The following is a 57,671-nucleotide window of genomic DNA, read 5'->3' as shown; positions in this document are numbered from 1 at the left end:
ATCGTTAAATGCGGCAATCTGCGCTTTTAACACATTATTGGCGATGGTGTCTTTGGTCACCACGTGAATGGTGGCGATCAAGCCTGCAGTGAGAATGGCAAAAATGCCCAAACCAATACTGTTACGACGTATAGAGGCAATTAAGTCCACTTAGTTATCCTCTTTAATGGTTAGGCCCTTTTTGGCTTTCTTATGGCCATAGGTGCGAGGTTGCGTGTAGTAGTCAATCAAAGGGGCAGCGAAGTTCATCAGCAATACACCAAAGGCTACACCATCTGGATAACCGCCCCATGTACGGATAATATAGATTAAAATGCCGATTCCGGTCCCATAGACCAATTTTCCTCGGTTACTGGTGCAGGACGTCACGGGATCGGTGGCGATGAAGAAAGCACCAAACATGGTGGCCCCCGTGGTTAGGTGAAACCAAGGCGTCGCCGCATGATTGGGGTCAATCAAGTAAAAAATCCCTGCGATGATAGCTAAAGAGGAAAGCACCGCCACTGGTGTATGCCAAGTAATGATGCGTAATGCCAAAAGTATTACACCGCCCAATAGATAGGCGCCGTTAATGAATAACCAGCTGTGCAGGTTGGCACTTTTCAATGAGGTGATGCTGTTAAACGCAGCGGCGCTAGAGAGGCTATCTTTATGTTTGAACCCATCCAATGGTGTTGCCATAGTGTAAGAATCAATGCTGGGTAAATGGTGGAAGATAGCTTGCAGGCTCTGTGACAGGGACATCATCGAACCGGATGATACCATATCGGAAGCACCCACCCATTGGGTCATAGGAACAGGAAACGATACCAGGACAATGGCATAACCTACCATCGCAGGATTAAATGGGTTATTCCCTAAACCGCCATAGAGCTGTTTCGCAAAAATCACCGCAAAGGCCACGGCTGTAACCGTCACCCACCAAGGCACACTAGGGGGTAAGGCAATGCCAAGCAGGACAGCAGTCAGTAGGGCACTATAGTCTTTTAAATAGAATGCAACAGAGCGACGACGCATCGATAAAACCGCCGCCTCAGAAAGCAGTGCGGTGATGGCAGCGATAGTAAGGTTGATTAGGGTGCCCCAGCCAAATAGCCAGGATTGCACGGCGATACCGGGTATCGTTGCCAAAATAACCATGAGCATCACCCAAGAAGTGCGACGCCCAGCCCGTTGTGTGTGTGGAGAGGTAATCCTCAATAGTGCCATTTAACCATTCTCTTACATAGTGTCTTGCGATTGCGAGAGTTGTGCCAACAGTGCATCGGCTTCTTGCTGCCTTTTTTCGGCTGCGGCAATCTCTTGTTGGATACTCTCCGCTTGATCTGGCTCGGCGGCGAGGCGTTTTTTCAGTTTGTTAATAGCCGCTTTGGCCATAGCAGAGGCAATTTTTTGCTTTTTAATTTGCTCTTTTTTGGCGGCACTCTCATCCGTTGACGCGCTTGATTTTGTCGCCTCTGTTGCTGGGGACTGAGTCTGTGGATTTGATAAAGCCTTTTCTAAACTGTCCGCTCTTTGCTGTGCTTCCAATAATTGCTGACGTAAGGTGTCTGCCTCCGGTGCTTTCAGCTCTTCTGCTTTTTTGAGAGCTTTTTCGACTTTTTTTACGGCCGCCTTGGCAATGGCTAAGTCGATTTTTGCTTTTTTGAGGTCATCATTGACTGTGGGTTTAGATGACGCTTTTTGTGGTGTGTCTGTCTTCTGGGCAGCTGTCGACGGAGTCTGTCTATCAAGCTGTGATTGTGCTTGCACGAGGCCTTTTTCGAGTTCGCTAACGTTTGCTTTTAGTTCGTTATCGTCGGGAGATTCCGCTAGCTGCTTTTGCGCCTTTTTCAGTTTAGCACCGATCAACGCGACGTCGATCTTCGCTTTTTTCAGTTCCTCATTAACAGGAGCTGGTGCGGCCTTAGTAGACTTTTCCGCAGGTGTCGTTGCCATTTTCTCAAGCTGTTGTTCAAGCAAGCTAAGGGTCTTTTCTTGTTCAGTGACTTGTAACTGTAAATGATTAATTTCTTCTACATGTTCATTTTCTTGAGCTTCAACTAATTGTTTCTGAAGCTTTTTCAGTTTGTTCTTCGCAAGCGCGATATCCACCTTAAGTTTCTTGCTTTCATCTGGGATGGCCGTTTTTGTCTCTGCTGCTGGTGGCGTTGCTTTCTTGGTTTCTGTCGCCTTACCTTCTGTCTTCTGGGCGGAGGCTTTTTGGCGTGCTAGACGTTTCGCTTCTTTTTCTGCCGCTTCGGCTTCTTGACGTGCTTTTCTCGCTTCAAAACGTTGTTTAGCGAGATCCGATTTCACGGCGGCTTCCCGTGCTTCGCGAATGCTGCTTTTGGTATGTCGGTAATACTGTACAAGTGGAATGCTACTTGGGCAGACGTAAGAACAAGCGCCACATTCGATGCAATCAAACAAATTATAATGTTCGGCCTTTTCAAACTCTTGGCTCTTGCTGAACCATAAAAGCTGCTGAGGTAACAGGCTGGCAGGACAGGCTTGTTCACACATGCCGCAGCGAATACAGGCTTGCTCTGGTGCGGGGGCGGGCAGCTCTTTTTTGCTTGCCGCTAAAATACAGTTGCTGGTTTTGACGATGGGGGCATCGATAGAGTTTAGTGTGAAGCCCATCATCGGGCCGCCCATGACCAAGCGACTGATTTTTTTGTGGGTTGCCTGAGCATAATCCAGTAGATGCTTAACTGGTGTGCCAAGCAATACCTCGACATTTTGTGGAGCCTTGAGTGCATCCCCAGTCAAGGTAGTAAAGCGAGTGATTAAGGGTTGGCCTAAATAAATAGCGTCATGTACCGCTACGCAGGTACCGACGTTTTGGCATAAAATACCAATATCAGCTGGGTGTTGACCACTGGGCACTTCCTTGCCTGTGAGCAACTGGATCAATTGCTTTTCGCCACCGGATGGGTATTTGGTCGGCACAACGGCAACTTGGATCGTGCTATTGTGTTGCGCTAGAGCATTGTTAAGTGCGGCAATCGCTTGTGGTTTATTGTCTTCGATGCCGATGATGACTTGGTCTGCTTCAACGAGATGTTGTAGTACTTCGATACCAAGCACTAACTGTTCGGCTTTTTCACGAATTAGCATGTCGTCAGCGGTGATGTAGGGCTCACACTCTGCTGCATTGATAATAAAGTGGGTTAGCGGGTGCTTGTGTGCCCCCTGTAGTTTCACTTGTGTTGGAAAACCAGCGCCTCCCATACCAACGATGCCCATTTCAGCAAGGTAGGACAAGACATCTGTCTTGCTTATCCTACGCCAGTCGTTAAGAGGTTTGCGCTCTGTCCAGCTATCGTCCCCGTCAGGCTCAATCACGATGCAAAGGTCGCTTAATCCCGAAGGGTGCGCAATGACGCGCTCTTCAATGGCGGTAATGGTACCTGAGGTGGGAGCGTGTAAAAAACTGCTTAAAAAACCGTTGTTAATGGCAATGGCTTGGCCTTTTAGAACCTGCTCGCCTTGGCTGACTAGCGGACGAGAACTTTGGCCAATGTGTTGACTCAGAGGGAGTATCAACTCCTTCGGCAAGCTTGGGTGGCCAAGAGGTAATGTCAGTGATTGAGCTTTGTTTTCTGGCGGATGAATACCACCATGAAAAGAGAAGATGTTGGTCGTTTGCATTAGTGTGCCACCTCCGCTTTGCGATCCGTGGCAATGATGTTCATTGAGGTTGCTGCGATACCTTGAGGTTTGTCCCAAGACCAGGTTTTTGATGTCACGCCGACTTCTACCATATCAATACAATCTACAGGGCAAGGATCAACACATAAGTCGCACCCTGTACATTCATCAGAAATGACGGTGTGCATTTGTTTTGCAGCACCAAGAATGGCATCTACTGGGCAGGCTTGAATACACTTAGTGCAGCCAATACATTCGTCTTCACGAATAACCGCTACGCGCTTGGCGGTTTCTGTGCCGTGGTCACCATCGAGGGGAATTGCTTCTACGTCGAGTAAATCGGCGAGGGCTTGAATCGTCGCCTGTCCACCGGGCGGGCAGTGGTTTATTGCTTCTCCGTTGGCGATGGCTTCCGCGTATGGGCGGCAACCAGGATGACCACATTGGCCACATTGTGTTTGTGGCAAGATGGCATCAATTTGATCGACAATAGGGTCGCCTTCTACATGAAAGCGAACGCTAGCATAGCCAAGAATGGCGCCAAATACTAAGGAAAGGGCCAGTAGAATTCCCACGGCAAGCAGAATGGTCAACATAATGGCTCCTAGATTTGCACCAGACCGGTGAATCCCATAAAAGCAAGGGCCATCAGTCCTGCTGTGATCATACCGATGGCTGAGCCTTTAAAGACGCTGGGAACATCGGCGACATTAATCCGCTCACGCATGGCTGAAAACAGAATAAGGACGAAAGAAAAGCCAACCGCCGCCCCGAAACCATATAAGATGGATTCGACAAAGTTGTTTTGCTTGCTGGTATTTTGCAGAGCGACACCTAATACCGCGCAGTTTGTTGTAATCAGCGGTAAGAAGATCCCTAATACGCGATATAGTAATGGACTGGTTTTGTGTACGACCATCTCGGTAAACTGGACAACAACAGCAATCACTAAAATAAAGGCAATGGTTTTAAGGTACTCTAGCCCAAACGGCTGAAGTATGTATTCGAACGTGAGATAGCTGCAAAGACTGGAAAGAGTCAAGACAAACGTAGTGGCCATCGCCATACCAATGGATGTTTCCAGTTTGCCAGAAACCCCCATAAATGGGCAAAGTCCCAAAAATTGAACCAATACAAAGTTGTTAACTAGTATGGTACTGACCAGTATCAACAGATAATCAGTCATCTCATGTCCAAATAAATATGCTGTGAGTATGTTAAATATCGAGGAGTACGCATACGCTGCGTAAGAGCGTAACTATACCAAGCTGCTTATAACTAACAAGTTAAAATTCGCCGAAAAATAGATTAATTTAGAATATATTTAATAGGTAAAACTTATATAATATTATTTTATTGTTAATCTTTTTTATGTTCTTAGTATCACGAAATACGCCGATTAAATGAGACATTTAATCGGCGTAGGTTTGTCTCTACTATTTATTTATACTAAAGAGTGGGTTACATCACTCGTTGGCCGGGTTTCGCGCCAGCATGTGGTTCCAATAAATAAATTTCATCTTTACCTGGTCCAGCGGCAAGCACCATGCCTTCTGATAGGCCAAACTTCATTTGACGTGGTGCAAGGTTGGCTACCATGACGGTTAATTTGCCTTCTAGATCTTCTGGCTTATACGCAGATTTAATCCCAGAGAAGACGGTACGTGTTTCACCGCCGAGGTCGAGTGTCAGCTTTAGCAATTTGTTGGCTTTTTCCACATGCTCTGCTTTGGCAATCAGAGCGATACGCAGATCGACTTTTGCAAAATCATCAAAAGAAATTTCTGCTGCAATCGGGTCTTTGCTGAGTTCCGTTTCTGTCGTCGCTTGTGACGTTTCGGCCGCTTCTGCAGCAGCGACGGCGGCTTCTTTTCCTTCTTCTATCATGGCATCGATTTGTTTTTGATCAATGCGAGCCATTAATGGTTTAAAGGCGTTCACTGTTTTGCCAAACAATAACTCACTGCGATTGTCCCAAGTGAGTACTTTGCCAAGGAAGGCTTCTGCATCGGCAACCATTTGCGGCATCACTGGTTTCAAATAGGTAGCTAAAATACTAAAGAGATTCAGGGCCACGGTACAAACGTCTTGTACTTTAGGTAGGGTGGCCTCGTCTTTTGCCAAAACCCACGGTGCTTGATCTGCAATGTATTCATTGGCTTGATCGGCTAGATGCATAATCTCACGAATCGCTTTGCCATATTCGCGGCTTTCGAAATGTTGTGCGATGACATCGCCTGCATCAATGAAGGATTGAATCATAGCGTTTTCGCTAACATCGCTTGCTAGCTGACCATCAAACTTTTTATTGATGAAGCTGGCGGTACGGCTGGCGATATTAACCACTTTACCCACTACATCGGAATTCACTCGCTGTACAAAGTCTGACAAGCTTAAATCAATGTCATCGACACTGGCATTTAACTTAGCAGCAAAGTAGTAGCGTAAGTATTGCGGGTCCAAGTGGTTCAAATAAGTGCGCGCCATGATAAAGGTGCCACGCGATTTTGACATTTTTGTACCGTCTACAGTGACGTAGCCATGGGCGTTAACCCCTGTTGGTGTGCGATAACCCGCGCAGTCCAGCATGGCGGGCCAAAATAATGCATGGAAGTTGATGATGTCTTTACCTATAAAATGGTAAAGCTCAGCATCGGAATCTTTAGCCCAGTAATCGTCAAAGGTTAACCCTTCAGTGCGATCACACAAGTTTTTGAAACTAGCCATATAGCCGATAGGGGCATCTAGCCAGACGTAAAAGTACTTGCCAGGCGCGTCAGGGATTTCAAAGCCAAAATAAGGTGCGTCGCGGCTGATGTCCCATTCTTTTAGACCCGCGTCTAGCCACTCAGAGAGCTTGTTTGCTACCTGGTCTTGTAAGGTGCCACTGCGTGTCCATTTTGCTAAAAAGTCTTGAAATTCTGGTAGTTTAAAGAAGTAATGTTCCGATTCTTTTTCTACTGGCGTGGCACCCGAGTAAACCGAGCGAGGATTAATCATCTCCATCGGCGTATAAGTGGCAGAACAGACTTCACAGTTATCGCCATATTGGTCCTCAGCTTTACATTTAGGACAGGTGCCTTTAATGAATCGATCTGCTAAGAACATCTCTTTTTCTGGATCATAGGCTTGTGTGATTGAACGGACAGCTATTTTATTGTTATCACGCAAGCGCTTATAAATATAATTAGAGAATTCGCGGTTTTCATCTGAGTGTGTTGAATAATAGTTATCGTAGCCGATTAAGAAGTCTTTAAAGTCGGCCATATGTTCCTGACGAACACGATCGATTAGTTGCTCAGAAGTAATGCCTTGCTGATCGGCTTTTATCATAATGGCGGTGCCGTGTGCATCGTCAGCGCACACAGCTGTACAAAGATGGCCGCGAAGTTTCTGAAAACGCACCCAAATATCGGTTTGGATGTGTTCCAGCATATGCCCTAAATGGATGGGGCCATTTGCATAGGGAAGGGCGCTGGTAACTAAAATTTTGCGTTGCGTTTGTGCCATTATTGATCAGCCTGCTGGATTAAAAAGGGTCAAGTATTTTATCAATAGTAGCGGGCGCTGAATAGGAAGTGAGGTGCCTTTCCAGATAGACAAGCTGCATAGGTTTTTCTGAAAAAGCGAGCGTCGTACTATTGGTAATCATAAGTCGGCTAATTATAAGTGCCCATCCTTTGTGTGCAAGGGGTAGGCTTGCTTTTCTGCAAATTGCCCCCAAATTGGCTTCTATTCTGGTTATTAATTCACATGACAAGGGCCGTTTCGCACAAACGTGTCGATGAATGGTCTGTTGGAGATACTCCTTTGACAACTCAAACACATACTGATGATCATCAACCTAAGCAGCGACTGTTAGACAGCCAAATACAGTCTCGTTTAGAAAGCCTGATTGATGAAAATAATGGTCATGCTTATGGTGCCATTTGGACAATCAAGACGGACGCAGAGCGTATCATGCTAACCTTGCATCTAGGGTATCCTGCTGAGCAAGAGAAAGCCTCTCTTGAAACTCGGATCAAGCGTGAATTAAATGATAGTCGTGATGTGGTACTAGAGATTGATTTTCAAGTAGAGCGCCATGCAACCCAAGGTAATCTCTCCGGGTTGCAGGGTGTGAAGAACATTATTGCGGTTGCCTCAGGTAAAGGTGGGGTTGGTAAATCCACAACGACGGTGAATTTGGCGTTGGCGATGGCCCGAGAGGGGGCGCGTGTTGGGATTCTTGATGCCGATATCTATGGGCCCAGCCAAGGTATGATGATGGGCTTTGCGGATGGTACTCGTCCTCAGGTGCGAGATGAAAAGATGTTTATTCCGCCTATTGCCCATGGTGTTCAAGTGATGTCCATGGCATTTTTGACGACTAAAGATACGCCAGTTGCCTGGCGAGGGCCAATGGTGACAGGGGCGTTGATGCAAATACTGACACAAACGGATTGGAGTAATCTCGATTACTTGTTTGTGGATATGCCCCCTGGTACTGGTGACATCCAGTTAACCTTGTCACAAAAAATTCCGGTGGCAGGTTCTGTTATCGTGACGACTCCACAAGACATTGCTTTATTAGATGCACGTCGCGGTATTGAGATGTTTAATAAAGTGAATATTCCTGTATTAGGGCTAGTAGAAAATATGTCAGTGCATATTTGCTCGAATTGCGGTCATCATGAAGCCATCTTTGGTAATGAAGGTGGCATCGCCTTGGCGAAAGAATATAATGTGGGCGTTTTGGGTAAATTACCCTTGAGTCTTGCCATCCGAGAGCAGAGTGATGCTGGTTCCCCTGTAGTGGTCAGTGCGCCAGAAGGTGATATCGCCGCTATTTATCAGTCGATTGCTCGCAAGCTTGGTGCTACTCTAGCGTCCCCACAGAATGAACAGTTTACCATGCCAATCATTGGCATGAGTGATGATTGAGGAAAAGTAATGCGTTTGTGTGATCGAGATATAATTATCGCTCTAGATGAAGGTTCTATAGTGATTGATCCGCGCCCTGATAACAGTGTGATCAGTGGTGTGTCTGTTGACTTACGATTAGGTAACTCGTTTCGAGTATTTCAAGGTCACCCTGCGCCATATTTGGATTTGAGTAGCTCAAAAGCAGATCTTAATAAAGTGATTGAGTCTGTAATGAGCGATGAAATTCTCGTTGACGATGGTCACCCGTTTTTTATTCATCCTGGTGAATTAGTGCTGGGGGTGACGAAAGAATCGGTCACCTTGCCTGACAATTTAGTTGGTTGGCTGGATGGTCGCTCTTCTTTGGCTCGTCTTGGTTTAATGGTGCATGTGACTGCGCACCGTATTGATCCGGGTTGGAGCGGCGGTATTGTCTTAGAATTTCTTAATGGCGGTAAGTTACCGATTGCTTTGAGCCCAGGTATGACCATTGGTGCCATTAATTTTGAAACCATGTCGGGGGCGGCAGATCGACCCTATAACAAACGAGATAATGCAAAATATAAAGACCAAAACTCTGCCATTGGCAGTCGAATTTCAGGTGATAAAAACTGATTATTAGCTGACTCGTTTTTGTTACTTTTCCACTAAGAGGCTCCGGCCTCTTTTTTCTTTTGTCTAGACAGCAATCCTTGTTTAAGAAATGTTGTCTATATTGTTAGAGCATGTTGATCTTTGCGGTATGAAAAATAAGTAGCAAGAGGAGCAGTTATAATAGTTTTGCCAACAACCAAAATCACCACTCCAAATGCCAACAGATGATAGCAGGGTACTGCTATCAAGAATTATGTCCCTAACGGGACGTGTTTATAACAAACCTGAACATAGAATGACCCTGGAAGGTATTTTATATCGCATGAGAACAGGTAGCGATTTTTCAGCTTCTTAACCGCTTAAATAATCCTGAATGGCTGTTTATTGACGCAAGTATTGTTAAAACTGATCAAGATGGAGCAGGTGTTAAAGCTCTGTTTGGGCAAGCGATAGGAAAAAGTCGAGGCGGTAACTTGACCAAAATACATTTAGCGGTAGATAGTGGCGGCCTTCCTGTCTGTTTTGAGTTATCTGGTGCCAAGTAAACGATGTATGTCGGGGTGAATCCTTGATATTAGCGTCACTGGAAGCAAAGGTCATGGTGGCTGACAAAGGGTACGATAGCCAAACATTAAGAGCGAGTATTCAACACAGAGGTGTTCAACATGTCATACCAAGAAAACGTAATAGCAAGCAAGGAAATGAGTATGTGGACTGGCGTTTATATCGTTATTGTCACTTGGTTGAAAATGCGTTTCTAAAAATCAAAAAGTACCGTGCCATTGCGACACGGTACGATAAATTAGCTGGAATTACCAAAATGTCGTTGCACTCGCCTGTACGCTAATGTGGCTACCCATGTGGGCTGATTGAAATATGTACACAAAAGATCAACACGGTCTAGTCATTAGCTCTTTTCAGAAGGGGGGACTGAAAAGGCTATAAAAACACGTAATACTTACTAGTTCGGCTTAACTATATCCTTTTAGTTAAGCGAATAGCCTAAATTAAAACGTGTAGTTTAATCCGCCGTAATAAGAGTTTGAACCATTTGTGTTATGTGTGACCTGAGCAATAGTTGTAACGTTGCTGAATACATGGTAAGCCACACCTAGTTTAAAGGCTTTAGCATAGGCGATGTCATCATTTTGAGTTGGTTTTCCACCATCAGGATCTGGTGTTGTTGCTACATCACTGTCTTGTGTGCCGTATGCATAACCTGTGGTGAAGGTGTATTTATCCATATTATAAGATGCGGCCACTTCGTAGCCATTGCGAGAAGCTGTGTTTTTTCCATCGTCTTCTTTGTTGTGTGTGTACACACCAGCAAAGTAAAGGTTGCCCACTGTATAGTCTGCGGCTAAACCATAATTTGATTTGGTTGCATTATCGGTAAAGGTTTGATAGGCGTAACCAGCGCGTAGGTTTAGAGCATCCGTCAGGGCGTAAGCGGCAGCAGCACTATAGGCGTTGTTTTGTGTTTTGAAATTCGCTGAAGTTAAGCCAGCATCAAAAACATCCAAAATATCGCCATTGTCTGACTTGCCACCTTCTGTTGTCTTAAACTGGTAAGAAACTTCAACAGACAGTTTGCCGATAGTATTAGAGTATAGAGCTTCGTTAGGAGCCCAGTCGTAGCCATAAGTGCCAGCTGAAGCCTCAAGACCATCATAGTTAAAAATATCAGTCGCGCTGGTGACTAAGGTGTAGAATGGGGTGTCATTTTGGCCAAAAGTAAATTTACCAATACCCTCAAACCCAAGTCCAACGAACTGGTAGCGAGCTTTAAGGTTGTCTCCGCCATTTCTTAGGTTCGAACTTCTTTTGTCTGAAGCGGATTGCATGTCCCAGCCAGTACGAAAGAATGCACTAGTGCCATTTTCATCTTTAATTTGTCCTTTAACGCCTAAGCGGGGACTAAAACTGGACGAGCTACCTTTTACAGAGTTATTTGTAGCAGTGAACTTTGCACGACCATAGATATCCAAGCTGGAATTATCCGTTTTTATGATACTAGCGGCGTTTGCTGCTGTTGCTGCTAGCAGTAAGGGAGTAGCTAGGGTGAATATCGCTTTTTTCATGAAATGCATTCCTTCATTGTTTATTGTATCAAGTGTGCTTTCTATTAAATTGATAAGTGCACATACTAGGTAAAGTTAAACTTATTTTGGTGTTTCTATTTTTTCTGCTGTTCCTCTCCTCTTGTTCCTTGCCTTCACTCTTGTTTCTCTGCTTTCGTTGAGTAGGGACTTTTCAACTGCTTTGTGTCCTTAGGTATTTTTTATATGTTGCTTGCATATAAAGCGAACCAATATTTACCCTGACAAAGAGCGACTCCTCCCTGAAATCGGACAAATTTGTCTTTTTATGCATCATATTGGTGCGAAAAATACCTTCATGACGTCGAAAAGTGATCAAAAAAGCACGTAGAACAATCGTTAGGCTGACTTTACGGCCTGTATTGATGGTTACTCTTTCGCTCTCTAACAAAGCATAAGAGTCTTCAATACACTAAATTACATAACATCATCATTGTTCACCCTACATGATTTTTATAGCACAATATATGCCAAGATGTAAAAAAAGGATAAATTACACAACTTAATGTCTCAAATAAGTATTTTAATGACTATTATTTACTCAATTTTAAGTGTTTTTATTTTTGATGAAATTTTCATAAATTCACTATGGGTGTCATATAAGCACCACATTGAGGCATAAGCGTTACTTTCTGTTACAGGATAAGGCGTTCAGACAATGAATATGTGGGTGTTTTTTGAACAGTTGGTTATACTTTTCTTCTGGACTGGACTGGACTGGACTGGACTGGACTGATTTGGTTTGATCTATTTTGTTGTTCTCCTTATATGTGTGTTGTTCGTTTGATGGGTGAATAGAGAATATTTGTTTTGAGTGAGAGGCGATTCGATTAAATGAAAGAGGGTGAGTTGATTGGTCTTTCTGATGTGTTGGGGTTAATGCTCGATGCGGTTTGTGTTGTCGATCGTTTTGGGCGATTTGTTTTTGTCAGCGCAGCGTTTGAGAATATGTTTGGTTATTCACCTAGTGAGGTAATTGGTCAGTCTATGGAAAGTATGGTGTTTCCAGAAGACAGGCACAAAACCTCTAGTGTAGTGGAAACGCTGTTAAATGGAGAGATTCAGCCTCGTTTTGAAAATCGCTGGGTTCACAAGAGTGGGCGTATTGTCCATGTTTTGTGGTCGGCTCGTTGGTCTGAAGAGCACCAAGTACGAATTGCTGTGGCCCATGATATTACAGAGCGTAAGGTTATGGAGGCTCGCTTAGTCTATATGGCGGCACATGACCAATTAACAGGCTTGCCTAATCGCGCTTTTTTTCTTGAGCGTTTAGAAGAGATATTGTTACGAGCCTGTCAAAATGAAAACGCTCTTTCTCCCGTGGTGATGTTTGTGGACATTGATGGCTTTAAACAGGTTAATGATAACTATGGTCATGGCGTAGGAGATAAGTTATTACAGGCAATCGCTCAAAGGTTACACCATTGTGTTGGTGAGTCAGGGTGTGTGGCGCGTCAGGGAGGAGATGAGTTTCTTGTCTTATTAGACGATAATTATTCAAGAGGTGATGAGCAGGCTATTGCGCAAAATGTCGTGTTAGAGGTTGGTAAGCCTTTTGATATTGAAGGGTCATTACTTCATGTCTCTGCCAGCGTTGGTCTATCTAATAGTAAAAATCATGCAACGACCGTATTGGAGCTTATTCAACAGGCTGACCTTGCCATGTATCAATCGAAAAAATTAGGTGGAAATCAAGTGACGGTGTTCGATACAGAGAATTAGAAAGGTCACCAATCTATCAATGCAGTCCATCCCGTTCTTTATCAATTACGCAAAAATACGATAAATAATCGTTTGCTCTATTGGTAGGTACGAAACAGTCTTTCTTGCTGGTGCTTTCTGCTTTAATATCATGAAAAGAATCGGTCAAGGCGGGTCGAAGAAGTTTTTGATGGATTTAGTGGCGGTTGATGATCGCAATCATTTATTTGTATAGGAAATAGTAATGGCGGCTTTTGGTAGCATTTTTATGCCTCGCATGGCATTAGCAACATTTGAGAATAACCAATGGGGTGAATCTAAGATTGTCCCATCAGATAGTATCCCAATGCACCCAGGTGCGCATGTATTGCACTACTCTAGTACTTGCTTTGAAGGCTTAAAAGCATTTCGTCACGCTGATGGTAGTGTTCATGTGTTCCGTATGGATCAAAATATCAAACGTTTTTCACAAAGTAGCCGTTTATTAGCCTTGCCAGATGTAAATGAAGAGCAAGTTGCTCAAATGATCAAAGATATTGTGGCTGAATTTGCCAGTGATGTGCCTGCGCCGCCGGGTTCTATGTATATTCGTCCAACACATATTGGTACAGAAGCTATTATAGGCAAGGCGGCAGCGCCTAGTTTGACCTCTATGATGTATGTTTTGTTGTCTCCAGTTGGGGATTATTTTTCAGGTGGTGCGCATGCCTTACGCATTCTCCTAGATGAAAATGGACAGCGTTGCGCACCTCATATGGGAATGATTAAAAGTGGTGGTAACTATGCTAGTGCGCTTGGACCGATCATGAAAGCCAAAGAAGAGGTTCAGGCGGATCAAATTTTGTTCTGTCCTAATGGGGATGTGCAAGAGACGGGAGCGGCGAACTTCTTATTGATTGATGGTGATGAAATTATTACCAAAGCGTTGGATTCGAGCTTTTTGCATGGCGTGACACGTTCTTCTATTTTGACGATTGCAAAAGACCTTGGCATGACCGTCAGTGAGCGTGACTTGACCGTTAGCGAATTACTAGAGCGTGCTGCTAAGCCTGGTGTTGAAGCGGTTCTGTCAGGTACGGCAGCAGTACTGACCTCTGTGGGGACTTTTATCCATAATGATAAAGAGTTCAAGGTGGGATCGGGTGAGCCTGGGCCAATCGCAGAAAAATTACGTAAAACGCTAAATGATATACAGTGGGGAAATGCGCAAGATACACACAATTGGCTAACCAAGATTGTTTAATGTGCCTTCCTTAATGGGCTAGGGAGCGTCCCTAGTTTTTTGAAAAGCCAGAGTTTATGCTCTGGCTTTTTGCTTTCTGATGAGGGGGAGTCTTGCTACAGTGATGTACTATTAAGGTGTTTTTTATTGTGGCTTAAGCTTGTTTTACTATGGCTTTGACTGGCTGAGCTGTGAAGGTTTGAAAGTCACCATTAAAACCATTCTCTATGGCTTTTTCGAAGGCTAAATTCAATGTTTTTTTATAGGTGATAAGCTCTATGACTTTATTTTTAAACTGTGTATTTTGAAAGCCAAGTCCATCCATATGAAGTCGCTGCAAGGTTTCCTGATAAGCTTGATCAAAAATATTACCAACATTGGGTGCATGGCACATAGACTGTTTGTGCACTCGGTATTCGTGTAGAGCTTCTGGATGAAATGTGGCATAGTCGGCTGTTTCTAATGCCCTTAGGTTAAATAGAGTGTCACCACCTCTGGCAATGGGCTCCCAATTGTGTTGCGCCAAACTATGATGAAATAAAAACAGTAGAGGGGTATTCGTAGTATAAAAGTCGTCAATCGAAAGTTGGGTGGGCGTCTGCTTGACTCCCATGGCAATGGTTTGTTGAGAGTCCTCATTAACCACACAGACATTATCAAGTGAGAGACCAGATGCCTGAGCAAGGGGAATAAGTTGTGCTAAGCGAGTGGGGTAGTAGAGATCATCCACATCCAGCGGGGCAATCCATTCGCCTCTAGCGTATTTTTTGCCGACGTTGCGGGCAATATTAGGGCCACTGCGTGTTTGCTCTGTTTGGGTAAAGCGCAGTCTTATATCTTGTATACCTTGTTGCTTCAACCACCATTTATAATCGAAGCCATCATCTGCGATGAGGATGCATTCCCAGTTTGAATAAGTTTGTTGAAAGAGAGAGTCAAGTGCTCTTATAAGAGTCATCTGTCCTTGATAAACGGGCATAATGATAGAAACCAAATTGGCAATTGCCATACTATAACTTCCTTAACGTCCTGTTAACGATATGCAGTCTCTTATGTGCTTTAGAACAATAATGCTTTTTATAACATGGTCGATGCCGGTATGGTATTGTTTTAATGCTCGCTCGTAAGGTCTTTGTTATTTTTTTAAAGAGAGTTTTGGAACGGCAGGGATGTTGTTCATTATTGACTGATGGCTGCAAAAGCATTGGACTATTGATGAGGAAAAAGGACGGAAGCTTGTTTGTTTCGTAGATTTTTTTAAAAACATTATCTAATTGTGGCGTTTCAGAGTAGAGTAGAAGAAGGTTATATTTTCTACTCCCTCTAAGACGCTCATATCACATCCGCTCTTGTCATTTTTCTTTGGCAGATACTGATCAAGCTGTGTTTTCACACGTCTAATTTGGATACAACATAAAGGTATATTATGGTTACTAGTAACAAAGATTTTTTCTTAAAACGAATCTGTATTTTTGCGGGACAAATTATTGACCCTAACTCCGACTCTCAAGTGATTGCGATATTGAAAAGTAAATTTAATATCCGCCTTCCTCAAAGGCGGTCTGTGACAGAGTCTTTATCCTCCACCGTAAGTGATCATGAGATCATCAGTTTGATTTTGAAATATCGCTCGATGGCATAAGTCGCAGGTCTGTTTACCGTTCGCCGTTTGTATTCGCTAAGCCTTTACACACACAAAGATCGCATTTCCTGATTGCCTTTGCCACGGTATGATTTTTCCATAGTCGTGCTCAAAAATATGCACTTCAAAATATGGTGATAGCATGTCTTGTAGTTCATCAAAGTCTAACGCCACCATTGGATGCGCATCTTGCCAAGTTTGTTGAGAGTCGTTCGAGACTTTGTTAATGCTTAAGTTTAATGTTTGCTTTTCTCCATGGCCAATATAGTGCCAAGCTGATCGAAATGTGAAACGACTGTCTTCATGATTAATACTGTGCTGAATAAATAAATCATTATTTATCTGACGCCTATCCACCACATTAAAAAAGAAAACACCGCCTTTTTCTAATGCGTTGTGGGCGCTTTCGATGCATCCTGCCAGATTTTTAAGAACGCCGCTGTAATGAATGGAATACAAAAAGCAGGTAATTAAATCAAAGCGCTTTTCGTAATCAAATGCGCACATATTACCTTGTGAAAATTGTGCCTGAGGGCAGCGCTCTTGGGCGATATCAAGCATGGGGTGGTTGATATCTAAGCCAGAACAGTCGTAGTTTGTGGCAGAAAAATACTGAATATGTGGCCCTGTTCCACAGGCCAAATCTAAGTGGCGCTTTCCACCATTGCCGAAAATTTGATGCATACGATGGGCACTATCACTTTGTGTTTTATAGTCAATGTCGGCGCACATGAGATCATAGTAACAAGAAAGGTCTGTGTATAAGGCGTTGTGAGGCATGAATACTCTTTTTTAAAAATAACGCACATTAGGATGAGGCCGAATCGCCCCATAAAGGAAAAACGAGCATCAGATTGCCTGATACTCGTTTGGTGCTTTCGATTTAATAAGCTTGATGTGTTTTGTCTTAGGCAAATACGACAAACTTACAGATAAACAAGATGGCGAGCACGTAAGTGGCGATGTTCACTTGCTTATATTGACCAGATAGGACTTTGATGACGGCATAGCTGACAAAAGATAAAGCAATACCATCGGCAATTGAGTGGGTCAATGGCATGGAGAAAGCGGCAATAAGTACGGGAGCAGCATCGGTAATATCGTCCCAGTTTACTTTTGCTAAGCTGCTTGTCATTAATACCGCAACGTACAACAGGGCACCTGCTGTGGCGTAACTTGGAATAGAGTCCGCCAAGGGTGAAAAGAACAAACTGATTAAGAATAAGACGGCGACGACAACGGCTGTTAAGCCTGTTCGCCCACCAGCAGCCACGCCTGATGCGCTTTCAATATAGCTGGTTGTCGAAGAAGTACCGAGTGCAGCGCCGATGGCTGTGGCGCTGGAGTCGGCTAAAAGGGCTTTTTTCAAGCGAGGTAGTTTGCCTTCTTTATCGAGTAATCCCCCGCGTTGACCTACGCCAAGAAGCGTGCCTGAGGTATCGAATAGATCCACGAATAAGAACGCAAAAACCACACTGATCATGCTGAGTTGAAAGGCGCCTTCAACATCCATGGCCATAAAAGTGGGGGCAATAGACGGTGGAGCAGATACGATCCCAGTAAAGTGGTTTTGTCCAAAGATCATTGAAAGAACAGCAATAAATAAAATGCCGATCATCACCGCCCCTGTCACATTCAAATACGACAAAGCGCAAATAACAAAGAAGCCAAGTAATCCGTAGAGAGCGGAAGGGGATGATAGATCGCCAAGGCCAACGTCTGTGGCGGGATTTTTAACAATAATGCCTGTATTTTGCAGTGCAATCATAGCCAAAAACAGGCCAATACCCGCTGCAATGCCTAATTTTAATGAGTTGGGGATAGCGTTGATGATCCACTCGCGAATCTTAAAAATACTGATGAGAATAAAGATGATACCGGATAGAAACACCGCGCCTAATGCTTGTTCCCATGTGTAATGCATGCCTAATACGACACTGTAAGTAAAAAAAGCATTGAGTCCCATTCCTGGAGCGAGCGCAATGGGGTAGTTGGCGTATAGCCCCATGATCAAACAGCCCACAGCAGAGGCAAGACAGGTGGCAACAAAGACCGCCCCTTGATCCATGCCCGCTTGTGCAAGAATGGATGGATTGACGAAGATGATGTAAGCCATGGTTAAGAATGTGGTGACTCCACCAATGACTTCTTTGCGCACCGTGGTGTTATGCGCCTTGAGTTGAAAATAACGTTCAAACATAGAGAAACCTTATTGCTAATGGGTTGGCGCGATGTGAAGCCTAAATGTTAGGTAGTGGTTGTTATTGTTCATCATCAACATGCCAAAATAAGAGAGTAAAACTGATTTTTTGGTCAGTTTTATGCCAAGGGGCGGCTAGTATAAAAAAAGACGGAAGGTTTGGGGAGAAAAATCGTAAAAAATGTATATGAATCCTGCCGAAATCGGAGGAGGTCAGTGCATCAGCATGGGTGGGCAGAGGGGTGTGATTTGATATAATTGCCCTTTTAGAGGAGCGTGTTTTACTGATCGTATATATAGGTCATCTTGTGACGCTTCTTAGAGTAACCGTTTTAATTGATTTGAATAGTAAGAGGGCTGCTGGATGCTTGAGTATTATGAACAACGACAACCTGAATATGAACAAATCTACTCTATTATTGAAAGACAGGACGATTTGGCGTGGTTGCAGCGTAGGCTTGAAGCATCGGTTCTTGGTCGACGAGTGTTAGAAGCGGCCTGCGGTACCGGGTATTGGACACGACGAATAGCCAACGCGGCGCTTTATGTACTGGCGACAGATGCATCCGAAAAACTGGCTAAAAGTGCGTTAGACAGTTGTGAAGGCGGGCATGTTGACTACCGGGTGATGGATGCATTTCAGATTCCCGATAGCAGTGAGTTTGATGTTTTTTTAGCAGGATTTTTCTTCTCCCACATAAAAATGCAACAGCGTCGAACCTTTATGAAAGGCATTGACCGAGCTATGAAACCTGGTTCTAGGGTGATTTTATTTGATAATCGCTATGTTGAAGGCAGTAGCACGCCCATATCGTCTCGTAGCGAGTATGGGGATACTTTTCAGATGAGAACACTCTCGGACGGCAGTGGCTATGAGGTACTAAAAAACTTCCCTGACCAAGAAGAATTAGAGGTTTTGATGGAGGAGTTTTGTCATGATGTCAGTATTGAAGAGAGTGACTATTTTTGGTTAGCCATGGGAACCTTGAAATAGGCATTTTTTCAATAGGATGGGCGTTCGGTTGTTTGTTTGCTTGCTTGCTTGCTTGCTTGTACTTTCCTTTGAGACGGAGAATGTGGCTAAGCCACTAAGCGTTGTCATGCCTACTAAAAATAAAGAGTACATTGAGAAAAACAGCCCAGTTTGTTTATGCCGGGCTGTTTCTTGTGTTTTAAGTTAAGTGTGTATTGGCGCAAACGTTCTAAATGTGGCAATCCAGTGCGCCAGCCTGAGCCACTTTCGGGCCATTAAACTCTACGATTGCAACGTGATCTGGATGTCTTTGGTAGGTGCGCAAATCTTCAAGTGAGTCAAACTGCATATTCAAGACAACATCCCAGCTTCGCTCTTCGTGAAGCTCATCAATGCTTACCTCAATACGTCTGATTTCTTTAATGGTGTTTTTGAGTGCGAGCATTTTGTCTTTAAAAGCTTGGATATGTTCATCCGATGTGCCTTCTTGATATTTGATAAAAACGTAATGTTGCAGCATGTGCGATCTCCCAATTTATAAAGCTAAGCCACTTTTTTCTTCATTTTAATGGTTGGTGGGGCGGTATTGAGAGCATCAATTGCATAACCAGCCGCTGCTTTATAGTTGGCCATTAACTCTTGGCGATCCGTCTCAGGAAAAACGTCTTCAATATCCTCAAACACTCCGCCACAGCGTTTATCCAGCTCATTTAGAATAACAAATGGGCCTGCTCCTCGATTACGTAATACGACGTTAGAAATAGGCTCACAAAGTTGCTTGTTAAATGCGCTAAGGGCTGAACTATTGATACCATGTTCCACTAGTGCAGCGCCAAGAATACGGGCGTCTACAATGGCCTGACTGGCACCGTTCGAGCCTGTTGGGTACATAATATGAGCGGCATCGCCCATTAGTGCGACGTTATTATCAACCCAAGTGGGGATAGGGTCTCTGTCAATCATGGGGTATTCAAAGACTTCCGTTGCTCCGCGAAGCAGGCCCTGAATGTCGACCCAATCATAGTTCCAATCTTCGAAGTGATGGATGAAATCTTCCAAAGCGACTTGTTTATTCCAATCGCCACTCGTCCAGCCTTGCGAATTGTCCATGGTTACTTCAGCAATCCAGTTAATGGTTGCTAGTCCTGTAACGGGGTCGGCTGGTGTGATCGGATAAAACACAATGCGGTGATGATGTGTCCCCAAACCGATAAAAGATGCGCCAGTGCGAATCGGCTTAGCTTGGGTGGTGCCGCGCCACATGACCGCGCCACCCCAGTGAATAGGTGGTTGGGAGGGATGCATTTGCGCACGAACGGCAGAGTGTAAACCGTCGGCCGCAATCAGTAGGGCACCTTGGACTTCCAGCGCTACACCTTCTTTGTTGGTAATATGAACGGTCACTCCCTGATCCGTATTTTGATAGCCCGTCACTTTATGACCTGTTTGAATGGCCTCTTCGCCAAGTCGCTCTAAAACCGTATGGTATAAGAGCATTTGCAGTTTGCCGCGATGGACAGAGTATTGAGGCCAATGATAGCCCGCATCTGTGCCACGAGGTTCGCAATAGACCTCCTTGCCATTGAGCCCCACCAGTGCCCATTCTTTTGTTTGTAGGCCAATTGTGTCGAGTTGTGTTGCGTCTAACCCTAAATCATACAGCTCACGTACTGCGTTGGGCTGAATATTGATGCCAACACCCAGTGGTTTTAGCTCGGCGACACTTTCATAGACTACGCAGTGAATGCCTATTTGTTCGAGTGTTAAGGCCAGTGTTAAGCCACCGATACCGCCACCTGCAATAATTACTGGAAGGTTATTCTTATTAGGAGTATTCGACATCATAAGTTTTCGTTATCCACAATTGCTGATCAAAACAGTCATTATCACCGACTGAATAAGTGCTGACAACTGAATTGAGCCATTTACCTCATTTTGTATTAACCGTGTCCTGACAGGAGTTTATGTTAGAGGGTAGGTTGCGCTTATCAGCTTGGCGTTCAAGTGTTAAGTCGGTAGGCTATTGGTTGTCTATATAGCGTGTTAGGAGTTCTTGTATGAATGATTTACTCACCACCGATATCTCATGCCCTTATTGTGGAGAGGCGATTGAGGTGATGATTGAAGTGTTAGAAGAGAGCCAAGAGTATATTGAAGACTGCCAAGTTTGTTGTCGCCCAATTATTTTTAATGTTGAGGTGGCATTTGATGGCTCACCGTCCATTCATGTTCGCGCCGAGAACGAGACTTATTGAACGGATTTTTCAAGTATTTATTGGTTTTTATCCGTGTTAATCGTTAAGATGCGCGCTTTCAAATCTGTTCTAAAGTGAGTGACCTCATGTCCGATATCGCCGCATTAAAGAAAGACGTAAACATGAAAACATGGCAGTTGCTGTTACTGACTCTCGTGACGATTGGGATTTACAATTTGGTTTGGATATTCACGACAACCCATAAGATCCAAAGACATACAGGAATCAAGGTAGTAGGTCAGCCATTTTTACTGGTTATGTCGGTTTGTTTTGCGTGGGCTGGCGTCTTTTCAGAAAGTTCCTATCCTTTAGTGGCCTTACTGAGTTTGGTTATTTCACTTGCCTTATTGACCCTGTATGAAGTGTGGGCATTTAAGGCAAGAAAGGCGCTGCAGCAGTTTGCCTTAATAGAGCATCAGCAGGTGTTCAAAATGAATAGGATTTACACCTTTTTGTTCACCTTGTATTACATTAACTATTGCATTAATGATTTACCCAAACAGCTTGAAAAACGCAAAGCAGATATAAGCACGCCACTTTGATTTGGTTTATTGATTAGATCTTTTCAACTTGATAGCCGTTGTCTTTAAGTTTGGCCAATATGCTATCTGGTCCCGCCAAATGTAAGGTCCCAACCATAATGAATTCTACTGGTTTGTCAGTGAGCATTTTTTGGATTTTAGGCATCCAAGTCTCGTTACGTTTAACAAGAAGCTCTTGATAAACCTCCGGATACTCTTGTCTGAATTCCGTTAACTCTTGTGCTTCCATGGCCTCTACATTACCTTCGCGCCAGCTTTTTCTAATCTGGCCCATGCTTTTTGTCATGTCTTTTATGTCATCTAAGGCGTATTGAATCATGCTGTTACTGTCTTCCTTATTCAAATCCGATAACATTTGGATTTGTGCATCAGGTGTTTCTAACCACGACTGTGGCTTATGGTCTTGTAAGGCCTTATTGGCATAAAATTGATCTACTCCTTCACTGACAAAGCCCATATGTTTGAGTTCAAGGGTGGTTAATGTCATGGCGATGGAACTGGGCTTTAGGTGCTGAATGGCTTCAATGGGCACATGGCGTGTGGCTAAGTAGTCTTTTAATGCATCATAAGTGCTGGGTTTGATGACGTCACCAATGGTTGTGCCGTCAGTAAAAGAGAGCTGCTCTTGCATTTGCTGGCGAAATTCGGGTTTGCTGATAGTATTCATATCAGTTTCAAATACTACTTTGTCGGCGGCTTGATAGGCTTGCTCATAAGCGAGAGGCAATGGGTAATCATCTGGGGTGAGCATGTGTACCGTGCCGCCGATATACAGGGTGTGATCACCAGAGGACACCTTCCAGACAGAGGCAGCTTGGGTTTGAAAGGTAGCAGCAGTGAGTAATGTAAGACCACATTTTTTAATAAAGCTCATAAACAACATCCGAATCCAAAGGCTGTAGGGAAGGTGCGAAGACAAGAGGACTTGTTCGTACCTTTCAAGAATAGCGCCGTTTTTATGAGGACTTCAATGAGGGTCGAAGGGCAAAATTGATTATCAGCGTAATATGCTGAAAGGGTGCTATTATTCTGCTCTTTTTATACTTTACCCTGTCAAGAGGGTCTGTTTTTAGGTAGGTAAGACTGTCTTGAAAACTGTTTTTTTTATCAATTTAAATGAGAAAGTTGAATGAGTAAAAGTCATTACCGTTATCAAGGTATTAAAGTAACGCTAATCACTGGTTTTTTAGGCGCTGGAAAAACCACTATGATTCAGCATTTGCTATCTCATGTACCGGATGGCGAACGTTGGGCAGTGCTAATTAATGAGTTTGGTGATGTCGGCATTGATGGCGCTTTAATTGAAGGCAAAGGGATTAAAGTCAAGCAGGTGCCAGGAGGCTGCTTATGCTGTACTACATCGGCTGCGTTTGGAACGGGGCTGAACGAGCTGATTACCATAGCAAACCCTGACCGGATTATTATTGAACCCACAGGGATAGGTCATCCAGATCAAATTGTGAAGCAACTGAACGTATCCCATAACCATGGCGTGTTGGAGGTTGGGGCGAGTGTGTGTTTGCTGGATGCGCGAAACTTATCGGATCCCCGATATTTAGGGCATCCGGCTTTTTTTGATCAAATCAATATGGCCGATGTGTTGATTGCCAGCAAACGAGATACCTATGATGAGTTTGAAGAAGCGCGCTTTATCGAGTTTGCTAAGCAGTTTGAACCCGCAAAAGCCGTCATTGGCTTTTCGAGCGATGGTATTGTAGATTTGGATTGGTTAAACGTTGAGCCAATCCGCCAGTCTTGTAAGCTTGATCACCACGATCACCACGATCACCACGATCACCACGATCACCACGCGTCCTCTACCAGTCAGCCCCATAAGGGAGTGACGGTTTTTCATAAGCGCGATCGTGAGCTAAGCAGTTTGGGGTGGGTGATGGAGGATCGTTATGCTTTTTCCCGCGAGGCTTTAATTAACATGTTGTCGAATTTGCAAAGCCAATCTGGTTTTTGGCGTGCCAAAGGCGTTATCAATACGCTGGATGGGCAGGCTATTCAAATCAATGTGAGTGTGGCTGAGCAATCTATCGTGACCGCTGAGGTACTAAAAGAGAGTCGTTTTGAATGCCTGTTTGATACAGGACGTAATGTAAAAAAATTCATAAATATCATCGACAATGCTTTGTTCTAAAAGGTTTTTTATTCATTTTCATATATAAAAAAGTCATTCCCTCTATTCTCTTGATGAATTTTGTCATTGATTTTGGCTCGTTTTGTTATTGAGAGAATGCAACTTATAGACGACTCTTTATGTTATGTTAATCGCTCTATTTGAGTGTGATGTGACTAAAAACAATAAGAGGTCATAGGTTATGCCAGAATATAAAGCACCCTTGCGAGATATTAAATTTGTTACCGATGAGGTTTTGGACTTTCAGAGCCACTATGCAAAATTGCCAGGAGCAGAAGAAGCGACACCCGATATGGTGTCGGCGATTCTTGAAGAAGGCGCTAAATTTGCCGAGCGTGTTCTTTCTCCATTAAATCGTGTTGGTGATCAGCAAGGTTGTCAATTCAAAGACGGTGTCGTGACGACACCTGATGGCTTCAAAGAAGCTTATCAGCAGTATGTTGAAGGTGGCTGGCCCTCTTTGTCTCACCCAGAAAGTATGGGGGGGCAAGGCTTACCTGATTCTCTGGGGATGTTGGTAACAGAGATGATTGCTACCTCAAATTGGGCGTGGGGGATGTATCCAGGCTTAAGTCATGGGGCCATGAACACAATTGAACAGCATGGTACCGATGAGCAAAAACAAACCTACCTAACGAAACTTGTCTCTGGACAGTGGACAGGCACCATGTGTCTGACTGAGCCCCATTGTGGTACCGATTTGGGGATGTTGAAAACCAAAGCAGAACCCCAGAGTGACGGTAGCTACGCTATCTCGGGTACCAAAATATTTATCTCCGCAGGTGAGCACGATATGGCAGAAAATATTGTTCATATCGTTTTAGCCCGTCTTCCTGACGCCCCCGCAGGTACCAAAGGAATTTCTCTCTTTATCGTGCCGAAATATACCGTCGATGATGCGGGAGATAAGGGCGAACGGAATCAAGTTTCCTGTGGCTCTATTGAGCATAAAATGGGCATCCATGGTAATGCGACTTGTGTGATGAATTTTGATGGTGCTAAGGGCTTTTTGATTGGTCCACCAAACCGTGGTCTTAACTGCATGTTTACCTTTATGAATGTCGCTCGATTAGGAACGGCTGTTCAAGGGTTAGCCCATGCCGAGTGGGCATTGCAAAATTCGGTGGCTTATGCAAAAGATCGCTTGCAAATGCGAGCCTTATCCGGTGCCAAAATGCCAGACAAGGCAGCTGATCCGATTATCTTTCATCCTGATGTTCGCCGGATGCTGTTAACACAAAAAGCCTTCGCAGAGGGAGGGCGAGCGCTTATTCACTATTGCTCTATGCTGGTGGATACGACGAAGCATGGGAATGAAGATGATAAAGCCGAGGCGGATGAGCTGATGTCGTTGCTGACACCGATCGCTAAGGCTTTTTTAACCGAAACTGGCTTCGAAGCAGCGAACCACGGCTTACAGGTATATGGCGGCCATGGGTATATCGCGGAATGGGGAATGGAACAAAACGTACGTGACTGTCGTATTGCGATGCTTTACGAAGGCACAACAGGGATTCAAGCACTGGACTTATTAGGTCGAAAAGTTTTAATGACTCAAGGGGCAACACTGCGTCGCTTCACCAAAATCATTCATAAATTCTGTAAGGAACACAAGGGCGATAAACGCTTTAAATCTTACATCTCTGCGCTGGATAAACTGAACAGTGAGTGGGGCGATGTGACGATGAAAGTGGGTATGAAGGCTATGAAAAATAAAGAGGAAGTCGGCGCGGCCTCTGTCGATTACTTGATGTTCTCTGGTTACGTTACATTGGCTTATTTCTGGGCTCGGATGGCCGTTGTTGCGCAAACGAAACTCGATGAAGGAACGGATGAGGAGGGTTTCTACAAGGCGAAGCTGCAAACGGCGACATTTTATTATGAGCGCTTATTACCACGGACAAAAATGCATGCAGAAGCGATGTTGTCTGGGGTTGATAACCTATTAGCCATGGAAGAAGACAATTTTCTTTTTCTCAATGCTTAGTGGAAGTGACTGTGCCATGTAAAGTCGCTTATAAAGTGAGTTGGCGCAATAGAATAATGGTATTTTTGGACTAGACTGGAGGGTAGGAAATGAGTGAAGTAAAAGCAGTGTTTGATGCTATGCTTGAGCGTTTTGATGCAGATGAAGCAGATGATATGAGCGCTGTCTTCCAATTCGATATGGATGAAGGCGAGCATTATCATCTTTCTATAGACGATGGTAAGTGTGCTCTTGCTGAAGGCGAACATGATGATCCAACGGTTACCCTTGAAATGGACTTACAGACGTTAAAAGACGTGATGAGTGGTGAGTTGGATGGAATGGCGGCCTTTATGCAAGGGAAAATACGGGCGGATGGGGATATCATGCTGGCAACTAAGTTGACGCAGATTTTTCCCCATTAGTCTTTAGTTTTGCTGGTCATAGCATACATGAGCGCCAAATAGTCACTATTTGGCGCGAGTTCCAAGCAATGCACATTCTCCTGACAAAAACAATAATTGGAGTTAAGAATGCAGATGGACAATTCGATCTCTACACAAAATGAGGGTGGTCAGTCTTCAGCTGGCTCTGTTCTCAGGGAGAGTGAAACCATGAAAAATGTATCCGGTAGTCGTGTTCCTGATGGTAACGCATTGAGCACCAAAACGCCTGGTAGTTATATTCCGGATTCACTGAACCCACATCATTACCAATCGTTATTGGATGTGTTCAATGCATCTTGCCAACGATTTGCTGATCTATCTGCTTTTAGCAGTGTTGGCCATACGATTACCTATCGTCAATTGGAAGAGAAAGCAAATCAATTTGCCGCCTATCTTCAGCAATTACCTGGCGTCAAAAAAGGGGATCGAATAGCGATTCAGCTTCCGAACATTATTCAATATCCAGTGGTCTTTTTTGGTGCGCTAAAAGCTGGGTTGATTGTGGTGAACACGAATCCCTTGTATACCCCTCATGAACTGGAGCATCAATTTAATGATGCGGGGGCAAAGGTTCTCGTTGTGTTTGCAAATATGGCGCATAACATCGAGAAAATTCTTCATAATACCGAGCTTAAACACGTCGTTATCACACAGATTGCTGATTTTCACAGCGCCCCTAAGCGCTTGCTGATTAACGGTGTGGTGAAGTACATCAAAAAATTAGTACCGAGCTACCAGTTGCCTCAAGCAATCTCTTTAAATGAGGCCCTGGCGAAAGGCCGGCATCACACAGTAACTCCCGTGACCATTACCCCAGAAGACATTGCTGTCTTGCAATACACCGGAGGTACCACAGGCATTGCCAAAGGAGCAATGCTGACTCATGCCAATTTGATTTCGAATATGTATCAGCTGAACTTTCGTTTAGAGAGTGTTCTGCATGAGGGTAAAGAGATTTTTATTGCGCCGCTTCCTCTCTACCATATTTATGCTTTTTTAATTCATGGACTCAGTTTGCTGTCGCGTGGCGGCCATTCTATTTTGATTCCGAATCCGAGGGATTTAACCGCCTTTATTAAGGAATTGAAAAATTGGAAGTTTACCGGCTTTGCGGGGTTGAATACGTTATTTGTTGGTCTGTGCAATCGCCCTGAATTTTCTGAGGTGGATTTTAGCGAACTCAAATTAACCTGCTCTGGTGGTATGCCGTTAACGAGTGCGGCGGCGACTAAATGGTTCGATGTTACTGGCTGTAAAATTGTTGAAGGCTACGGATTAACAGAGACCTCCCCCGTCGTGTCCTTTAACCCTTATGGTAAAGAGCGAATTGGTACCATCGGTTTGCCCGTTAGTGAAACGGAAATCAGTATCCTTGATGACAGTGGTAACCCAGTGGCAAAAGGAGAAGCTGGGATGTTATGCGTGCGAGGCCCGCAAGTGATGAAGGGCTATTGGCAACGTGAAGACGCCACACGAGAGGCCATGACAGAGAATGGTTTTTTCATTACTGGCGATATTGCTATGGAGCATCCAGACGGCTATTTACAAATCGTTGATCGGGCCAAGGATATGATTATCGTGTCGGGATTTAATGTGTACCCGACTGAAGTCGAAGAATGTTTATCTGCACATCCTGATATTTTGGAAGCCGCTGTTATTGGTGTGGCTGATGAAAAAGCAGGTGAGGCCATTAAAGCCTTTATTGTATTAAAAGACCCTAATGTTTCCATCGATTTAAAAGCGGTGCGGGCTTATTGCAAAGAAAACTTAACCGCTTACAAAGTACCGAAATACGTCGAGGTACGCAAAGAGCTTCCTAAGAGCAATGTTGGTAAGGTGTTGCGCCGATCTTTGCGCGATGAAAAGGCCTAAGAAGCGCAAGATTTGCAGTCCGAGCAATTGGAAATGAGAGAGGTCTTAGTTTTATGTCATCAAATAAAAAAATACAGACAGAACAAGATGATGCGAATAGCGGTCATGATATTGATAAGGCGACTGGAAGTGAAGCAAAACGCGAGTTAATGCATCGGCGGCGAGTCGAGTCAAATGGCTATCGTCGTGATGATGGCTTATGGGATATAGAAGCCCATATGAAAGACCTTAAGACTTATGACGTTTATCGGGATTTTGATGGAAGCAAGGTGCCAGAAGGGAGCCCTTTTCACGATATAGGCCTCACCATGACATTAGATGATTCATTTAAAGTGATTGATATTCATGTTCATATGGATGCGTTTCCGTTTCCAAACTGTAGTGGTGCGATACCAAGCTTTGAAGTGATTAAAGGAACGCGAATTGGTCCTGGTTGGAGCCGTTGGCTAAAACAAGAGTTTAAAGGCAAGGTCGGTTGTACTCATGTACTTGAATTGCTGCCAGTGGCTGCGACAACGGCGTATCAAATGATGTGGGGACCATTAAGTGATAAGTATCCAGAGCAGGTTCCTAAAACGTTACAGGGACTTGTGAATTCCTGTCAAGGTTGGTCTGATGACGGCCCAATGGTGCGTAAATTAGTGACAGAGGATGTGATTCGCCTACCTGAAGAGGAGGTGTAAATGAGCGAGTTGATTACTGAGATGGTTGTTGAAACCTGTTTGTCGGGTGTGCAGATTTTACAAATGAATCGTCCTGATAAAAAAAATGCCATTACCTTAGAAATGTATGACAACTTGGCTCTTGCTTTACAACGAGCTGAGAAGGATGATTCGATCAAAGTCACTTTAATTCATGGGGCCAATGGTGAATTTTCCGCTGGGAACGATATTAATGAGTTTTTAAAAATTACCCAAAACCCAGACAAAATGTCCTCTGCGCTCACATTTTTACAAACATTAAGTGGTTATAAAAAGCCACTGGTCGCGGGAGTCGAAGGGAGGGCTGTTGGTGTGGGAGCGACCATGTTGCTCCACTGTGATTTGGTATTAAGTGCTCGAGAAGCGACCTTTCAGTTCCCTTTTGTTCCTTTGGGGTTAGTACCAGAGGCGGCGTCTAGTTATTTATTACCCAAACTAGTGGGCTATCAAAAAGCCTTTGAGGTGCTTATTTTAGGGGAAGCTTTTGATGGCGAAGAGGCGCAGACGATGGGCTTAGTGAATCACCTTTGTGAATCAGGAGAGGCATATGAGATGGCATTGCAGTATGCTCAAAAGCTGACAAATTTGCCAACAGAAGCCGTCATGTTAAGTAAAGATTTACTGAAATATCGGTGTCAAGATGATGTGCAAATGGCGCTGATGCGTGAGGGTCGCATTTTTAAGGATCGGCTGAAATCCAAAGAAGCTCGTGAGGCGTTTGCCGCTTTTTTATCGCGAACGCGTTCTATGGCTTAAAACTGGGCTCTGTTTCGTCCTTATCTTTTCATTGTTTAGTCAACAAAGGTTTATCCACACCGACTATAATAGACTTTCTAAATCACATGCTTTCTGACTTTGTTTGATTGAGTGATTTTTTTTGTTAGTTAACTGGGGCTTTTTTGTCATTGATGGAAAAAGTTTGTAACTTATTATTAGTAGTACAAATTCTACTTATTTAAGCGCACTATTGACAAGCAGGTGTCACGGTTTGGCTGAGTCTGGCATGGTTGTTACTGGACTCTACAGGCTACAAACCGTTGAATTGACCTTAATAAAGTAAAAAGAATATTAAAAGAGGGCTTATGAAAGTACTAGTATCCGTAAAACGGGTGATCGATTACAACGTGAAAGTACGTGTGAAAGCAGATCATTCCGCCGTTGATCTTACCAACGTTAAAATGTCGATGAACCCTTTTTGTGAAATCGCAGTAGAAGAAGCGATTCGTTTAAAAGAAAAAGGCGTCGCTGATGAAGTGGTCGTGGTGTCTGTGGGATCAAAATCTTGCCAAGAGACCTTGCGTACCGCTTTGGCGTTGGGCGCTGATCGTGCGATTCAAGTAGAGACAGAGGATGGGTTGGACTCTTTGTCTGTGGCGAAACTGCTCGCGGGTGTTGCTAAGGACGAGGCGGCAGACCTTATTATTATGGGTAAACAATCCATTGACTCTGATAACAACCAAACAGGTCAGATGGTCGCAGCCCTTTTGGATTACCCTCAGGCTACTTTTGCGTCAGAAGTGGTCGTAGAAAATGGTGAAGCTCAGGTCACTCGTGAAATCGATGGTGGCTTGCAAACGTTATCGATTACTTTGCCTGCCGTGGTGACAACCGATTTACGACTAAACGAACCGCGTTTCGCCTCTTTACCTAATATTATGAAAGCTAAGAAAAAACCTCTGGATGTGAAAGCACCAGCGGATTTTGGTGTGGAAGTGGGGTCGAATGTCAGCATCGTCTCTGTTACACCGCCACCAGAGCGTTCTGCTGGGATTAAAGTCGGATCGGTGAGTGAATTAGTTGATAAATTGAAAAACGAAGCGAAGGTGGTGTCATGAGTATTTTAGTTTTAGCAGAACACGATAATCAGTCACTAAAACCAGCAACGCTCAATACCATTACTGCTGCTTCACAGATTGGCGGAGACGTTCACTTACTTGTGGCAGGTTTTGAATGCCAGACAGTTATTGCACAAGCATCTAAAGTGGCCGGTGTCAGTAAAGTATTGTCTGCGGACAATGCTGTTTATGAGCATCAATTAGCTGAAAATATCGCTAAGTTGGTGGTAGACGTAGCAGACGGTTACAGCCATATCTTGGCACCTGCGACCACCACAGGCAAAAACACCTTACCTCGTGTTGCCGCCTTGCTTGATGTCGCGCAATTGTCTGATGTTATCAAAGTGGAGTCGGCTGATACGTTTGTGCGTCCAATATACGCTGGCAATGCCATCGCCACAGTCAAATCCAGTGATTCAGTAAAAGTCATTACGGTGCGTGCAACGGGGTTTGATGCGGCGGCCGAAGAAGGTGGTGAGGCGCAAACAGAGGTCTTGTCACAGGTGATTGCCTCAGAGAAAAGCCGTTTTGTGAGTGAGCAACTGGCCGAGTCCGATCGTCCTGAATTAACCGCCGCGAGTGTGGTTATTTCCGGTGGTCGTGGCATGGGAAGTGGCGACAACTTTAAGTTATTGGATGGCATTGCAGATAAGCTGGGCGCGGCGATAGGGGCTTCACGAGCAGCGGTAGACGCGGGTTTCGTGCCGAACGATCTGCAAGTGGGTCAAACGGGTAAGACCGTTGCGCCGGATTTATACATTGCTGTAGGGATTTCTGGTGCGATCCAGCATTTGGCAGGTATGAAAGATTCTAAGGTGATTGTCGCGATCAATAAGGATGAAGATGCGCCAATTTTTCAAGTAGCAGACTACGGGTTAGTGGCGGATTTATTTGATGCGGTACCTGAGTTAGAAAAAAGTCTATAGACCGCATTGATTAGTATAACGTCATAATTATCAGCATCCGACTGCAGGCGATGGGCATGATGTTCGTCGTCTGCACAATAAAAATAATGGGAGAGCAGCATGATGTTCCAAGGAAAAGCAATAAAGGTCTCGATGGACGATACGAATATCGCGACCGTTACACTCGATCTTGAAGGTGAATCCGTCAATAAATTTAATGGATTGGCGCTCAAAGAATTGTCTGAAGTCGTTGCAATGTTAAAGACCACCGATGATTTACACGGGGTGATTTTTGCCAGTGCAAAAAATGTCTTTGTTGTTGGAGCAGATATCACAGAGTTTACGTCTTGGTTTAAGTTAGAAGACGAAGATCTAGCCGATAAACTTCGTGAAGCTCACCATATTTTTAAGGAAATTTCGAATCTTTGTTGTCCAACTGTGGCGGCAATTAATGGTATCGCGCTTGGTGGTGGTTTTGAGTTGTGCCTTGCTTGTGATTATCGTGTCATGGCCGATTCCGCTAAAGTGGGGTTGCCAGAAACTCAGCTAGGCATTTACCCAGGCTGGGGTGGAACGGTGCGCTTACCTCGTTTGATCGGAGCGGATAATGCCTGTGAATGGATCTGTGGTGGTGCCCAAAAACGCAGTGAAGATGCATTAAAAGATGGGGCGGTTGATGCCGTTGTACCTGTTGAGAAAGTACAAGAGTCTGCTCGACATCTTATCAAGCAGGTACAGGATGGCAAGCTTGGTTATCGTTCCCGCCGAGATGCACTACGGGCACCAATGCAGTTCTCGCCAATTGAAAAAATGATGGTGTTTGAATCCGTTCGTGGGGTAGTCGGGGCGAAAGCAGGTAAACATTATCCTGCGCCAATGGCGGCCATTAAAACCATGGAAAAAGGCATTAGCCAAGACATGGATAAAGCGGCTGAAACAGAAATCAAAGGTTTTGTTAAACTCGCTAAAGGGACAGTCGCAAAATCCTTGGTAACCCTGTTCTTAAGTGATCAAGTCATCAAGAAAACGGCGGGTAAGTACGCAAAAGATGCGACTCCTGTCAAACAAGCCGCTGTGTTAGGTGCTGGCATAATGGGTGGCGGTGTGGCTTATCAGTCTGCTTCCAAAGGCACGCCAATTATTATGAAAGACATTCGACCAGAAGCCCTTGAGCTTGGGTTGAGTGAGGCGAATAAGCTGTTTAATGGACAGATTGAAAGAGGTCGTTTAACGGCTGACAAAGCGTTGAAAGCCATGAATGGCATCACCCCAGCACTGAGTTACGGTGAATTTGGGCATGTTGACTTGGTTGTGGAAGCTGTGGTTGAAAACGTTAAAGTCAAAAAAGCCGTGTTGGCTGAAACCGAGCAATATATAACAGATACCACTATTTTAGCTTCCAATACGTCGACTATCTCGATTACTGAATTGGCGAAAGACTTAAAACGCCCAGAAAACTTTTGCGGTATGCACTTTTTCAACCCCGTACATCGCATGCCATTAGTCGAAGTCATTCGTGGTGCGAAAACCAGTGATGCAGCGGTTGCCAAAACGGTTTCCTATGCTCAGGCGATGGGAAAAACGCCTATTGTAGTGAATGACTGTCCGGGATTTTTAGTTAACCGAGTCCTATTCCCTTATTTCGCTGGTTTCTCCTTGATGATGAAAGAAGGAGCGGATTTTCAGCAAGTTGATAAGACGATGGAAAAATTTGGTTGGCCAATGGGACCTGCATATCTTCTTGATGTGGTGGGTATAGACACTGCGTATCATGCTGATCGGGTGATGGCAGAAGGCTACCCAGATCGTATGAAGCATGAAGGCGTCAATGCGGTTGATCGTCTTTATGAATTAGAGCGCTTTGGCCAGAAAAATAGTAAAGGCTTTTATATATATGAGCCGGATCGTAAAGGCAAACCGAAGAAACTCTTTGACCCAGAAATTAATGATATTTTGGCGCCCACAGTGGATGCTAAAACAGAATTGTCCGATGACGATATCATCGCTCGTATGATGATTCCGTTGTGTATCGAAACCGCTCGTTGTTTAGAAGAAAACATTGTATCAAGTGCTGCGGAAGCGGACATGGGGTTAATTTACGGGATTGGTTTCCCTCCTTATCTGGGTGGTGCTCTGCATTATCTAGACCAAATGGGGCTGCAAGCGTTTTGTCAGCTAGCAGATAACTACAGCCACTTAGGTAAGTTGTACGAGCCCACCGCAAGAATGCGTGAAATGGCGACCAACAACGAAACTTATTACGGCGAATAATGCCCTACGGTTGAACGATTTAAGGAGAATTTTATGAAACTCAATCCAAACGATGTTGTCATTATTGACGCTGTTCGATCCCCTATGGGTAAGACGAAAAATGGTGTTTTTCGTCATGTCCGTGCAGAGAACCTGTCAGCGGCTTTGGTAAAGGCATTATTTAAACGCAATCCGAAGGCAGACCCAAAAGACGTTGAAGACCTGATTTGGGGTTGTGTCAATCAAACTTTAGAGCAGGGTTTTAATGTTGCTCGTGCGATTTCATTATTGGCGGGGTTGCCTATAACAACGGCAGCTCAAACGGTGAATCGTTTGTGTGGCTCGTCAATGTCAGCCATTCATACCGCGTCGCAAGCCATTATGACAGGGCAAGGTGATGTTTTCGTTGTGGGTGGTGTTGAGCATATGGGTCACGTTGGCATGATGCATGGTGTTGATGTTAACCCTGCATTATCTAAGCATATGGCGAAAGCGTCCATGATGATGGGGGTAACCGCCGAAATGCTGGGTAAAATGCATGGTGTGAGCCGTGAGTCACAAGATGCATTTGCTGTGCGCTCTCATCGATTGGCCTATGAAGCGACCCAGCAAGGCCGTTTTAAAAACGAAATTGTGCCTATTGAGGGCCATGATGCTGATGGCAATAAAATACTGGTTGAAGTGGATGAAGTCATCCGTCCTGATACCTCGATGGAGTCGTTGGCATCGCTTCCTCCAGTCTTTATGCCTAAAGTTGGTACGGTGACAGCGGGAACATCATCGGCCTTATCGGATGGGGCGTCGGCCATGTTAATGATGTCGGCCAAGAAAGCTCAAGAACTTGGGCTCGTACCGATTGCCCGTGTCCGCAGTATGGGCGTGGCGGGATGTGATCCAGCCATCATGGGGTATGGTCCTGTTCCTGCTACGAAAAAAGCACTAAAACGAGCGGGATTAACCATAGATGATATTGAGATTGTAGAGCTGAACGAGGCATTTGCTGCTCAATCCATTCCCGTTCTAAAGGACTTGAAATTGCTGGACATAGTGGATGAAAAAGTGAACCTTAATGGTGGTGCCATTGCGCTTGGGCATCCATTGGGCTGCTCTGGTACGCGTATTTCGACCACTTTGCTCAATGTTATGACAGAAAAAGATGCAACCATTGGTCTTGCGACCATGTGTATCGGAATGGGTCAGGGGATCGCGACGGTCTTTGAAAGAATTTAATGATTTTCTGGTTTTTAAACCTTAAACCTCGCTTCGGCGAGGTTTTTTTTGCCTCCATTTCAACAAAAGGGGCTATTGTAGCGTGTTATAGAGTTGATAGTGCGCATGGAGTAGGCATCGTGCTCTTACTTTTTTACATCGAATTGACGCTTGCTCGACTATCCTTAGAGTCTATTTGTCACCTATGGTAGGTAGACTATTAACTTATTAGGCTAAATTTATTAGATGTATTTTTTTTGAAAGGCTATAACTATTATACAAGATGCAACGTAAGCAGAGTTGTTTAGTAACGAGTCGAGCGATATACAAGCGAAAACAAAAAAACAGGAGAGTAACCAATGTCTAATGAGAGCAAATGTCCTTTTAATCATACTGCAGTTGGCAACAATGGCTCAACAGGTCGTGGTACGTCTAACAAGGAGTGGTGGCCTAACCAATTAAACCTTCGTATCCTTCATCAACATTCTAATAAATCTAACCCAATGGGAACAGATTTTAATTACGCTGAAGCGTTCAAAACTTTAGACCTTGAGGCGCTTCGTAAAGATCTAATGGATCTAATGACAGATTCTCAAGAGTGGTGGCCAGCCGATTATGGTCACTATGGTCCTTTCTTTATTCGTATGGCGTGGCACAGTGCGGGGACTTACCGTACTGCTGATGGCCGTGGTGGTTCTGCTACTGGCTCACAACGTTTCGCGCCATTAAACAGCTGGCCAGATAACGTTAACTTGGATAAAGCGCGTCGTTTGCTTTGGCCGATTAAACAAAAATACGGTAGCAAAATCTCTTGGGCAGATCTGATGATTTTGACTGGTAACTGTGCATTAGAATCCATGGGCTTTAAAACCTTTGGTTTTGGTGGCGGTCGTGCTGATATTTGGGAACCAGAAGAAGACATCTACTGGGGAGCAGAGCAAGAATGGTTAGAACTGAGTGGTGGTGAAAAAAGTCGCTATTCTGGTGAGCGTGATCTGGAAAATCCTCTTGCAGCGGTACAAATGGGGTTAATTTATGTGAACCCTGAAGGACCTGATGGAAAACCAGATCCATTAGCGTCTGCTGTTGATATTCGTGATACCTTTGCCCGTATGGCAATGAATGACGAAGAAACCGTTGCTCTCATTGCTGGTGGTCATACATTTGGTAAAACGCATGGTGCGGGTGATGCCGCTCAGGTTGGTCCAGAGCCAGAAGCGGCCGGTATTACTCAGCAAGGCCTAGGCTGGAGCAACAGCATGGGCTCTGGTAAAGGCGTTGATACCATTTCTAGTGGTCTAGAAGGGGCGTGGACTCCAGACCCAATTAAATGGGATAACGGTTATTTCGATACATTGCTTGGTTACGATTGGGAATTGACTAAGAGCCCAGCTGGCGCTTACCAATGGACACCAAAAGATGGTGCTTTAGCGAATTCTGTGCCTGATGCCCATGATCCCGCTCGTCGCCATGCACCAATGATGGCGACATCGGATATCGCCTTGAAAGAAGATCCTGCTTACAAAGTGATTTCTGAGCGTTTCCATAAAGACCCTGAGTACTTTGCTGATGTATTCGCACGTGCTTGGTTTAAATTGACTCACCGTGATATGGGGCCAACCAGTCGTTACCTTGGTCACTTGGTGCCAAAAGAAGAGTTGATTTGGCAAGATCCGATTCCAGCGGTGACTCATGAGTTGGTGGGTGATAAAGAAGTTGCCGATCTTAAAACTAAGATTGCGGACTCTGGTTTGAGTGTGGCTCAGCTCGTCTCCACTGCGTGGGCATCGGCTTCGACTTACCGTGGTTCCGATATGCGTGGTGGTGCCAATGGTGCTCGTATTCGTTTAGCACCTCAAAAAGATTGGGCGGTTAACCAACCTGCTCAATTAGCAACAGTATTGAGCAAGCTAGAAGGCATTCAACAAGCCTTTAACAGCGCGAATACAAGCAAACAAATCTCGTTGGCGGATTTGATTGTGCTTGCAGGTAATGTTGGGGTTGAGCAAGCGGCGAAAAAAGCAGGTAAAACGGTGTCTGTACCATTTACGCCAGGTCGTGCTGATGCCACTCAAGAGCAAACAGATGTCGAATCGTTTGACGTGCTTGAGCCAATTGCTGATGGATTCCGTAATTACCAAAAAGGACGTTTTACGGTCACAACAGAAGAATTATTGGTCGATCGCGCTCAACTGCTAACATTGACCGCACCAGAAATGACCGTATTGGTGGGTGGTTTGCGAGTGTTGAACGCAAACACAGATCAATCTCAACACGGTGTTTTCACAGATCGCGTTGAAACCTTGACCAATGACTTCTTTGTTAACTTGTTGGACATGGGCACAACGTGGAAATCGCTTTCCGATGATGAAATGGAATTTGAAGGGCGTGATCGCCAGTCAGGTTCGGTTAAGTGGACCGCAACGCGTGCGGACTTAATCTTCGGTTCCAATTCGCAGTTGCGTGCCTTGGCAGAGGTCTATGCGTCTTCTGATGCAGAAGATCGTTTCGTCAATGACTTTGTTGCCGCATGGACAAAAGTTATGGAGTTGGATCGCTTCGATCTAGCTTAATTGAGTTCGTCTAAAAAGGTTTTTACTCTTTACAATGAGAATAGGGTAAAAGCTAACTATTTAAAAACCCACTAGGTTTCGACTTGGTGGGTTTTTTTATGACGGCCACACTGACAGAGTTGTTGTTAACTATATGATTCTTTTTGTTTGCACATTTTTGGTGCTCCATTCATCTTATGTAATAACTGGGCTTGTATAGTCCTGCCTCTAAATATCCTAGGGCAGCAAAATAACGTGTGGCCATAGGTAAACGAATAAATAGCCTAAGTGTTAGTGATGTTACCTGTATTAGAGAAGGTGATGTGATCGCCTCTTGCTTTCTAATGATGAGCTGAATACCGCAACAAGCTAGCGAATAAGAACCTCGAGAAGATGTTTATTACAATATGAATAATCTACAAACTGACACCTCAAAAACCCCTTTTGTGTATTCCAATATGAAACTGGCCTTCATTTTATTGATTACCTGTTTCACTGCTTGGGGGGTCGCTGCAAACATGACAGACCCTCTGGTAAAAGTATTTAGCCAAATCTTTACCATGAGTAATCTTGAGTCAGCACTTGTTCAATTTGCTTATTATGGCGCCTATTTTTGTTTAGCATTACCCGCAGCATTTATTAACGTGCGTTTTTCTTATAAAACGGGTGTATTAACCGGTCTTGGTCTAGCGACATTGGGAGCGTTATCGTTTTACCCTGCTAGCGTGTCAATGACGTATGGCGCTTTTCTGGCGGCCTTGTTTATTTTAGCCGCTGGCTTGTCTATTCTTGAGACGTCTGCGAATCCATTTGTGATGGCGATGGGGCCAAAGCTGACGGCCACTCGACGTCTAAATCTCGCCCAAGCGTTTAATCCAGTGGGAACCAATATTGGTGTTTTGTTAGCATCGACTTTGATCCTTCCAAACTTAAACCCTGCTACTGCTGAGCAGCGTGCTGCCATGGCGCCTCAGGCTCTAGCGGCCATTCAACATTCTGAATTGGATGCGGTGATGACGCCCTATGTCGGCATGGCATTCTTTCTTATCATTATCTGGATTATGATTGCACTGGTTAAGCTGCCTAAGTCTGAAAAGGTGGCTGAAAAAGTCGACCTCACAGATAAAGAGCACTATGGTTTTATTGCTACGTTGGGGCGTTTGATTAAGCTTCCGAACTATCGTTGGGGGGTGATTGCTCAGTTCTTTAATGTTGCGGGCCAAACCTGCACTTGGACTTTTACGATTCAGTACGTTCAGTCTGCAATGGGGGGAAGTGCTACCCATGCTAGCGATTACCTTCAGTACAGTTTGCTGGTGTTTCTTGTTTCTCGCTTTGTCATGACATGGTTGATCGGTATTTTCCGTCCGACGCTATTGTTGGGCGTTATGGCACTATTAGGTACCGCTTTGTGTGTGTACGCAGCAATTAACCCTGGCATGTCAGGTGTGTGGGCGATTGTTATGATTTCTGCCAGTTTGTCTTTGATGTTTCCAACGATTTATGGCGTGGCATTAAATGGCTTAGGTAAAGATGCCAAATTTGGTTCGGCGGGTCTTGTTATGGCGATCCTTGGTGGGGCAATTATGCCAGTGGTTCAAGGTGGAGTGATTGATTCTTATGGTGCTGCCATGTCTTATATTGTGCCGGGTATTTGCTTCCTCGTTGTGTCTTTTTATGGTTTCTCTTCAATGAAGCGCGTAAAAGACTGATTAATAATATTTCTTTCACGTCATTCGTGGTTAGATTAGAGCCCAAACTCATGCCAGTGAGTTTGGGCTTTTTTGATTCCATTTCCTTAAGGGGGTTTGTTGTTAAAATGTCATGATTGATTGTGTTTTATGTAAAACCGTGGTTTTTTCTTTTTGACGATAAGTGTCTCTTTATAGAATGAGCGCCTATATTTTTCTGCCTTTGAGCATTCTTTTTGATAGTAAGAGTTGTGTATGAAATTTTCGGGTCTTAAGACCATTGCTTTTCTTGAGGCATTAAAAGGAGTAGCAGCCTTGCTGCTCGCAATTGGTATCCATATATTGGAAGGCGTTAATTTACATGCCGAGGTGTTAAAGTTATTAAGCCGTTTGCACTGGAGTGCGGATGGTCATTATGCGCAGATGCTGTTGCACGCGGTGGATAGTTTAACTCATTCCAGTTTTACTCTTGTGACTGTGATTGCTGTTTTTTATGCCTTGGTGCGTTTTGTGGAAGCTTATGGATTGTGGCATGAAATGCGGTGGACTGAATGGTTTGCCTTTTTAAGCGGTGCGGTGTACTTGCCTTTTGAGTTTTACGAAATCATTAAAGACCCGAATCTAGTGACCGGAGCGGTATTGAGTATTAACTTGATTGTCGTTGCTTATATGTACACCATTTTGAAAAAGCACCCAGATGGTAAAAAGCACCCAGATGATAAAAGCAATCGGTTAGTTGAGGAGTGATGAGAGACTTTCGTCTCATGAGCTGGGCTCGCTATTTAATATACTGCAACAGGCTAGAGGCTCAGCCTGTCAATTGATTGAAAACAACGCTCACAGTCGCTTAAATAGCTAGCACCAAATAGATTGTAGTGGTTTAAATAGTGGTAAAGATTGTAGATATCACGTTTTACTGCATAGTGCTCAGAGCGAGGGAGTATGGCGTGATATGAGTGATAAAACGCCTCGCTAAAGCCGCCAAACAGTTCCGTCATGGCAATGTCGACCTCTCTATCACCTTGGTAAATCGCGGGGTCTATTAGCCACACATTTTGTTCATCAAACAGCACATTACCAGACCACAAATCACCATGGAGCATCGTTGGTTGATGGCAATGTTGATTTAAAAAATTAGTCAAACACGCTTTTTGCTTATCTAATTGGTTCTGAAATTGCTCAGCCACACTGGTGTTTTTGATCATTTGAATTTGAGCTTCAAGACGATAAGAAACATAAAAAGCGCCCCAATTGTCGGACCAATTATTATATTGTGGGTTAAGTCCAATATAATTGTCGTGATCGAGTCCGTAGCGTTTTAGTGGATGAGAATGGAGCATAGCAAGACCTCTGCCTAGTTGAGCCATTTGTTGTTCGCTCGCATGGGTTTGCTTAATCGCCTGCATACTAATGGTGTCTTTATCTGCAGAGTAGACTTGTGGAATGCGAAGTAGTTTATTGCTCGTGTTGTCGAGCAAAGTCCGCAACCGTTCAAGACCTACTTTCTCTTTGATTAACTGATCTCGATAAAGACTCCGATTTTTCTTTTCATGGACTGTCATTGTTATTTTTGCCCTCTATTACAGTGAACGCTTCGAAGTTTAAATTGACATGACTTGATGAAACTAGCAAGTGGGTTTATGGAAAAAATCAATTCGATAGTTTTTATTTATAAAAAATGATATTAGTCTAAGTTTGCTTGATGTAAGGCACTTATATCTTCCTTGAATTTGCGTTATCGTCAGACTATAGAAACAAATGTTTCGGAGTTCTAATTATTGAAAATAAGTATCTTTTTCATGCGGATGCGCTGAATCAACGGGGTTGGAACGCATTGTGCTTTGTGGGGATATCGATCATAAGAGGATAGAAAGCATGAAAGCATTGATTATTGGAGCGGGCATCGGTGGCATGTCGGCCGCAGCAGCCTTAAAACAGCAAGGTGTTGATTGTGATGTTTTTGAAGCAGTAAAAGAGATCAAGCCTGTTGGGGCGGCCATTTCAGTCTGGTCTAACGGGGTGAAGTGTATGAATCATTTAGGGATGGGGCATATTATGGATGACCTTGGTGGGCCTATGCGGGCAATGGCATACCAAGATGGCAAGTCTGGCGCGACCATGACTCAGTTTAGCCTCGTGCCCTTGATTGAGGCAGTGGGAGAGCGGCCTTGCCCTGTTGCACGAGCTGGATTGCAAGCGCAGATGATTGATCACTGGGGAAGAGACAAGGTCCAGTTTGCGAAACGACTAGAGCGTGTCGAACAAACCAATACGGGTGTGGTTGCTCATTTTACCGATGGTAGTATTGCTCAAGGGGACTTTATGATTGCTGCTGATGGCGCGCATTCCGTCGCACGCTCCCATGTCCTTGGCTATCAAGCTCAGCGACGTTACGCGGGATATGTTAATTGGAATGGTTTGGTGACGGCAGATGAAGAAATAGCACCATTAGAGCAATGGACGACCTTCGTTGGAGATGGAAAGCGCGTGTCAGTGATGCCTATTGCTGGCGGTCAGTTTTACTTTTTCTTTGATGTGCCGTTACCTCTTGGCTTACCAGAAGACCGTGCGACAGTGAAAGAGAATCTAAAGACCTACTTTGAAGGCTGGGCGGATCCAGTCCAACTCTTGATTGAACGGATTGATCCTGAAACGACAAACCGTATTGAAATCCACGATATTGAACCTTTTAGTAGTTTTGTTAAAGGTCGTGTTGCTTTGTTGGGGGATTCTGCTCATTCCACTACGCCAGACATTGGGCAAGGTGGTTGTTCTGCAATGGAAGATGCCGTCGTCCTAGGGCAGTGTTTTGCCAAAACAAAAGAAGTCAAAGAGGCGTTGTTACAGTATCAAAGCTTGCGCCATGAAAGAGCCAAAGACTTGGTATTAAAGGCGCGTAAGCGTTGTGATGTGACCCATGGAAAAGACATGTTGGTGACACAAGCTTGGTATGATGAATTAAGACAAGAGACAGGTGAAAACATTATAGCCGGTCTTAAGGACACTATTTTAGGTGGCCCTCTAGGTTAAATTCACTTTTTAGAAATCACTGAGTAGCTGAGTCAAAAGAAAAAGGGCGCTTTTGTAAGCGCCCTTGATGTATTTAAGACAGTGATTATTCGTATAGTTGTTCGCCATGTAAAGACGTATCAAGGCCTTCGGTTTCTTCTTCTTCGGAGACGCGGATGCCCATAACCATATCAATCGCTTTAATGATGATAAAGGTCATAATTGCATCGTAAACAATGGTAAAGCCGACCCCTTTTGCTTGAATAATGAATTGGCTAAGGATACTGCCGTGCGCATTATCATTAAGGCCAGCACCGCCGAATATAGCCGCTGAGAACACCCCTGTTAACAGTGCACCAATAATGCCACCTACCGCATGAACACCAAAAGCGTCCAATGAGTCATCATAACCAAGCATTTTTTTCAGGTAGACAGAAGCCCAGAACGTGCCAAGACCAGCTGCGATACCGATTGCGAACGCACCGATTGGTCCAACAAAGCCAGATGCAGGGGTAATGGCAACGAGACCAGCAACCGCTCCTGAACTCATACCAAGAAGAGTTGGTTTGCCGCGAGCTGCCCATTCAACAAACATCCAAGCCATTGCAGCAACCCCTGTTGCAATTTGCGTCACGGCCATCGCCATGCCCGCTGTACCATCTGCCGCTAACTCAGAACCGGCGTTGAAACCAAACCAGCCTACCCAAAGAAGAGATGCCCCAACCATGGTATAGACAAGGTTAACGGGAGGCATTGCTGTTTTTCCATAGCCTTTACGTTTACCAAGTACTAGCGCGGCCACTAAGCCTGCAACCCCTGCATTAATGTGTACAACGGTGCCGCCAGCAAAATCTTGCACGCCGTCGCCACCGAGCCAACCGCCACCCCAAACCATATGGGCAATAGGTGAGTAAACTAACAAAGACCACAGTCCCATAAACCATAGCATGGCAGAGAACTTCATCCGTTCCACAACGGCACCAATAATCAATGCTGGTGTAATGATTGCGAAAGTCATTTGAAAGGTCATGAATACTGATTCAGGAATAGAGCCGCTCAGTGATTTATAGCTCATGCCATTTAGAAACAGTGCACTTAGGTTACCAATAAATGCGCCGTCACCTTTAAAAGCAAGTGAGTAACCTGCAACGGACCAAATAATGGTAATTAAGCATGTGATCGCAAAAGTCGCGGCGGCAACAGATAATAGGTTTTTACGGCGTACCATACCGCCATAGAAAAGGGCAACACCGGGAATGGTCATCAGTAGCACCAGCGCTGTCGATGCCATCATCCATGAGGTATTTCCGCTATCCAGGCTAGGTGTATCGGCCATTGCTTGGGAGGGAATCATCCATAGAGTGAGTAGAGGTAAAGCTCCACCTATGGTTGTTATTAATCTTTTAATATTCATCAATATTGCCTCTGTTTTAGCTATATTTATGGTAGGGAGTAATATGGGGGCTCTTTATTAAAGAGCATCTGAGTCGGTTTCTCCGGTACGAATCCGAATAGCCTGCTCAAGTGTCAGTACAAAAATTTTGCCGTCGCCAATTTTGCCTGTATTGGCTGATTGACAGATAACATCCATAGCCTTTTCAACTAATGCATCATCTAAGGCGACCTCAATTTTTACTTTTGGCAGAAAATCGACGACATATTCGGCACCACGATATAATTCTGTGTGTCCTTTTTGTCGTCCAAAACCTTTGACTTCTGTTACGGTAATACCGCGAACGCCTATTTCGGAGAGTCCCTCACGAACTTCATCAAGTTTAAATGGCTTGATGATAGCGATAAGCAATTTCATATGTGCCTCCTGAGATTTCTTTTTCTAAACGCAACAAAGAAATGTTTTTTTATGTGACTAATAATCCCTATAGCAGACACCGTGCCATATGTGCTTTTTGCATGAAAATTAAAGCAAATATTGATGTTTTCTAGTGAGAAGAAAGATGAAACGTTTCAAAATAGAGCTGTTTTCTTTGTTTGTGCTCACATAAAGAGCATTTTAAAGATGGCTAATGCTCTTTATTGGTGCGAATATTTTGATCTATTGTCATTATTTTGTCTATTTTAAGTAAAATATAAGAAAATATGAATATTCGTTCATTTTCGCTTTGTCGGTTTTTCTAGACCGTTGATTGACGTAAGGATTGGTGTTTAAGAGAGGCTGTCTTTTTCGTTCATTTGTTCTTTTTAAATATTACTGCGCAGTGAGACCAATCTTATCGGCATAAAATTGATGTTATCGACAATAGCGCTGACGCCTGTAGCTGCTTTTTCTGATTAGACTAAATGCCAGATGGAGGTATCTTTTGTAAGAATGGTTTGGTTATGAAGAGAAGTTGAGTAAATTCGCTTACTCAACTTCTTATTGTGACGCAGGGTTATTTGTCGAATTTGACGCGTTTACTAGAAGATAAGGCTTCGCTCTCGGAGTTTACAAATTTGCCATGTTTATGTTCGATAAAGAATACTTCGAGATGTTGTTGCTTGGCTATTTTAGCCCCTTTGACAGGACCAAGACATAGCATCGTGGTTGCCCAAGCATCGCTGATTCTTGGATCTGTACCGAAAACAGAGGCAGAAACCAAATCGTGAGTAACAGGGCGGCCAGTGCTTGGATTCAGAATATGAGAGTACTCTACCCCTTTATCGTCAAAATAGTGGTTGTATGTTCCGGATGTATCTAGTGTGACGCCTTTTTCATCTTCAATGGTGACGATCTTATACACTTTTTGTGAACCATCTTTTTCTTTGATGGGGCGCTGAATAGCGATGCGCCATTTTTTACCATCTGGTTTGTGTCCTTTGATTTTCATGTCCCCACCAAACTCAACGAGATAGTTATTGATTCCTTTGGATTCAAGTATCTTACTCAGTTTTCCTATGGTGTAGCCTTCGCCCATGGAGGAGAAGTCCAATTGGACTAACGGGTTTGTCTTGCGAATAAGTTTATCTTTTTCATCCACTTGGATTTTATCCATTCCCATATCCGCTTTTGTTGCCGCTATTTCTGCGTCCGTTGGTACATGAAGGGTGTCTTTTTTAAAGCCCCATAAATCAAATAGAGGGCCGATGGTTGGGTCATAACAACCTTCTGACTTTTTATTGATGTCTTTGGCGATATTAATCAAATCAATAAAATCTTGGGAAGCTGGCTGCCACTTTGTCGATGTACTGGAGTTGAATTTGGAAATGTAGGAGTCTGGTCGATAAGTCGATAATTCTTTATCGATTTGTGCCAAGGTAGTATTGAAAGAAGATTCCACCTCATCAGTTGGTACCTTCTTCTTCGACCAAAAGGTGATATGGTAAGTGGTACCTTGGGCATAGCCCTCAATGTGTTGTTCTTGTGGTGGTTTGCTGCAGCCAGTTAGCAAACTGGCGGCGAAAATAATGGCGGTTAACCCAATAATAGAGGGGCACTTTGAACGATGTAGAGTTGAAGTTTGCATGAAGTTCTGTCCACAGAAAATTGGAACAGGCAGTTTACCAGTCAGCGCAATGTAACTCTAGGGATATTGGGGAGTGATCATAAAGATACAAATCAGTCCCCCCTTGTAGCCTAATGCTTGGTGCTGCTGGTATTTTTAGCTAATGTGGATTGCTACGTTTATTCCTGTGACGAGCATTTGCACCCCGATAACGGCAAGAATCAGCCCCATTAAGCGAGTGATCATAGTCAGTCCGCTTTGACTGACTAAAGAGAGTATTTTTGAGCTGAAAATAAAGCAGAAAAAGGTAATAAAACACAGAGCAAGAAAGACTGACACGGTAATAACGATTTCTTGCCAGCCACCAGCGGCAGAATAATTCATGGCGGTTGCGATGGTGCCCGGGCCTGCAAGCAGAGGCACCGCTAAAGGGGAAACTGCCTCGTCTGATTCGTTCGAGTCGTCATTATCTTCCGGGCTGTGGAGTTTTGAACTTTCCCCATGAAGCATTTGATAGCCCACCAAAAAGATCAAACACCCACCTGTTATTCTCAAGGCGGGTAAGGTAATGCCAAACAAATGAAAAAGGGCTTTTCCTAAAACAGAAAAGACTAAAATGATTAAGAACGTCAACAGTATTGCTTTTTTGGCGACTTTGAGTTGCTCAGACTTGCTTTTATGGCCTGTTAAGCCTGCAAAAACAACCGTATTAGCAACCGGATTCATAATGGCAAAAAAAGCCATAAACACAGTCAAGGCATGTTCTAACAAAGGGTTCATTTGGGCTCGCTTTTAGATCCGTGTTATAAGGTTCAATTCGCTATGGCGTCGAATATAGCAAGTATTTTCTAGTAATTTGACGGTCAGGTCTACTTTTAATGATGGTTAGTTAAGGTTCTTTTTATTCCCCTTGGCGCATTTATTTCTTTATGGTGTGGGCATTAGTGCTACTCTTGGTTTGCGAACGGCATTTTTATCATGTTGTTAAGGTCTGGGTTGATAAAAAGGGAAGCTAAAAATGAATGTAGAGAAAGCAAAAAAGCGCATCGCCAAACGAGTAAAAATGGGCTTTAAAGGTTACCCAAAACTCACCTTAGCGTACTTTGGCACATCGGCAGATCAGGCGAATGAGGTTGTTGCTATGTTGATTTTAGAGGATGGTGAGCCTGCTCAAGAACAGCGCTTTTCTAGCAAAGGAAATGTGCGTGAAGATGAATTTATTCAGTCTGCGTTAGTAAAAATCATTGAACGCACAGAGGCTAAAAGTGTGCTAGAAGTACAGGGGACATCTATTTTGCCACATTAAGCAAAGATTCAGGCAATGTTTAAGATTACCTGAATCGCAGTATTAAGTGGATTGCCTATTTTTGGCTAGAGTTAAGAGCGTCCTAACATGCGAAGAAGGAGCCCGTCCTTTAATACATATTGATGAAATAGAGCAGCCAGTGCATGGAGGAGAATTAAGCTCATCATGATGTTCATGGTAATTTCATGTATATCCCCCAAAAAATGAATTTTTAGGTACCAAGAGGCAGCACCAAACGCGGGTACTAAGAACATCAGCCAGTATAGAGCGATGTGTACCCAGTGGGATATCTTGTCTAAGGTTTCACTACCTGTACTTTTTTGTTCTGGCATTTTGCTGAACAACCTCACGAAAACGCGTATAACCATTAATCCGAGTATGGCTAAGCCCACGTATATATGAAAATCTCCCACCCAGTTTGGAGTGCTGGCTGCGTCTTCGATATGCTGGCGCAGCATATGCCCCATCCCATCACTAACAAAATAATTCGCGACGATCAAAACCGCTATGGCCCAATGCAGAAAAATTTGTGCCATGTTGTAGGTGGGGGGATGTGGTAATGGGGTCTTAGACGACATACGATTTTCCTCTTAATCTAATAATAGCTGAATATTAGCAATCAAAGTGTGAAAAAAAAATTGGGAACGTCGTCCGCCTTAACGTCGTTCGGCCTTCTACTAAGTCGCGCGTGCTTATTGTATTTCCTATATACTGTTCGTGTATGTTTACTAAGAATATAGATCGGTTTTTATCTATTTGCGACTGGTTAATGGTTCTGATCATTTCTTAGTATTTTTAATCACAAGACACTAAGATATTTTTATGCTGAACACGTCAACAACTCGTTTGAATAAGTACATTAGCGAAAGTGGTATCTGCTCCAGACGTGATGCAGACCGCTTTATTGAGCAGGGGAATGTGTTTATCAATGGCAAGCGGGCGAAAGTGGGAGATCAAGTTGCTCCTGGTGATACCGTCAGAGTCAATGGGCAATTGATAGAACCAAAAGATGCCGAAGATTTTGTGCTTATCGCATTAAATAAGCCGGTTGGTATCGTCAGCACGACGGAAAGTACAGAGCGCGATAATATTGTCGATTTTGTTGGCCATGGCGTGCGAATTTTTCCTATTGGTCGCTTGGATAAAGAGTCGCAAGGTCTGATTTTTTTGACCAATAATGGGGACTTGGTTAACAAGGTGCTTCGCGCTGGAAATAATCACGAAAAAGAGTATTTAGTGACGGTCAATAAGCCGATTACGGAGTCCTTTATTAGCGGTATGGCCAATGGTGTCCCAATATTGGGGACGATGACGAAAAAGTGTCAGGTATCTAAGGAAGCGAATAACGTTTTTCGTATTACGTTAGTGCAAGGACTGAATCGTCAAATTCGTCGTATGGCCGAGCATTTTGGTTATGAGGTGATCAAGCTTGAGCGTATCCGCATTATGCATATTGATCTAAAAGGCTTACCTGTTGGCGAATGGCGAGATTTTACCGCAAAAGAAATAGACCGTTTGTTTAAGGCCATTGAGGGATCTTCATCCGAGTCCAATACGACATCTAAAAAAGCCCACAAAGCTAAACTCTCCTCGGGAGAGCGTCCATCGGTTAAGAAAAAGCCGAACGCCGCATCGGGTAAAAACACGCCGGGAAATCGTCATAAGCCCGCAGGAAAGGGGTCGTCTAAAGGGGCAGGACGAACACCTATTGATAAACCTAACAAACCAGGAAAGGGGGCACCGAATAGCGGGAAGCCAGCAAAAGGAGGTAGATCCCCTGTCGCTGGAAAGTCTCGGCCAGCAAAGCGCTCACCGAGACCGACGAAAGCCAACAAAGGGAGTAGATAGATGGTGGTCGAACATGATGAAAAGACACTTTTGATTCGTTTGGCTCGCCTAAATGAGGCAATTAGTCTGGCTGATTGTGCGCACCTTTCCTATAAGAAATATGTTGAGCAACTTGGTCAGCGGCCAGCCCCCATGCTGGAAGACTATATTCAGATTATCCAACAGCATCAGGTTTGGGTGGCTGAATATCATCATGAGGTAGTGGGTTTTGTTGTACTCAAACAAACGGAAGAGGGATTTCTGTTAGACAATCTAGCCATTTATCCTAACTATCAAAAACTAGGAGTTGGTGGGACATTATTGCGTCATGCAGAAGAACAGGCGCGACAGCTAGGTTATGATGCCATTTATCTCTATACCCATGAAAAGATGTTGGAGAATCAGGCCCTATACACTCGCAAAGGGTACCACGAGTATAAGCGTCGGCAAGAGGAAGGCTATGCTCGGGTATATATGCGTAAAATGCTGTAGCGAAACAGGCGAGCTCATGCTCGCCCTGTTCGTTTTCATGCTATGCGCCTCTAAGCCGCTTTTTCGGGAAGATATTTCCCCATGGCTTCCATTAAGGAACGGCTTTTCAGAATGGCTAGGCACTCTTCTTCTTTGATGTTTTTAACCAAGTCATCTAGGTTATCATTCATTTTTATCTGCCACTCTGCACAAATACGAGGACGACTTAAGGTCGCTAAGTCTTCTTGGGGCATTTGTGCCAAGTGCCAACGATAGAAATGCTCATCTTGGGTCATTCTATGCAAAGCAGATAAATCATCGTGCGTATAGACGTGGTTAAGCCGCTGTTGCGCATCATGTAGTCGCTTCACGATAGGCGTTGGCCTTTTTTCCTGTGAGGATTTTAAAAAGCCCATAGTAGACAGTAGATTCCCGCGTTTGGCCCCACCACTTAGCCAAGACAAAGGAATAGAGAAGGTGAGACCAAAGCTGATTGGTAACGACCAATAAAATAACTGAGGGCTAAGGTACAATGTAGAGGAGGCCAGCCCTGCCCCTAATAGGGTGTGCGATAAATGAGCACGACAGACAGTCTTTAACGGTGTCGCGCCATCGTCGCGGGATTGGGCAGACCAACCACTGTCTCGACCTTTTAAAACATCAAATACCACCAGAAATTGTGAAAACATCAAAATCGGTGCATACATCGCCGATAAAACGACTTCTAGTAGACTATTAATGGTTAGAAAAATAGGCCCACCAAATTCTCGACAACGACGTAGATTTACCATGGCACTTAACCAGCCAAATACTTTGGGGGCGAGTATTAGAGCCATCGATATTTCAAACAGCAAGCGGGCTTTTTCAAAATCGAATACTGGCCAAGTTGGAAACAGTGAGGGGTTGGCAAAGTATTCAGGGCGCACAAAGTGAGCCTGTAAAGCAAGGGCAAACCCCACGGCGATCAGTAAGAACCAGAATACGGCGCTTAAATACGCGAAAATGCCAGAGATAATATGAAGGCGTGTGGCAAAGTGAAACCCTTTTGCGAATAAGAAAGCTTTATGCTGTAAGTTACCCTGACACCAACGACGGTCACGAACCATCACATCAACCAGCGATGGCGGCGCTTCCTCATGACTGGCTTGCAGGTCATTATCAAAGCGGACACCCCATCCCGCACGACGTAGCATAGCTGCTTCCATAAAGTCATGGCTCATTACGTGGCCACCAAAAGGGGCCTTCCCCGACAAAATAGGTAAACCACAAGCAGAGGCAAATGCTTTTGTGCGTATGATGGCATTGTGGCCCCAAAAGTTGGAGGCACTCCCATGCCATGCTGATAAGCCTGCCGCGTATATGGGACCGAAGCATTGGTTCGCAAACTGCTGTAATCGGCTATACAGAGTATTGGCCTCAATGATGGTCGGGAGGGTTTGGATTAAGCCCATTCCAGGTTCAGCGGCCATCCGACGAGATAAGGTAATCAAACAGTCCGCGCTCATTAAACTGTCGGCGTCAAGCACAATCATGCTTTCGTAGGCGCCACCAAAGCGGGTCACCCAATCGGCAATATTGCCCGCTTTTCTTTCGGCATTATTGTAGCGGCGGCGATAATACACCGGACACTTGTCAGTATCATTGTTTAGAATCGGGTAAAAGGTTTGTTTTTCCTTCACGGCCGAATTGGCTTTGTTACTGTCGCTAAGAATGAAAAAGGCGAACTTCCCCGGGGCTTTTTCAACTAGATCACTATGCATTGCTTCCATGCTGGCGCGTATGCGAACAGGGTCTTCATTATAAACCGGTAGCAATATCGCGGTGACCGTTTCTGGTTCTGCCTCTTTGATTTTGCGTCGAAAGGGATTTATTTGACTGAAAAAGCCCAATGTTGCTTGTGAAAATGCAAAGGAAATCCATGTGAAGTTAATACAAAACAACACAAGGAAAGCCCACTGCATTCCAGCAATGGAGTTGGTGTTTAGAACGGCGAACATTTCGGTTGCGCCGTACCATGATAAATAGACCGTGACACAAAACACAAAAAGGCGTGCCAGAAAGATGCTTATAAGGGGCTGATCGGACAGCTTTTTTGCGGGTTGTCGCTCTTCTTGAACCTTGTGTCTTGGCATCTCTAGCGGCGACTCTTTGGGTAAAGAGGTGCCGATGTCTGCCTTTTGAACATTACTCATCATTGTTGTTTCAACCATCGGTAAAGCCATGTAGAGGCGATTTCTTTGTGATTTTCTGATAATGCGACTCGTAGCTCTGCTACATCGGCATTGTCTGTATCGAACGTCACATAGACGCGAATGCCATTAATGTGGGGATTTTTTACGAGATGCGTTTCTAGAATCTTCCCTGCACTGGTAGACGCATTAATGTGTAGTTTCTTAATATCATCAACATTTATATCGCTGTAGTCGATAACAACTTCGGGTTTTCCTTTATATTTGCCAAACAGTTTAGTACCCTTTGCACTTCTTACAATATGTGGTTTATTGGCTAATATAGGGGTGTCATTAGGCCAAGTTAATTGGTATGAAAAGCGATAAGGCTGACCTTTTTTTAGGCCCCCTTTTGGTTGCCAATAGGCGACGATATTATCGTTGCTTTCTGAGTTTGACGGAATCTCAACAAGTTCAACATGGCCTGGCCCCCAGTTATTGAGTGGTTTTACCCAAGCAGAAGGACGTGTTTGGTAGTTAGCTTCTAAGTCCTGATAGTCTCTGTAGTGGCGATGGCGCTGTATCAAACCAAAGCCTTTAAGCGACTTGTCATAGAAAGAACTGATTTGTAAAGTTTTTGGGTTATTTAAAGGGCGCCATAGTATTTCACCATGTCCTGTTTGTATTTGTAGTCCTTCAGAATCATGAACACGGCGTCTATAATCTGGCTCGTCTGAACGATCCATGGTACCAAACATGAACATAGACGTCAGTGGAGCAAGACCAACATGCGGTACGTCCTGTCGGGGGAAGAGCGTTGCTTTTACGACAATGCGTGTAGGCGACCCTGGGTAAATACCAAATCGATAGGCGCCAGTGACACTTTTACTGTCCAATAATGCATGTACCACGATGGCTTTTTGTGTGACCGATGGACGTTCTATCCAGAAATGTTTGAACATGGGGAATTCCTCCCCCGTTGGTTGAGCCACATCGATTGCAAGGCCGCGAGCCGATAAACCATAGGTTTGACCTTTAGAAATAGCGCGGAAATAAGTGGCTCCTTGGAACACAATAAACTCATCACTATGGTCTTTCGTATTGATTGGGTAGTGTAAGCGTAACCCTGCGAACTTTCCGACCTTATCAATTAATTCAGCCAATTTTTTATTGGGGGTAGAAAAAGAAGAGGGTGATACTTCTAAAGGGAAGGCTTTACCGTTTTCAACGACATCGATGTCGACGAGGTCTTTATAAAGGTAGCCAGGCGCAAAAAGCTGGATGGAGAAAGGTGTCGGTGTATTACCCCATACCGCTTGGTTTTGTTGGAAATTTATTTTCCGGTACGTCGCATAGTCTAGATCAGAGAGCGCTTTTGGTGCTTTAAGAGGTGGTACCATAGGGGATTTAGCCAACTTTTTGGCAATATCAATTACGGTTTGATCCGTGAATTGATAACCAGATTTGGGATCCTGTAGTGCTTTTTTGACGGACTCATCGACAACCTGCTGCTCTTTGTCTTGTGCTGGGACTTTTGATTGTTTTTCTGTTTTGTTTGTCTGCAGCGTAGTTTGTTGTGATGGCTCAGCTTCTTTTTGAGCTGGATTGGTGTTGTCTGCATGGACGACAGAGCAAAAAAACATGGGAGCCATTAGGCATAAGAGATATAAGTATCTAAACGTTGTCAAATTTTTCATAGTAATATAAAACTTTCGTTAGAGGATGATGGTTACGCCATATATTAAGCAAAGCAAGATGTGAACCGTTTTTTGTCTCAGTGATATCTTTTATAACTTACCTTTATGTTTAAGTGACTTCATGAAGGTAAAAGATTTAGGGCCGAGAGGAACAGGCTCGAATCTTTTTAATTTTGGTTTTATTATTTTTGAGGCGATTCAAGTAATTATCTATATATAATAATGATTTACAGCCCATAAAGTTAGTTTTTGATGTATGTTTTTTGAAAAGAATTTGCTTGCGTCTTGATGTTCTTTTCTTTAGGCAAATAAAGGACTCATTTATATAAAACAATATTGACTAACGGTCCGTGAGTGTATTCTTTTCTTACATTTGGGATCTTAGTCACCGTAGTATTTTTTAACTTTTGGTTGAATAGAAATGATGTTTATAGCTGGTAGCCTTTTTATATGAAACCCTCATTTTTAAGTCATCATGCGACGGTTTGTCAGGAGTGTGATTGGGTGACGCCTATCCCAGAGTTACAAGAGGGGCAACAATTATGCTGTGCTCGATGTCGAAGTCCTTTGTTTTATCAACCCAAGCAAAGGTTGAATAATCTTTTGGCTTTTGGCGGATCTGGGCTATTGATGTTGGTACTCTCACTAAGTTTCCCTTTTTTGAGCTTTTCCGTAGCGGGAGTCGGTAGAACGGTCAGCCTTTGGCAAGAGATATCGACCTTATTGCTGAATTCTTTCACATTTTTAGGGGTGTTAATTTTAATTGCCTTATTAATATTGCCGGCGCTGTATCTGCTTTGTGTCATAGTGTTGGTTTGGTATTTAAAAAGAAATCGTTATCAAAGGTTGCAGACTTATTTGATTCGTATATTAGTTGGCATTCAGCCTTGGCTAATGATTGATGTGTTTTTGGTGGGAGTCATTGTTGCTTTGATTAAAATGCAAGGGAGTGTTTCGATTGGTCTTGGGCTGTCGTTTTGGGCGCTTTGTGGGTTTGTTATTTGTTTGGTAAAGACGGTGTCGATGGTGGATATTCGATGGTTCTGGCATCAGGTCGCGACGCCTTCTCTAAGTGTTACGTTACGCTCGCAAACGGCGCGCTCTCAAGGTGTAAAAGGCTGTCAAACCTGTGGCGCTATTCTCCTTATCGATGACAAGTACTGCAGCCGTTGTGGTCATGAGGCTCACAGTAGGAAGCCGCAAAGTATTAAAGTCACAATTGCCCTGTTAATCGCCTCTTTGATCATGTATGTGCCTGCTAATGTTTTTCCTATGATGGAGACTACATATTTTGGCTCTACTACACCTACGACGATAATTGGCGGCGTACTGCTGTTATGGTCGGAGGGCTCTTACCCTGTTGCGGTCATTATTTTGATTGCGAGTGTGTTTATTCCGATCGCGAAAATGTTAGCGCTGAGTTGGTTGTGTTGGCAATCTTACCGCCCAAGTCCCTATGGCATTATGAAAAAGCTCACCTTGTATCGTTTGACTGAATTTGTCGGTCGCTGGTCCATGATCGATATTTTTGTTGTGGCTATTTTAACGGGACTGATTCAGTTGGGAGGGCTGCTTAATATCTACCCTGGAAAAGCGGCTTTATGTTTTGCCAGTGTGGTGATACTGACCATGTTAGCGGCGCAGTCATTTGACCCTAGATTGCTTTGGGATAAAGAAGAGCATACCCATGACGAGTGATAGCAAAAAGCACCATACGAGATTAACAGAGGAATTTTGGTTTGAGTACTGAGAATGACAACCTCCAAGAGGTACGTAAAATCCGCTTTAATACTATTTGGTTTGTTCCTCTAATCGCTTTACTCATTGCGGGATGGATGGTGTACCAAAATTGGTCTAATCAAGGGCCAGAAGTGACCTTGATTGCACAAAACGCGGATGGTATTGAGGCTGGAAAAACCAAGGTCAAAGCCCGTAATGTAGATGTGGGCACGGTGACGGCGGTTCGCTTGAGTGATGACTTTAATCAAGCCATTATTACCGTCCGAATGAATAAAAATGCCAGTAAAATGTTGCATGCGGATGCACAATTTTGGGTTGTTAAGCCACGTATTGGTAAAGCCGGAGTTAGTGGCTTAGGAACACTGCTCTCAGGCGCTTATATTGAAATGGAACCGAGTCTAAAAGGGGAACGGACGACGCATTTTACCATCCTCCCCAACCCTCCTGTTTCGACTAATAAAAGCCAAGGTATTCATCTAAAATTATTCAGTAGAGACAGTTCAAAAATGGATGTTGGTACGGCAGTACATTTTCGTGGCTATGATGTAGGTTACATTGAAAAAGTGGGTTTCGATATTAAGAAAAATGCCATTACCTATCAGATATTCATTCGTGCGCCTTATGATTCTTTAGTCAATAGTGCTGTCCATTTCTGGATTACGCCAGGGTTTTCGTTGCAAAGCTCTGCGCGAGGCTTTGAAGTAAGATTGGACTCTCTTGAAACCTTGCTTTCTGGTGGGATCAGCTTTGGCATGCTGAAAGATCAACAAATAGGGCATCCGGTAAAAAATTTATCGCAGTTCGAGCTTTATTCCTCCAAACAAGTTGCGCAAAACCATGTGTATAACGAGTTTATTAATTATTTATTTTTGTTCAAAGAAAATATCAGTGGTTTAGAAGTTGGGGCCCCCGTTGAGTATCGCGGATTACGCATCGGTACCGTGATGCAAGTGCCTTATGATGGATTAGATATACGTGCTCTTACCTCGATGACCGACCCTGTAGTTCCGGTACTTGCTCGAATAGAACCACAACGGCTGGACCATCAACTCAATGGTATGAGTCGGCAAGAGTTTAAAAGTATGCTTGAGAAGAGCATTCATGAAGGCCTTAGGGCTTCATTAAAAACCAGCAACTTATTAACGGGGGCGAAGATCATTGATTTGAATATTGTGGCAAATGCTCAACCGATCAAGAATAAAACATTGAACGGGATTGATGTGTTTCCAACAACGCCAAATAGTTTGGCGAATATTGAAACAAAAGTCTCGATTATCCTAGATAAGTTATCAGAAGCGCCTATTGAAGACAGTTTTTCACATCTAAATCATGCGATGGTCGAAGCGAATAACACGTTGCAAAGTATCAATAAGCTAACAAATGACCTCAATGCATTGCTACAGAAAAAAGACACCCAAGCACTGCCGAAACAAGTGTTAGAGGCAGTTCAAGAGCTAAAGAAAACGCTTGTTACCTATCAAAGTGACGGTCAAATAGGCGGGCCAGCTCGGCAGAGTATTGAGTCATTACAACGATCTCTTAATGAGCTACAACCCTTATTAAGAGAATTAAGAAAAGATCCTAATGTCCTGATTTTTGATAAGAAAAAGCAGCCAGACATTCAACCCAGAGCGGGAACACAATAATAGGAAAATCAACATATGCTCAGTCGATATTATCTCTGTGTAGCGGTGGCACTATCTTGTTTGTTAACGGGTTGTGCGACAGCTGTTGTGCCAAGTAATGAATATCTCTTGATGGATCATGATGCCGAAGCTACGACATCGATATCGTCGGACTCATTCAGTAAAAAGCATCCCGATAAAAAACAACAGGTAGCGCACATTCAACTGTTGCCCATTAGAGTGGCTGACTACCTTGCCGGCAATGAAATAGTGCTAGTGTCTAAACAAGGCGAAGTCTTTCGGTCTCAACAAAACTTGTGGGCAGAGCCATTAGCACCCCAATTGAGTCGACTTACCCTGCAAGCCTTGATTAAGCGTATGCCAAATATTGAGTGGTTTGGACCACAGGATTTGGTCTCTTCATCAGAGCATTTAAGCATAGATGTTGATTCCTTCTATGGCGACCTTAATGGGGAGGTTCATGTTGCGGGGCGCTGGAGATTAATTTCTTCTTCGGGGCAGGTACTGATTTCAAAAGAGTTTGTTGCCCAAGGGCGTTTACCAAAAAGCGGCTATCCAGCCCTTGTGCAAACCCTTGGTAAGGTGTGGTTTCACAAAGTAATCGACCCCATGGTGAAGACCCTTGAGGTTGCTGATAAAGGGGGCGTTGTTGAGAAAAATAATGCAGAGCAATAATCAAGTGTTTGCTCTTAATTTTTCTTTTTTTATCTTACTCTGATAAGAAAGACTATGGTTACAAAATCTGTCTTTTCTCTAGTTCTGTGATCATCATGGTATGAAACTCTTTAGCGATGCCAGATAAGGGGAGCACGTTAGAGGTGATGATTTCCAAAGGTTCTAAGATTTTTGGCTCGAAGGGCACTATTTTTACATTGGGCATATGAAATACCTCCTCAAAATAATTGTAATTTAGTGCATCTATCAATGTCGCGCCCATGCCTAGGTTCACAAAAGATAGAGCTTGTACGGTTGTGTGAACGTCTATGGTGCGATTAAATAGCTCTCCTGCTTCTCGGTAAGCCTGT

At 44.0% G+C, this 57,671-nt stretch carries 50 protein-coding genes and 1 pseudogene (2 of these 51 running past the window's edge); 29 read left to right on the top strand and 22 right to left on the bottom strand.

Annotation, left to right across the window (positions count from 1 at the left end; genetic code table 11):
- From rsxG to metG, 6 genes are all read right to left on the bottom strand, one after another.
- Positions 1-150: the beginning of an electron transport complex subunit RsxG gene (rsxG, locus tag AC0VYG_RS15605; protein ID WP_475428876.1), read on the bottom strand. Its footprint begins 465 nt before the window's first position; 150 of the gene's 615 nt are visible here — the first part of the coding sequence; the start codon lies at positions 148-150; the stop codon falls past the left edge of the window.
- Complete coding sequence (gene rsxD / locus AC0VYG_RS15600; protein WP_475428875.1) at positions 151-1,209, bottom strand: electron transport complex subunit RsxD; 1,059 nt, start codon at positions 1,207-1,209, stop codon at positions 151-153.
- A gap of 12 nt (positions 1,210-1,221) precedes the next feature.
- Complete coding sequence (gene rsxC / locus AC0VYG_RS15595; protein WP_475428874.1) at positions 1,222-3,636, bottom strand: electron transport complex subunit RsxC; 2,415 nt, start codon at positions 3,634-3,636, stop codon at positions 1,222-1,224.
- Positions 3,636-4,232 carry an electron transport complex subunit RsxB gene (gene rsxB, locus AC0VYG_RS15590; protein ID WP_475428873.1) on the bottom strand — a complete coding sequence of 199 codons (597 nt, stop codon included), beginning with the start codon at positions 4,230-4,232 and terminating at the stop codon, positions 3,636-3,638. The genes rsxC and rsxB overlap by 1 nt, the downstream gene beginning before the upstream one ends.
- An 8-nt stretch (positions 4,233-4,240) precedes the next feature.
- Entirely contained in the window at positions 4,241-4,822 is a 582-nt protein-coding gene (rsxA, locus tag AC0VYG_RS15585) for an electron transport complex subunit RsxA (RefSeq protein ID WP_067019603.1), read from the bottom strand.
- Positions 4,823-5,097: 275 nt separating this feature from the next.
- Entirely contained in the window at positions 5,098-7,146 is a 2,049-nt protein-coding gene (gene metG / locus AC0VYG_RS15580) for a methionine--tRNA ligase (protein ID WP_475428872.1), read from the bottom strand.
- 300 nt (positions 7,147-7,446) lie between these two features.
- Here metG and apbC point away from each other — a divergent pair, with 300 nt between their 5' ends.
- The 3 genes and pseudogenes from apbC to AC0VYG_RS15565 all read left to right on the top strand — a co-directional run bounded on the left by apbC (position 7,447) and on the right by AC0VYG_RS15565 (position 10,008).
- Positions 7,447-8,559 (top strand): iron-sulfur cluster carrier protein ApbC, encoded by a 1,113-nt coding sequence (gene apbC, locus AC0VYG_RS15575; protein ID WP_475428871.1) that lies wholly within the window; start codon positions 7,447-7,449, stop codon positions 8,557-8,559.
- A 9-nt stretch (positions 8,560-8,568) separates the two neighbouring features.
- Complete coding sequence (gene dcd / locus AC0VYG_RS15570; RefSeq protein ID WP_475428870.1) at positions 8,569-9,156, top strand: dCTP deaminase; 588 nt, start codon at positions 8,569-8,571, stop codon at positions 9,154-9,156.
- Positions 9,157-9,349: 193 nt separating this feature from the next.
- Positions 9,350-10,008 (top strand): annotated as a pseudogene (locus AC0VYG_RS15565) (IS5 family transposase).
- Positions 10,009-10,142: 134 nt separating this feature from the next.
- Here the strand turns inward: AC0VYG_RS15565 and AC0VYG_RS15560 are convergent.
- Entirely contained in the window at positions 10,143-11,216 is a 1,074-nt protein-coding gene (locus AC0VYG_RS15560) for a porin (RefSeq protein ID WP_475428869.1), read from the bottom strand.
- Positions 11,217-12,068: 852 nt separating this feature from the next.
- Here AC0VYG_RS15560 and AC0VYG_RS15555 point away from each other — a divergent pair.
- Complete coding sequence (locus AC0VYG_RS15555; RefSeq protein ID WP_475428868.1) at positions 12,069-12,956, top strand: diguanylate cyclase domain-containing protein; 888 nt, start codon at positions 12,069-12,071, stop codon at positions 12,954-12,956.
- Between the two features lie 223 nt (positions 12,957-13,179).
- Positions 13,180-14,178: a branched-chain amino acid aminotransferase gene (locus tag AC0VYG_RS15550; protein WP_475428867.1), complete on the top strand. Its 999-nt coding sequence runs from the start codon at positions 13,180-13,182 to the stop codon at positions 14,176-14,178.
- A 133-nt stretch (positions 14,179-14,311) separates the two neighbouring features.
- On the opposite strand, the gene AC0VYG_RS15545 is transcribed toward AC0VYG_RS15550, so the two are convergent.
- A complete protein-coding gene (locus AC0VYG_RS15545; protein WP_475428866.1) occupies positions 14,312-15,166 on the bottom strand; it encodes a glycosyltransferase family 2 protein in 855 nt (284 codons plus the stop codon).
- A 417-nt stretch (positions 15,167-15,583) separates the two neighbouring features.
- Here AC0VYG_RS15545 and AC0VYG_RS15540 point away from each other — a divergent pair, with 417 nt between their 5' ends.
- Entirely contained in the window at positions 15,584-15,799 is a 216-nt protein-coding gene (locus tag AC0VYG_RS15540) for a hypothetical protein (protein ID WP_475428865.1), read from the top strand.
- Positions 15,800-15,835: 36 nt separating this feature from the next.
- On the opposite strand, the gene AC0VYG_RS15535 is transcribed toward AC0VYG_RS15540, so the two are convergent.
- Together AC0VYG_RS15535 and AC0VYG_RS15530 are read right to left on the bottom strand one after the other, a co-directional pair.
- On the bottom strand, positions 15,836-16,579 hold the full coding sequence (locus AC0VYG_RS15535) for a class I SAM-dependent DNA methyltransferase (protein WP_475428864.1): 744 nt from the start codon (positions 16,577-16,579) through the stop codon (positions 15,836-15,838).
- Positions 16,580-16,706: 127 nt separating this feature from the next.
- Entirely contained in the window at positions 16,707-17,999 is a 1,293-nt protein-coding gene (locus AC0VYG_RS15530) for an NCS2 family permease (RefSeq protein ID WP_475428863.1), read from the bottom strand.
- Positions 18,000-18,363: 364 nt separating this feature from the next.
- On the opposite strand from AC0VYG_RS15530, the gene AC0VYG_RS15525 reads away from it, so the two are divergent.
- The gene (locus AC0VYG_RS15525) at positions 18,364-18,993 is read left to right on the top strand and encodes a class I SAM-dependent methyltransferase (protein ID WP_475428862.1); all 630 of its coding nucleotides are present in this window, start codon (positions 18,364-18,366) and stop codon (positions 18,991-18,993) included.
- A gap of 208 nt (positions 18,994-19,201) precedes the next feature.
- Here the strand turns inward: AC0VYG_RS15525 and AC0VYG_RS15520 are convergent, their stop codons facing one another.
- Both AC0VYG_RS15520 and AC0VYG_RS15515 read right to left on the bottom strand, forming a co-directional pair.
- Positions 19,202-19,492: a Dabb family protein gene (locus AC0VYG_RS15520; RefSeq protein ID WP_475428861.1), complete on the bottom strand. Its 291-nt coding sequence runs from the start codon at positions 19,490-19,492 to the stop codon at positions 19,202-19,204.
- Between the two features lie 23 nt (positions 19,493-19,515).
- A complete protein-coding gene (locus AC0VYG_RS15515) occupies positions 19,516-20,817 on the bottom strand; it encodes a flavin-dependent oxidoreductase (protein ID WP_475428860.1) in 1,302 nt (433 codons plus the stop codon).
- 212 nt (positions 20,818-21,029) lie between these two features.
- Between AC0VYG_RS15515 and AC0VYG_RS15510 the strand changes: the two genes are divergently transcribed.
- The gene (locus AC0VYG_RS15510) at positions 21,030-21,227 is read left to right on the top strand and encodes a CPXCG motif-containing cysteine-rich protein (protein ID WP_475428859.1); all 198 of its coding nucleotides are present in this window, start codon (positions 21,030-21,032) and stop codon (positions 21,225-21,227) included.
- Between the two features lie 86 nt (positions 21,228-21,313).
- Positions 21,314-21,769, top strand: coding sequence for a DUF4234 domain-containing protein (locus AC0VYG_RS15505; RefSeq protein ID WP_475428858.1), 456 nt, complete (start codon positions 21,314-21,316; stop codon positions 21,767-21,769).
- 13 nt (positions 21,770-21,782) lie between these two features.
- Here AC0VYG_RS15505 and AC0VYG_RS15500 read toward each other — a convergent pair whose 3' ends face one another.
- Positions 21,783-22,643, bottom strand: a complete 861-nt coding sequence (locus AC0VYG_RS15500) for a TraB/GumN family protein (RefSeq protein WP_475428857.1) — start codon at positions 22,641-22,643, stop codon at positions 21,783-21,785.
- Positions 22,644-22,898: 255 nt separating this feature from the next.
- Between AC0VYG_RS15500 and AC0VYG_RS15495 the strand changes: the two genes are divergently transcribed.
- The 13 genes from AC0VYG_RS15495 (at position 22,899) to AC0VYG_RS15435 (ending at position 40,089) form a co-directional block, all read left to right on the top strand.
- Positions 22,899-23,915, top strand: coding sequence for a CobW family GTP-binding protein (locus AC0VYG_RS15495; RefSeq protein WP_475428856.1), 1,017 nt, complete (start codon positions 22,899-22,901; stop codon positions 23,913-23,915).
- Positions 23,916-24,096: 181 nt separating this feature from the next.
- Positions 24,097-25,902: an acyl-CoA dehydrogenase C-terminal domain-containing protein gene (locus tag AC0VYG_RS15490; protein ID WP_475428855.1), complete on the top strand. Its 1,806-nt coding sequence runs from the start codon at positions 24,097-24,099 to the stop codon at positions 25,900-25,902.
- Between the two features lie 89 nt (positions 25,903-25,991).
- Entirely contained in the window at positions 25,992-26,306 is a 315-nt protein-coding gene (locus tag AC0VYG_RS15485; protein WP_475428854.1) for an SCP2 sterol-binding domain-containing protein, read from the top strand.
- A 189-nt stretch (positions 26,307-26,495) separates the two neighbouring features.
- Positions 26,496-28,199 carry an AMP-binding protein gene (locus AC0VYG_RS15480; protein ID WP_475432552.1) on the top strand — a complete coding sequence of 568 codons (1,704 nt, stop codon included), beginning with the start codon at positions 26,496-26,498 and terminating at the stop codon, positions 28,197-28,199.
- Positions 28,200-28,252: 53 nt separating this feature from the next.
- Positions 28,253-28,882, top strand: coding sequence for a DUF2889 domain-containing protein (locus AC0VYG_RS15475; protein ID WP_475428853.1), 630 nt, complete (start codon positions 28,253-28,255; stop codon positions 28,880-28,882).
- Positions 28,883-29,656, top strand: coding sequence for an enoyl-CoA hydratase-related protein (locus AC0VYG_RS15470; protein ID WP_475428852.1), 774 nt, complete (start codon positions 28,883-28,885; stop codon positions 29,654-29,656).
- A gap of 326 nt (positions 29,657-29,982) precedes the next feature.
- A complete protein-coding gene (locus AC0VYG_RS15465) occupies positions 29,983-30,735 on the top strand; it encodes an electron transfer flavoprotein subunit beta/FixA family protein (RefSeq protein WP_475428851.1) in 753 nt (250 codons plus the stop codon).
- Positions 30,732-31,661 (top strand): electron transfer flavoprotein subunit alpha/FixB family protein, encoded by a 930-nt coding sequence (locus AC0VYG_RS15460; RefSeq protein ID WP_475428850.1) that lies wholly within the window; start codon positions 30,732-30,734, stop codon positions 31,659-31,661. The genes AC0VYG_RS15465 and AC0VYG_RS15460 overlap by 4 nt, the downstream gene beginning before the upstream one ends.
- Positions 31,662-31,760: 99 nt before the next feature.
- Positions 31,761-33,911, top strand: a complete 2,151-nt coding sequence (gene fadB, locus AC0VYG_RS15455) for a fatty acid oxidation complex subunit alpha FadB (protein ID WP_475428849.1) — start codon at positions 31,761-31,763, stop codon at positions 33,909-33,911.
- 33 nt (positions 33,912-33,944) lie between these two features.
- Positions 33,945-35,120, top strand: coding sequence for an acetyl-CoA C-acyltransferase FadA (fadA, locus tag AC0VYG_RS15450; RefSeq protein ID WP_475428848.1), 1,176 nt, complete (start codon positions 33,945-33,947; stop codon positions 35,118-35,120).
- Between the two features lie 338 nt (positions 35,121-35,458).
- Positions 35,459-37,672 carry a catalase/peroxidase HPI gene (gene katG, locus AC0VYG_RS15445; protein ID WP_475428847.1) on the top strand — a complete coding sequence of 738 codons (2,214 nt, stop codon included), beginning with the start codon at positions 35,459-35,461 and terminating at the stop codon, positions 37,670-37,672.
- Between the two features lie 386 nt (positions 37,673-38,058).
- Positions 38,059-39,363: an L-fucose:H+ symporter permease gene (gene fucP, locus AC0VYG_RS15440; protein WP_475428846.1), complete on the top strand. Its 1,305-nt coding sequence runs from the start codon at positions 38,059-38,061 to the stop codon at positions 39,361-39,363.
- A 234-nt stretch (positions 39,364-39,597) separates the two neighbouring features.
- Positions 39,598-40,089 carry a DUF2127 domain-containing protein gene (locus AC0VYG_RS15435; RefSeq protein ID WP_475428845.1) on the top strand — a complete coding sequence of 164 codons (492 nt, stop codon included), beginning with the start codon at positions 39,598-39,600 and terminating at the stop codon, positions 40,087-40,089.
- A 53-nt stretch (positions 40,090-40,142) separates the two neighbouring features.
- On the opposite strand, the gene AC0VYG_RS15430 is transcribed toward AC0VYG_RS15435, so the two are convergent.
- A complete protein-coding gene (locus tag AC0VYG_RS15430) occupies positions 40,143-40,904 on the bottom strand; it encodes a fructosamine kinase family protein (RefSeq protein ID WP_475428844.1) in 762 nt (253 codons plus the stop codon).
- Positions 40,905-41,217: 313 nt separating this feature from the next.
- Here AC0VYG_RS15430 and hpxO point away from each other — a divergent pair, with 313 nt between their 5' ends.
- Positions 41,218-42,372: an FAD-dependent urate hydroxylase HpxO gene (gene hpxO, locus AC0VYG_RS15425; RefSeq protein ID WP_475428843.1), complete on the top strand. Its 1,155-nt coding sequence runs from the start codon at positions 41,218-41,220 to the stop codon at positions 42,370-42,372.
- A gap of 85 nt (positions 42,373-42,457) precedes the next feature.
- Here the strand turns inward: hpxO and AC0VYG_RS15420 are convergent, their stop codons facing one another.
- From AC0VYG_RS15420 to AC0VYG_RS15405, 4 genes are all read right to left on the bottom strand, one after another.
- A complete protein-coding gene (locus tag AC0VYG_RS15420) occupies positions 42,458-43,765 on the bottom strand; it encodes an ammonium transporter (RefSeq protein ID WP_475428842.1) in 1,308 nt (435 codons plus the stop codon).
- A 57-nt stretch (positions 43,766-43,822) separates the two neighbouring features.
- Positions 43,823-44,161, bottom strand: a complete 339-nt coding sequence (locus tag AC0VYG_RS15415; protein WP_475428841.1) for a P-II family nitrogen regulator — start codon at positions 44,159-44,161, stop codon at positions 43,823-43,825.
- 580 nt (positions 44,162-44,741) lie between these two features.
- Complete coding sequence (locus AC0VYG_RS15410) at positions 44,742-45,812, bottom strand: FAD:protein FMN transferase (RefSeq protein WP_475428840.1); 1,071 nt, start codon at positions 45,810-45,812, stop codon at positions 44,742-44,744.
- 135 nt (positions 45,813-45,947) lie between these two features.
- Positions 45,948-46,571 (bottom strand): MarC family protein, encoded by a 624-nt coding sequence (locus AC0VYG_RS15405; RefSeq protein WP_475428839.1) that lies wholly within the window; start codon positions 46,569-46,571, stop codon positions 45,948-45,950.
- Between the two features lie 238 nt (positions 46,572-46,809).
- On the opposite strand from AC0VYG_RS15405, the gene AC0VYG_RS15400 reads away from it, so the two are divergent.
- Positions 46,810-47,097 (top strand): hypothetical protein, encoded by a 288-nt coding sequence (locus AC0VYG_RS15400; RefSeq protein ID WP_475428838.1) that lies wholly within the window; start codon positions 46,810-46,812, stop codon positions 47,095-47,097.
- 71 nt (positions 47,098-47,168) lie between these two features.
- Here the strand turns inward: AC0VYG_RS15400 and AC0VYG_RS15395 are convergent, their stop codons facing one another.
- Positions 47,169-47,675 carry a cytochrome b gene (locus AC0VYG_RS15395; protein ID WP_475428837.1) on the bottom strand — a complete coding sequence of 169 codons (507 nt, stop codon included), beginning with the start codon at positions 47,673-47,675 and terminating at the stop codon, positions 47,169-47,171.
- Between the two features lie 244 nt (positions 47,676-47,919).
- Here AC0VYG_RS15395 and rluF point away from each other — a divergent pair, with 244 nt between their 5' ends.
- Positions 47,920-48,945, top strand: coding sequence for a 23S rRNA pseudouridine(2604) synthase RluF (rluF, locus tag AC0VYG_RS15390; RefSeq protein WP_475428836.1), 1,026 nt, complete (start codon positions 47,920-47,922; stop codon positions 48,943-48,945).
- Positions 48,946-49,416: a GNAT family N-acetyltransferase gene (locus tag AC0VYG_RS15385; protein ID WP_475428835.1), complete on the top strand. Its 471-nt coding sequence runs from the start codon at positions 48,946-48,948 to the stop codon at positions 49,414-49,416.
- 50 nt (positions 49,417-49,466) lie between these two features.
- Here AC0VYG_RS15385 and mdoH read toward each other — a convergent pair whose 3' ends face one another.
- Together mdoH and AC0VYG_RS15375 are read right to left on the bottom strand one after the other, a co-directional pair.
- Positions 49,467-51,605: a glucans biosynthesis glucosyltransferase MdoH gene (gene mdoH / locus AC0VYG_RS15380; RefSeq protein WP_475428834.1), complete on the bottom strand. Its 2,139-nt coding sequence runs from the start codon at positions 51,603-51,605 to the stop codon at positions 49,467-49,469.
- Complete coding sequence (locus AC0VYG_RS15375) at positions 51,587-53,206, bottom strand: glucan biosynthesis protein G (RefSeq protein WP_475428833.1); 1,620 nt, start codon at positions 53,204-53,206, stop codon at positions 51,587-51,589. Before AC0VYG_RS15375 ends, mdoH begins: the two co-directional genes overlap by 19 nt.
- 504 nt (positions 53,207-53,710) lie before the next feature.
- Here AC0VYG_RS15375 and AC0VYG_RS15370 point away from each other — a divergent pair.
- From AC0VYG_RS15370 to AC0VYG_RS15360, 3 genes are read left to right on the top strand one after another with little or no spacing between them, the layout of a single operon-like run.
- Complete coding sequence (locus tag AC0VYG_RS15370; protein WP_475428832.1) at positions 53,711-54,958, top strand: PqiA/YebS family transporter subunit; 1,248 nt, start codon at positions 53,711-53,713, stop codon at positions 54,956-54,958.
- A 41-nt stretch (positions 54,959-54,999) separates the two neighbouring features.
- The gene (pqiB, locus tag AC0VYG_RS15365; RefSeq protein ID WP_475428831.1) at positions 55,000-56,646 is read left to right on the top strand and encodes an intermembrane transport protein PqiB; all 1,647 of its coding nucleotides are present in this window, start codon (positions 55,000-55,002) and stop codon (positions 56,644-56,646) included.
- A 15-nt stretch (positions 56,647-56,661) separates the two neighbouring features.
- Positions 56,662-57,321, top strand: coding sequence for a PqiC family protein (locus AC0VYG_RS15360; RefSeq protein ID WP_475428830.1), 660 nt, complete (start codon positions 56,662-56,664; stop codon positions 57,319-57,321).
- Positions 57,322-57,379: 58 nt separating this feature from the next.
- On the opposite strand, the gene AC0VYG_RS15355 is transcribed toward AC0VYG_RS15360, so the two are convergent.
- Positions 57,380-57,671 carry the 3' portion of a LysR family transcriptional regulator gene (locus AC0VYG_RS15355; protein WP_475428829.1) on the bottom strand. Its footprint extends 611 nt past the window's final position, so only the last 292 of its 903 coding nucleotides appear in the window; its start codon lies beyond the right edge, outside the window; the stop codon is at positions 57,380-57,382.

This window comes from Marinomonas sp. 63XJN7_7_ISO-PGPR-S23-202, from assembly GCF_056173505.1.
The sequence above is the reverse complement of the archived record's forward strand: the minus strand, read 5'-3'. Positions and strand labels throughout refer to the sequence as shown.

Excerpts from the sequence above, each read along its gene's own strand:
- rsxD (WP_475428875.1), bottom strand. The coding sequence starts at position 1,209 with ATGGCACTATTGAGGATTACCTCTCCACACACACAACGGGCTGGGCGT.
- rsxC (WP_475428874.1), bottom strand. The coding sequence starts at position 3,636 with ATGCAAACGACCAACATCTTCTCTTTTCATGGTGGTATTCATCCGCCA.
- rsxB (WP_475428873.1), bottom strand. The coding sequence starts at position 4,232 with ATGTTGACCATTCTGCTTGCCGTGGGAATTCTACTGGCCCTTTCCTTA.
- rsxA (WP_067019603.1), bottom strand. The coding sequence starts at position 4,822 with ATGACTGATTATCTGTTGATACTGGTCAGTACCATACTAGTTAACAAC.
- metG (WP_475428872.1), bottom strand. The coding sequence starts at position 7,146 with ATGGCACAAACGCAACGCAAAATTTTAGTTACCAGCGCCCTTCCCTAT.
- dcd (WP_475428870.1), top strand. The coding sequence starts at position 8,569 with ATGCGTTTGTGTGATCGAGATATAATTATCGCTCTAGATGAAGGTTCT.
- AC0VYG_RS15560 (WP_475428869.1), bottom strand. The coding sequence starts at position 11,216 with ATGAAAAAAGCGATATTCACCCTAGCTACTCCCTTACTGCTAGCAGCA.
- AC0VYG_RS15555 (WP_475428868.1), top strand. The coding sequence starts at position 12,069 with ATGAAAGAGGGTGAGTTGATTGGTCTTTCTGATGTGTTGGGGTTAATG.
- AC0VYG_RS15550 (WP_475428867.1), top strand. The coding sequence starts at position 13,180 with ATGGCGGCTTTTGGTAGCATTTTTATGCCTCGCATGGCATTAGCAACA.
- AC0VYG_RS15545 (WP_475428866.1), bottom strand. The coding sequence starts at position 15,166 with ATGGCAATTGCCAATTTGGTTTCTATCATTATGCCCGTTTATCAAGGA.
- AC0VYG_RS15540 (WP_475428865.1), top strand. The coding sequence starts at position 15,584 with ATGGTTACTAGTAACAAAGATTTTTTCTTAAAACGAATCTGTATTTTT.
- AC0VYG_RS15535 (WP_475428864.1), bottom strand. The coding sequence starts at position 16,579 with ATGCCTCACAACGCCTTATACACAGACCTTTCTTGTTACTATGATCTC.
- AC0VYG_RS15530 (WP_475428863.1), bottom strand. The coding sequence starts at position 17,999 with ATGTTTGAACGTTATTTTCAACTCAAGGCGCATAACACCACGGTGCGC.
- AC0VYG_RS15525 (WP_475428862.1), top strand. The coding sequence starts at position 18,364 with ATGCTTGAGTATTATGAACAACGACAACCTGAATATGAACAAATCTAC.
- AC0VYG_RS15520 (WP_475428861.1), bottom strand. The coding sequence starts at position 19,492 with ATGCTGCAACATTACGTTTTTATCAAATATCAAGAAGGCACATCGGAT.
- AC0VYG_RS15515 (WP_475428860.1), bottom strand. The coding sequence starts at position 20,817 with ATGATGTCGAATACTCCTAATAAGAATAACCTTCCAGTAATTATTGCA.
- AC0VYG_RS15510 (WP_475428859.1), top strand. The coding sequence starts at position 21,030 with ATGAATGATTTACTCACCACCGATATCTCATGCCCTTATTGTGGAGAG.
- AC0VYG_RS15505 (WP_475428858.1), top strand. The coding sequence starts at position 21,314 with ATGTCCGATATCGCCGCATTAAAGAAAGACGTAAACATGAAAACATGG.
- AC0VYG_RS15500 (WP_475428857.1), bottom strand. The coding sequence starts at position 22,643 with ATGAGCTTTATTAAAAAATGTGGTCTTACATTACTCACTGCTGCTACC.
- AC0VYG_RS15495 (WP_475428856.1), top strand. The coding sequence starts at position 22,899 with ATGAGTAAAAGTCATTACCGTTATCAAGGTATTAAAGTAACGCTAATC.
- AC0VYG_RS15490 (WP_475428855.1), top strand. The coding sequence starts at position 24,097 with ATGCCAGAATATAAAGCACCCTTGCGAGATATTAAATTTGTTACCGAT.
- AC0VYG_RS15485 (WP_475428854.1), top strand. The coding sequence starts at position 25,992 with ATGAGTGAAGTAAAAGCAGTGTTTGATGCTATGCTTGAGCGTTTTGAT.
- AC0VYG_RS15480 (WP_475432552.1), top strand. The coding sequence starts at position 26,496 with ATGAAAAATGTATCCGGTAGTCGTGTTCCTGATGGTAACGCATTGAGC.
- AC0VYG_RS15475 (WP_475428853.1), top strand. The coding sequence starts at position 28,253 with ATGTCATCAAATAAAAAAATACAGACAGAACAAGATGATGCGAATAGC.
- AC0VYG_RS15470 (WP_475428852.1), top strand. The coding sequence starts at position 28,883 with ATGAGCGAGTTGATTACTGAGATGGTTGTTGAAACCTGTTTGTCGGGT.
- AC0VYG_RS15465 (WP_475428851.1), top strand. The coding sequence starts at position 29,983 with ATGAAAGTACTAGTATCCGTAAAACGGGTGATCGATTACAACGTGAAA.
- AC0VYG_RS15460 (WP_475428850.1), top strand. The coding sequence starts at position 30,732 with ATGAGTATTTTAGTTTTAGCAGAACACGATAATCAGTCACTAAAACCA.
- fadB (WP_475428849.1), top strand. The coding sequence starts at position 31,761 with ATGATGTTCCAAGGAAAAGCAATAAAGGTCTCGATGGACGATACGAAT.
- fadA (WP_475428848.1), top strand. The coding sequence starts at position 33,945 with ATGAAACTCAATCCAAACGATGTTGTCATTATTGACGCTGTTCGATCC.
- katG (WP_475428847.1), top strand. The coding sequence starts at position 35,459 with ATGTCTAATGAGAGCAAATGTCCTTTTAATCATACTGCAGTTGGCAAC.
- fucP (WP_475428846.1), top strand. The coding sequence starts at position 38,059 with ATGAATAATCTACAAACTGACACCTCAAAAACCCCTTTTGTGTATTCC.
- AC0VYG_RS15435 (WP_475428845.1), top strand. The coding sequence starts at position 39,598 with ATGAAATTTTCGGGTCTTAAGACCATTGCTTTTCTTGAGGCATTAAAA.
- AC0VYG_RS15430 (WP_475428844.1), bottom strand. The coding sequence starts at position 40,904 with ATGACAGTCCATGAAAAGAAAAATCGGAGTCTTTATCGAGATCAGTTA.
- hpxO (WP_475428843.1), top strand. The coding sequence starts at position 41,218 with ATGAAAGCATTGATTATTGGAGCGGGCATCGGTGGCATGTCGGCCGCA.
- AC0VYG_RS15420 (WP_475428842.1), bottom strand. The coding sequence starts at position 43,765 with ATGAATATTAAAAGATTAATAACAACCATAGGTGGAGCTTTACCTCTA.
- AC0VYG_RS15415 (WP_475428841.1), bottom strand. The coding sequence starts at position 44,161 with ATGAAATTGCTTATCGCTATCATCAAGCCATTTAAACTTGATGAAGTT.
- AC0VYG_RS15410 (WP_475428840.1), bottom strand. The coding sequence starts at position 45,812 with ATGCAAACTTCAACTCTACATCGTTCAAAGTGCCCCTCTATTATTGGG.
- AC0VYG_RS15405 (WP_475428839.1), bottom strand. The coding sequence starts at position 46,571 with ATGAACCCTTTGTTAGAACATGCCTTGACTGTGTTTATGGCTTTTTTT.
- AC0VYG_RS15400 (WP_475428838.1), top strand. The coding sequence starts at position 46,810 with ATGAATGTAGAGAAAGCAAAAAAGCGCATCGCCAAACGAGTAAAAATG.
- AC0VYG_RS15395 (WP_475428837.1), bottom strand. The coding sequence starts at position 47,675 with ATGTCGTCTAAGACCCCATTACCACATCCCCCCACCTACAACATGGCA.
- rluF (WP_475428836.1), top strand. The coding sequence starts at position 47,920 with ATGCTGAACACGTCAACAACTCGTTTGAATAAGTACATTAGCGAAAGT.
- AC0VYG_RS15385 (WP_475428835.1), top strand. The coding sequence starts at position 48,946 with ATGGTGGTCGAACATGATGAAAAGACACTTTTGATTCGTTTGGCTCGC.
- mdoH (WP_475428834.1), bottom strand. The coding sequence starts at position 51,605 with ATGGTTGAAACAACAATGATGAGTAATGTTCAAAAGGCAGACATCGGC.
- AC0VYG_RS15375 (WP_475428833.1), bottom strand. The coding sequence starts at position 53,206 with ATGTTTTTTTGCTCTGTCGTCCATGCAGACAACACCAATCCAGCTCAA.
- AC0VYG_RS15370 (WP_475428832.1), top strand. The coding sequence starts at position 53,711 with ATGAAACCCTCATTTTTAAGTCATCATGCGACGGTTTGTCAGGAGTGT.
- AC0VYG_RS15360 (WP_475428830.1), top strand. The coding sequence starts at position 56,662 with ATGCTCAGTCGATATTATCTCTGTGTAGCGGTGGCACTATCTTGTTTG.